Raw genomic sequence first — 56,387 nt, 5'->3', positions numbered from 1 at the left:
ACCTTGTCGCGGTTTTTCAGCGGTGCGAGCACGGCGGCCAGCTCGTCGGCGGGCAGGTCGGCCAGTTCCATGCGCGGTTGGTCGAGCACCAGCTCATGCTCATGGGTGCCATGGCTGGTCAAGTAAATGAACACCAGGTCTTCCGGCCCGGTCCGTTCGGCCAGGGTTTGCACCGAGCGGCGCAGGCTTTCACGGGTGGCCAGGGGGCGGTCGGCGATATGGTCGCGGTGGTTGACCAGGCGCACCTGCCCGCGCGCGCCGAAGCGGGTGGCGAGCAGGTTGCTGACGTAATCGGCCTCGCGCAGGAACACGCTTTGTTTGCCGTCGCCGGCCAGCACCAAGGTGTATAGCTCCACGGCCGGAGTGGACGCGGGCACTGTCGCCAGGGCGTCATCGAGCAAGCGGCCTTGAGCCAGTATGCCGGTCTCCAGAGGGTCGGGCAGCAGCTTGCCCTCGGCGTCGCGCACGCGCAGGCCGTTGACCCAGGTGCCGGACTGCACGGTGCCGTCGGTGAGTACCAGGGTGCCACGGCCTTGATAGTTGTCGCTGTCGAAGCCACCGATATAGAAACTGCCATCGGTGAGGTTCAGGCGCCCTTCGCCGGTAAAGCGCCAGTCACTGAACTGGCCGACATAGTGGCTGCCATCGACCCCGATCAATTCGCCTTTGCCGGTCAGCGCGCCTTCCTTGAACTGGCCGATCCACACATCACCGTCGGCGTTCTCGTAGCGACCTTTGCCATTGAGCTGGTTCTGTTTGAACTGGCCGACATAGATATCGCCTTCGGCGCTATTGAAAGTGCCATTGCCTTCCAGTTGGCCATCGACAAAGCGGCCGCTGAACTGGTTGCCGCTGTCGTCATTGCGCTGGCCTTCGCCATTGGGCTTGCCGTGGGCGAACTGGCCCTGGTACTGACTGCCGTCGGCCAGTTCCAGGCGGCCGAGGCCTGAGTACTGGTCGTCCTGGAATTCGCCGCGATAAGTCATTTGCCCCTCTTTGAGGGTGCCTTCGCCGTTGCGTCGGCCGTTCTTGAAACCGCCCACGTAGCTGCTGCCCGAGGTGGTCAGGCTGCCCTGGCCATCAAACAGGCCCTGCTTGAATTCGCCTTTATAGACTTCGCCATTGCTGCCATGCCATTCGCCCTGGCCGTGCCACTGGCCTTTGTCGAACTGGCCGGCGTACCAACTGCCATTGGGGTAGTCCACACGGCCTTGGCCTTGCAGCAAACCGTTGACCACATCGCCACGGTAGCGGCCGCCATCGGGCAAGCGCGCATCGGGCGGCAACAGCGATTCGCCGTCTCCGCAAGCGGTGAGCAACAGGACAAGGGCAAGGGGAGCGAGTGGGCGCATAGCGGGATCCGGATAATTGAGCGCCGAGTATGCCGTAGCCGGGGTGCCGAACCTAGTGGTCTATGCGCAGGATCTACCACCTGTAGGAGCGGGCTTGCCCGCGAAAAACTCACAGGCGCCGCATTTGTTCAGCAAGCACGCGTTATCGCTGACGACCTTCGCGAGCAAGCTCGCTCCTACAGTGGGGGGGTGGCGATCATACGAAGCAGAGTGACAGCGACTCGGCAATGTAGGCCGGCTTTTCCTGGCCTTCGATTTCCAGGGTGGCGGTGGCCTTGAACAGCCATTGGCCCGGTTTTTTCTCGGTGACGTCAGTGAGGGTGACGTTCAGCCGCACCTTGGAGTTCACTTTCACCGGCTGGATAAAGCGCACGCTGTCCAGGCCGTAGTTGACGGCCATCTTCAAGCCTTCGGGCATGATCAGGATGTCTTCCATCAGCTTGGGCATCAGCGACAGTGACAGGAACCCGTGGGCGATGGTGCTGCCGAACGGGGTCTGCGCGGCCTTGACCGGGTCGACGTGGATGAACTGATGATCGCCCGTGGCTTCCGCGAACAGGTTGATGCGCGCCTGGTCGATGGTGAGCCATTCGGAACGTCCCAGCTCCTTGCCGACGTAATCTTTGAGCTGCGCTACGGGTACATAGGGCATTGCGTCTCTCCTTGGTTCATCACTTATGTGCCCGTTGATAAGGGGCGTTTTTATGGGTTACAGAGAACCAATGTAGATCATCATGGGCAATCAGCCTGGTCAACCCAACATGCTTTTGGCGAATGCCGGAGCATAGGGCGGGCATGCTTATAATGCGCGCGAGTTTTGAGGGGGGGAGAGCGGGATGCTGTTACGTGGCCTGACCTGGCTGGTGCTGTTTCAACTGATCGGCACCGCGATCAATCATTTGCTGGTGCCGGTACTGCCGGGGCCGATCATCGGCTTGTTGCTGATGCTGGGCTTTCTGGTGTGGCGCGGTGAAGTCGGCGAGCCCCTGAGCCTGGCGGCCGGCAGCCTGTTGCGTTACCTGCCGCTGCTGCTGGTGCCGCCGGCCGTGGGAGTGATGGTGTATGCCAAAGACATCGTGGCGGATTTCTGGGCCATCGTCGGGGCGTTGGTGTTGTCGCTGGTGATCGCCATGGGCTTTGTCGGTGTGCTGATGCAGCAGATGGTCAAGCGCAAGGAGAAGGACCAATGATCCTCGACTGGCAGGGCGCCTGGACGGCGGTCATTCATCACCCGCTGTTCGGTATCGGTATCACCCTGGGTGCCTATCAACTGGTGCTGGCGGGGTTCGAGAAAACCCGCTGGATCTTCCTGCAGCCGGTGCTGGTGTCGATGCTGCTGGTGATCGGCGTGCTGCTCACCTGCGGGCTGAGCTACGCCGAATACCGCAAGAGCACCGAGATCATGGGCATCCTGCTGGGGCCTGCGACCGTGGCCCTGGCGGTGCCGCTTTATCTGAACCTGCGACGGATTCGCCAATTGTTCTGGCCGATATTTACTACGCTGGTGGTAGGCGGGGTATTGGCCACCGGCCTTTGTGTAGCGTTGGGATGGTGGTTCGGGGCCGAGCACAGGGTGCTGATGACCATGGCACCCAAGTCGGTCACCTCGCCGATTGCCATGCTGGTGGCCGAGCAGATCGGCGGCGTGGCGGCCTTGGCGGCGGTGTTTGTGTTGATCACTGGGGTGGTCGGCGCGATGATCGGTCCAGCGCTCTTGTCGCGCCTGGGTGTACGCAGCCCCGAAGCGCGCGGCATGGCCCTGGGCATGACCGCCCACGCTGTCGGCACTTCGGTAGCCCTGCAGGAAAGCGAAGAATGCGGCGCCTTCGCGGCGCTGGCCATGAGTTTGATGGGCGTGGCCACGGCGGTGTTCCTGCCGTTGGCGGTGTCGGTCATTGTTTAACCCAGGTTTTAAGGAAACCGTTATGAGTCTGGCGCTATTCCCCCTCAACACTGTGCTGTTCCCGGGCTGCACCCTCGACTTGCAGATATTTGAGGCGCGCTACCTGGACATGATCGGCCGTTGCATGAAAAAGGGCGAAGGCTTTGGTGTGGTGTGCATCCTGGATGGCTCGGAAGTGGGCACGGCCCCTGACGGTTATGCGCTTGTCGGTTGTGAAGCGCTGATTCGTGACTTCAAACAGCAGGACAACGGCCTGCTGGGCATTCGCGTCGAAGGTGGCCGTCGTTTCCGCGTGCGTGAGGCCGGCGTGCAGAAAGACCAGTTGCTGGTGGCTGATGTGCGATGGCTGCAAGAATTGCCGGACCAGCCGCTGGGCGAAGAGGACGCCGACTTGCTGGCGTTGCTTGAGGCCTTGGCCGAACACCCGATGGTGGCCTCGCTGGACATGGGCGGCCAGGCCGAAGGCCAGCAAGCCCTGAGCAATCAGTTGGCCTATCTGCTTCCATTTAGCGAGGCCGACAAGATCGACTTGCTGCAACTGGACGACCCAGGGCAACGCCTGGATGCGATCCAACTGTTGCTCGATGAATTGCAGGGCGAGCTGTTCACCTGAGATTCGGATTTGCCTGACAGAGCTTTCAGACTTTGCTCGGTCGCCTCCACTGCGCCGCCTGCACTATTTTCCGATCGCACAACAATGATCGGAGATAACCATGATTCGGCTGACCCCCTCGGAACAAGTCGCGTGGGACGCTTATTTTGTCAGCGTGACCACGCAATTACTCCAGCAGGAAGCCACGCGTGGCGCGGAGTACATCACCGAGCGCGCCGCCGAAATGGCCGATGAGATGCTGCTGGAGCGCCGCGAGCGTTGCGCTGAACGGCGCAGCGCCTCCGTGGACTGGATCGGCCCGGCCAAGGGTCAATAGGCGTACCTGAGCAGGGCGTGGGGCGTACCGGTAAAGGCGATGAAACCGAGCACGGCCACCACGGCGGGCAGCACCAGCCACCAGGCTTTTTGCGACATGGCTGGCAATGGGCTGCGGTGCTCGATTGCCGTCAGGCTGAACGCACACACGGTCATTGCCAGCAAGGTGCCGGCCAGGATGTCCGTGGGCCAATGGGCGCCCAGGTACACCCGCGACAAGGCAATGAACGCCGCGGGAATGCAGCCCAGCAGCATCCAGGTCAGGCGCAGCCGCGTAGGTTGGCCGCGACCGGCCAATACCGCGAGCGCCAGGAAGAAGGCAAAGGCCCCGGAGGCATGGCCGCTGGGCATGCTGAAGCTGGTCAGCGGGTCCGTTAGGATTTCCGGGCGGCCACGGGCGAAAAACAGCTTGGTGCCGGTGTTAATCACTGCCGCGCCAGCGAGGGTGGCGCCGACAAATACGGCGTGGCGCCACTGCCGTGCCAACAGCAACAGGCCAGTGAACACGGCGCTGGCGAAAAACATCTTCTTGAACTCACCCAGTTGGGTGACCCGCACCATCACCTCGTCCAGCCACGGGCTGCGATGTTCCTGCACCAGTGCGCTCAGGCCCTGGTCGAAGTCATTGAGATGGGGGTAGCCGATAAACAGCGCGATCAACAACACCAGGCTGGCGCATCCAATCCACAAGGTGGTGCGCCGATGCCCGCGCCAACTGCTGTTCAAACTCATCCCCAGCAACACCGCGAGACACGCCGCGATAATCGCCGCTTCCGGCCAGAAGCCTTCCGGCAACGGCAGGCGGAACGCGGCGCCGGCAGCCCAGCCCGGCAGCAGATAGGCCACGGTCCAACCCGCTGCGGCAATGATGCTCACAGCGGCAAAGCGCGGGAAGGGCATGTCGCACATGCCGGCGACCATGGGCAGCATGGGACGCAATGGGCCGATGAAACGCCCGACCAACAGGCTGGCGATTCCGTACTTGTGGAAGTAGGTTTCTGCGCCGTTCATCCATTCAGGATGCTGGCGCAGGCCGGGCAGGCGCCGGATGTTCTGATGGAAATGGCGGCCCAGGTAATAGGAAACGCCGTCGCCCAATAAGCCGCCGAGGAAGCCCAGCAGTAGGGTTTCACTCAAAGGCAGCGCACCGCTGCCAGCCAACGCGGCGATTGCAAACAGCAATACCGTGCCCGGCACGATCAACCCGGCAATCGCCAGGCACTCCACACACGCGACGATAAACACCGCGGCTGCCAGCCATTGTGGGTTGAGGGTCAACCAGCCGGTGATGCTATCGAGCCATTGGCCCATACAATCCACTCCATGCATACAAAACAGAATTTGAGGCGGTGAAATTCAACTGTGGGAGCTGGCTTGCCGGCGATGGCTGCGGCATGGCCAGCATTGAAGTTGCCTGGCCCACTGCTATCGCAGGCAAGCCAGCTCCCACATGGGATGTGTCGCGCGTTAAATCAAAAAATAATCTCGGCCTTCGACCTGGCCCCGACGCAGCGGGTTCCGCGTGCAATAAGGCGCATAGCCAGCATCGACGAAGCGGTACATCAAGTGTTCATCGCGCCCACTGGGGATGCCCAGGCGCGTGGTCTGGATAATCTGCGTGGGCACCTGGCCCACGTCTTCGACATACAGCAGTTCCTGATCGAAGCGCTTGGCATCCCACATCGGCACTTTCAGGCCCAGTGCCTTGCACAGCAGCGTCTGGCCTGCACACAGCTTCTGCGAGGGGCGTGGGCTGCCATCGGGGTTGGGGTTGTTCAACAGCATCTGCGCCAGGCTCGCCGCCCCGGAAATTTCGTCGACCCAGGGATAGGCCGATTTGATCAGCACGGCATTGCCCGGGCCGTGGGCGCTGAAGTTCAGCGAATCACCGCCACGGGCGTAGTACATGTAGATATGGCCACCATCCAGAAACAAAGCCTTACGCTTTTCTGTGTAGCCGAGTGAGGCGTGGCTGCCTTTTTCGGCCACGTAATAGGCTTCGGTTTCAATAATTCGCGCCGAAAGCCAGAGATCGCCCACACGATGACGAATGACTTTTCCGAGTAATTCACGCGCAAGCAGTTGGGCATCGCGGTCGAAGAAGCTATCGGGCAGCGGGCTGGCGGGGAGCAGCGGGGGAAAGTCGGGCATGGCGGTCAAGGGTTGATACGGCTAAATGTGACTGAATCATAACAACTCTCACCTTAATTACGGCTGAACCTGGGGTTTTTACAGTTCATTTCGACCATCCGCCCCTCACCGCTGTCAGTCGGGCGGCGTCACAGCTATAATCTGCCGCTTTCCTCTTTGCCAAGACTCCCTGACCATGACTGAGTCCGTTCTTGACTACATGACCCGCCTGGGTCGCGCTGCCCGGCAGGCCTCGCGGTTGATCGCCCGTGCGAGCACCGCGCAGAAGAACCGTGCGCTGCTGGCGGCTGCGGATGCTCTGGATGCTTCGCGCTCCGAGTTGACCGCCGCCAACGAGCTGGACCTGGCCAATGGGCGCGCTAACGGCCTTGAGCCAGCCCTGCTGGACCGCCTGGCGCTGACCCCGGCACGTATCGACGACATGATCGAAGGCCTGCGTCAGGTGGCCAAGCTGCCTGACCCCATCGGTGAAATTCGCGACATGCGCTACCTGCCGTCCGGCATCCAGGTGGGCAAGATGCGCGTGCCCCTGGGCGTGATCGGCATCATCTATGAGTCGCGTCCGAACGTGACCATCGACGCCGCGAGCCTGTGCCTCAAGTCTGGCAACGCCACTATCCTGCGTGGCGGTTCCGAAGCGATCAATTCCAACCGCGCCATCGCCGCCTGCATCCAGCAGGGCCTGGCCGTGGCCGAGTTGCCGGCTGAAGTGGTGCAAGTAGTGGAAACCACCGACCGTGCTGCCGTGGGCGCGCTGATCACCATGCCGGAATTCGTCGACGTGATCGTGCCGCGGGGTGGCAAGAGCCTGATCGAGCGCGTCAGCCGCGATGCCAAGGTGCCAGTTATCAAGCACCTGGACGGCGTCTGCCATGTGTTCATCGACATCGCCGCCGACCTCGACAAGGCGATTCGCATTGCCGACAACGCCAAGACCCACCGCTACGCGCCGTGCAACACCATGGAAACCCTGCTGGTGCACGCTGGCATTGCCGAGCGTGTGCTGCCGCCGCTGGCCGCCATCTACCGTGACAAATCGGTAGAGCTGCGCGGTTGCGAGCGCACCCGTGCGCTGCTGGGTGCGGACGTCATCGAGGCGACCGAGCAGGACTGGTACACCGAGTACACGGCCCCGATCCTGTCGATCCGCATCGTCGACGACCTGGACCAGGCCATCGAACACATCAATACCTATGGCTCCAAGCACACCGACGCCATCGTTTCCGAGCATTTCAGCGATGCCCGGCGTTTCCTCAACGAAGTGGATTCCGCTTCGGTGATGGTCAACGCCTCGACGCGTTTTGCCGACGGCTTCGAGTACGGCCTGGGGGCTGAGATCGGTATTTCCACCGACAAGCTCCACGCACGCGGCCCGGTGGGCCTCGAAGGGCTGACCAGTGAGAAGTACGTGGTGTTTGGCGACGGTCATGTGCGCACTTGATGACTAAACGCATCGGGCTGCTCGGCGGTACTTTCGACCCCGTGCACATCGGCCATTTGCGCAGTGCCCTCGAAGTTGCGGATGCCCTTGCGCTGGATGAGCTGCGCCTGCTGCCCAATTTCCGGCCGCCCCATCGCGACACGCCGCAGGTGGCCGCCGAGCAACGCCTGGAAATGGTGCGTGTTGCCGTGGAAGGTATATCGCCGCTGGTGGTGGACGATCGCGAACTCAAGCGCGATAAACCGTCCTACACTATCGACACCCTGGAGCTGATGCGCGCCGAATTGGCCGCGGATGACCCACTGTTTCTGCTTTTGGGCTGGGACGCATTTTGCGGCCTGCCCTCTTGGCACCGCTGGGAGGAACTCCTCCAGCATTGCCACATCCTGGTTTTGCAACGCCCGGATGCCGACAGCGAACCGCCGGATGCCTTGCGCAACCTGCTGGCCGCGCGGTCGGTAAGTGACCCCTTGGCCCTGACCGGGCCGAACGGGAATATTGCATTCGTCTGGCAGACCCCGCTTGCGGTGTCCGCCACCCAGATCCGTCAACTGCTGGCCAGCGGGAAGTCGGTACGTTTCCTGGTGCCTGACGCGGTCCTGGCCTACATCGATGCGCACGGGCTGTACCGTGCGTCGAACTGAAAAGGCGCGCTTGAACGCACGAACCGTGCAGCAAGCGCCCGAACATACGAGCAAAACGAGTTTTATATGACGAACAAAGACGTAAGCAAAGTTAAGCGCAAAGGCACCTTCAAAAGCGCGCCGCTGCCGGTTGAAGCCCATGTCGGCCCGGAATTGGCTGGCGAAGAGCTGGTGAAAGTCGCCGTGGCTGCCCTGGAAGACGTTAAAGCCCAGGACATCCAGGTGCTGGACGTGCGCGACAAGCAGAGCATCACCGACTTCATGATCATCGCCACCGGTACCTCCAACCGCCAGATCGGCGCGATGCTGGACAAGGTTCGCGAAGCCGTCAAAGCCCAGGGCGTCAAGCCACTGGGTGAAGAAGGCAAGGGCGACAGCGACTGGGTGCTACTGGACATGGACGATGTGATCGTTCACATGATGACCTCCAACGCTCGCCAGTTCTACGACCTGGAACGTCTGTGGAAAGGCGCCGAGCAGAGCCGTGCCGCCGATGGCAAGCACCACAGCCCCGAAGTGGGCCACGCGCACTTCGACAAGCTCAACAAAGACCAGGAATAAGGAACGGCTGTGCGCCTGCGTCTGATCGCTGTCGGTTCACGCATGCCCAAGTGGGTGGAAGAAGGCTGGCACGAATATGCCAAGCGTCTGCCCGCTGAGCTGTCGCTTGAGCTGGTGGAAATACCGCTCAATACCCGGGGCAAGAACGCCGACGTGGCGCGCTTTATCCGTCAGGAAGGCGAAGCCATGCTGGCCAAGGTCGGCCCCAATGAGCGCATCGTCACCCTTGAAGTGCACGGCAAGCCCTGGAGCACCGAGCAACTGGCGGTGGAACTGGATCGCTGGCGCCTGGATTCGCGCACGGTCAATTTCATGGTCGGCGGCCCGGAAGGGCTGGCGCCGGAAGTCTGTGCGCGGGCCGATCAGCGCTGGTCGCTGTCGGCGCTGACGTTGCCGCACCCGTTGGTAAGGATTCTGATCGGTGAACAGCTTTATCGCGCCTGGACAGTTCTGTCCGGGCACCCTTACCACAAATAGTCTGCGCCGCCCCCGATGACCCAGCCGATCCGCATCAAGGACCACGAGAAAGACGCACGTCTGGTACGCGCGCGGGTGGTGTTCGGTGCTGTCTTGGTGGTGGTGCTGATGTGCGTGCTGATTGCGCGGCTGTATTTCCTCCAGGTGATCCAGTACGACTATCACTCCACGCTGTCGGAAAACAACCGGGTGCATGTGCAGCCGATTCCCCCGACCCGTGGGCTGATTTTCGACCGCAATGGCGTAGTGGTTGCCGATAACCGGCCCAGCTTCAGCCTGAGCATGACCCGTGAACGCTCCGGCGACTGGAAGCAGGTCCTGGATGTCATCGTCGAGGTGCTGCAACTGACGCCGGAAGACCGGGCCGTCTTCGAGAAGCGCATGCGGCAGGGGCGCCGGCCGTTCGAGCCGGTGCCGATCCTGTTCGAGCTGACCGAAGAGCAGATCGCCCGTATTGCGGTGAACCAGTTCCGCCTGCCGGGTGTGGAAGTGGTGGCGCAGTTGGTGCGGCATTACCCGCAAGGGCCGCACTTTGCCCACTCCGTTGGCTACATGGGGCGGATCAACGAGAAAGAGCTGAAAACCCTCGACCCGATCAACTACAGCGGCACCCATCACATCGGCAAAACCGGTATCGAGCGCTTCTACGAGGCCGAGTTGCATGGCCAGGTAGGTAACGAGGAAGTCGAGACCAATGCGCGTGGTCGCGTATTGCGCGTGCTCAAGCGCACCGATCCGGTGCCTGGCAAGGACATTGTCCTGAGTCTGGACATCAAGTTGCAGGAAGCTGCCGAGATGGCCCTGGGCGGTCGGCGGGGTGCCGTAGTGGCGCTGGACCCGAAGACTGGCGAAGTGCTGGCGATGGTCAGCCAGCCCAGCTTCGACCCCAACCCGTTTGTGACTGGCATCAGCTTCAAGGCCTACGCAGAGCTGCGTGATTCCATCGACCGGCCACTGTTCAACCGTGTGTTGCGCGGCCTGTACCCACCGGGCTCGACCATCAAGCCGGCGGTGGCGATTGCCGGCCTGGATGCTGGCGTGGTCACGGCCTCAAGCCGGGTGTACGACCCTGGCTACTACATGCTGCCCAACTACGATCACAAGTACCGTAACTGGAACCGCTCCGGTGACGGCTATGTCGACCTGGACACCGCGATCATGCGCTCCAACGACACCTATTTTTACGACCTGGCCCATAAACTGGGAATTGATCGGCTGTCTGCCTACATGGGCAAGTTCGGCCTCGGTCAGAAAGTCTCCCTGGACATGTTCGAAGAATCCCCCGGCCTGATGCCGTCGCGGGAGTGGAAGCGTGCGACCCGCCGCCAGGCGTGGTTCCCCGGCGAAACCCTGATCCTGGGTATCGGCCAGGGCTATATGCAGGCCACTCCGCTGCAACTGGCCCAGGCCACGGCGCTGGTGGCGAACAAAGGCGTGTGGAACCGACCGCATCTGGCCAGGACCATCGAAGGCGAAAAGCCGGTGGACGACAATCCGATTCCTGACATTGTGCTGCGTGACCCGTCCGATTGGGCCAAGGTCAACCACGGCATGCAGCAGGTGATGCACGGCGCTCGCGGCACTGCGCGCAAAGCGGCAATTGGCGCTCAATACCGCATTGCCGGCAAAAGTGGTACCGCCCAAGTGGTCGCGATCAAACAAGGCGAAAAGTATGACCGCTCCAAGGTGCAGGAGCGCCACCGCGACCACGCCTTGTTTGTCGGCTTTGCCCCGGCGGAAGACCCGAAGATCGTAGTGGCAGTGATGGTCGAGAACGGCGAGTCCGGCTCCGGCGTCGCGGCCCCAGTGGTACGCCAGGTGATGGACGCCTGGCTGCTGGCCGACGATGGCCGGCTCAAGCCCGAGTATGGCGGCCCCCCTTCAAGCCCCGAGGTTACGGCCCGTGAAGAGTAATTTTGACCGCATCCTCTCCAGCGAAGATGTGATGCGTCGCCGTGCGACGTTGCTGCAACGCATGCACATTGATGGCCCCCTTCTGATCCTGCTGCTGACCCTGGCGGCCGGCAGCCTTTTTGTACTGTATTCGGCCAGCGGCAAGAACTGGGACCTGCTGATCAAGCAGGCGTCCTCGTTTGGCCTGGGCCTGCTGTCGATGGTGGTGATCGCCCAGTTGGAGCCGCGTTTCATGGCGCGCTGGGTGCCCTTGGGGTATGTCGCCGGCGTGTTGTTGCTGGTGGTGGTGGACGTCATGGGCCACAACGCCATGGGCGCCACACGCTGGATCAACATCCCCGGTGTGATTCGCTTCCAGCCGTCGGAATTCATGAAGATCCTGATGCCCGCCACCATTGCCTGGTACCTCTCCAAGCGCACCTTGCCGCCGCAGCTCAAGCACGTGGCGATCAGCCTGATCCTGATCGGTGTGCCCTTTGTGTTGATCGTGCGCCAGCCGGACCTTGGCACCTCGTTATTGATCCTCGCCGGTGGCGCGTTCGTATTGTTCATGGGCGGCCTGCGCTGGCGCTGGATCCTCAGCGTGCTGGCAGCCGCCGTGCCCGTGGCCGTGGCCATGTGGTTCTTCTTCATGCACGACTACCAGAAGCAACGGATCCTGACGTTCCTCGACCCGGAGAGCGACCCGCTGGGTACTGGCTGGAACATCATCCAATCCAAGGCGGCCATCGGTTCCGGCGGGGTATTTGGCAAGGGATGGTTGCTGGGCACCCAGTCTCACCTGGACTTCTTGCCCGAGAGCCACACCGACTTCATTATCGCGGTGATGGGCGAAGAATTCGGTCTGGTGGGCATTTGCGCGTTGTTGCTGATTTATCTGCTGTTGATTGGTCGCGGCCTGGTGATCACTGCCCAGGCGCAGACGCTGTTCGGCAAATTGCTCGCCGGCAGCCTGACCATGACTTTTTTTGTTTATGTTTTCGTCAACATCGGTATGGTCAGTGGCCTGCTGCCGGTGGTTGGGGTGCCGTTGCCATTCATTAGCTACGGCGGAACTTCGCTGGTGACATTGCTGTCAGCGTTTGGGGTTTTGATGTCGATTCATACGCATCGCAAGTGGATCGCACAGGTTTGAATAAGGTGAAGATGTCAATGCAAGTAATGCGCGGCTGGGCGACTTGGCATGCGACCTGGATGGGCCTGATCGGGCTGCTGGGGGCAACGCAAGAGGCGCAGGCCGGTGACTACGATGGCTCTCCCCAGGTTGCCGAATTTGTCGGTGAGCTGACCCGCGACTACGGTTTTGCCGGTGAGCAACTGATGGGCGTGTTCCGCGAAGCCCAGAAAAAGCAGGCGATCCTCGACGCCATCTCCCGGCCCGCCGAACGCGTCAAGCAGTGGAAGGACTATCGCCCGATGTTCCTCACTGATGCGCGCATCGCCCGCGGCGTGGATTTCTGGCGCCAGCACGAGGCGGTACTGGCCCGCGCCGAGCAGGAGTACGGCGTGCCGGCGCAGGTGATCGTCTCGATCATCGGCATCGAAACCTTCTACGGGCGCAACACCGGCAGCTACCGGGTGATCGACGCCTTGTCGACACTGGGCTTCGATTACCCGCCCCGCGCCGAGTTCTTCCGCAAGGAACTGCGCGAATTCCTGTTGCTGGCCCGCGAAGAGCAGGTCGACCCGCTGAGCCTCAAGGGCTCCTACGCCGGGGCGATGGGCTTGCCGCAGTTCATGCCGAGCAGCTTTCGCGCCTATGCGGTGGATTTCGACGGTGACGGGCACATCAATATCTGGAGCAACCCCGACGATGCCATCGGCAGCGTGGCCAGCTACTTCAAGCGCCACGGTTGGGTCGCCAGGGAGCCGGTGGTTATCCGCGCCGATGTCACGGGCGAGCGCGCCGACGAGGGCCTGACCCAAGGTATCGAACCGGTCAAGACCGTCGGGGAGTTGCGAGCGCTGGGCTGGTCGAGTCAGAATGCGCCACGCGACGACATGCCGGTGACGGCATTCCGCCTGGAAGGCGCAAATGGCCCTGAATACTGGATGGGCCTGAAGAATTTCTACGCAATCACGCGTTATAACCGCAGTGTGATGTACGCCATGGCCGTGCATCAGCTGTCAGATGAGCTGGTTCAAGCACGGGGCAACAAGTAATGCGGGTATCGCCGTTCAAAAAACCGCTCAAGCTGGTGGCGTTCGCCGCGTTGTCCTTGTTGGTAGCCAGTTGCTCCACCACCCCTAACCGTGCGCCGGCCAAGAAGGCGGGCGGTGCGGTGGTCCGTGCCCAGCCGGGCCTGGACATCAACCGCGCGCACAAAGACGGCGCGCCGTGGTGGGATGTGGATGTGTCGAAGATCCCGGACGCCACGCCGACCCTGCACACCGGCCCGTACAAGGCCAACCCCTATACCGTGCTGGGCAAGAATTACTTCCCGCTGCAGGAATCCAAGAGTTACGTGCAGTCGGGCACCGCTTCCTGGTACGGCACCAAGTTCCATGGCCAGAACACCGCCAACGGCGAAGTGTATGACCTGTATGGCATGAGCGCGGCCCACAAGACCCTGCCGCTGCCCAGCTATGTGCGCGTGACCAACCTGGACAACAATCGCACCGTGATCCTGCGGGTCAATGATCGTGGGCCGTTCTATTCGGACCGGATCATCGACTTGTCCTACGCGGCCGCCAAGAAACTCGGTTATGCCGAAACCGGCACCGCACGGGTCAAGGTCGAAGGCATCGATCCGGCGCAGTATTGGGCCCAGCGTGGCAAACCCGCGCCGTTGATGCTCAACGAACCGCCAACCCCGCAACCGCAAGTGACGGCCTCCACCGGCAAGATCGAGCAATGGACCCCGCCACCTGCCCAGCATGCGCCTGATACCGTGGTGGTACCTCACGTGGCAGCGGGCGCCTCCATGGCCGGTGGGCAATACCTGCAGGTCGGCGCTTTCGCCAACCCGGATGCGGCAGAACTGTTAAGGTCCAAGCTCAGCGGCATGGTCAGCGCGCCGGTCTTCATCAGTTCCATCGTGCGTAACCAGCAAACCTTGCACCGTGTACGCATGGGCCCTATCGGCTCGCCGAGCGAAGTGGCACAAGTGCAGAACAGCGTGCGTCTGGCCAATCTGGGGCAACCCAGCGTGGTCACCGCAGAATAAGCAGTAACGGATTGATGGCTCAGACGCGCATGCGCGCTTGAACCCTGGTTGTTGGCTCGTTGAACAATAAAAACCCAGGGGCAAGGGGTGAGCGGGCAACCGAACACGTGACAGTCTGGAAGCGGGCTGTCTGAATAGTTTTGCCCGCGAGGGCAAGTTTCCATAAGCAATTTCGAGAGACGGATGAACATCACCACCTTAGCCAAACGTACGTGCCTGCTTATCTCGCTGATCATCACCCCAGCCGCCTGGGCGGTTGAAATGGTGCCGGCCTCCCCGCAACTGGCCGCCAAGTCGTGGGTCCTCATGGACGCCGCCAGTGGCAACGTGCTGGTCGAAAACGGCGGTGATGTACGCCTGCCGCCTGCCAGCCTGACCAAGCTGATGACTGCCTACATCGCGACCCTGGAAATCCGTCGCGGCCAGATCGGCGAAAACGACCCGGTTACCGTCAGCGAAAACGCCTGGCGTACCGGTGGTTCGCGGATGTTCATCAAGGTGGGTTCGCAAGTCACCGTGAGCGACCTGCTGCACGGCATCATCATCCAGTCCGGTAACGACGCCAGCGTCGCCCTGGCCGAGCACATCGCCGGCAGCGAAGACGCCTTCGCCGACATGATGAACAAAACCGCCGGTGAGCTGGGCATGACCAACAGCCACTTCATGAACCCGACCGGCCTGCCGAACCCAGAGCACTATTCGTCGGCTCATGACATGGCGATCCTGGCGCGCGCCATCATCCGCGTTGACCCGGTGCACTATGCGATCTACTCCCAGAAGGAATTCTTCTGGAACAACATCAAGCAGCCTAACCGCAACCTGTTGCTGTGGCGCGACAAGACCGTCGATGGCCTGAAGACCGGCCACACCGACGAAGCCGGCTACTGCATGGTGTCGTCCGCCGTACGTGATGGCCAGCGCCTGATCGCCGTGGTATTCGGCACCAACAGCGAGCAGGCCCGTGCGGCCGAGACGCAAAAACTGCTGACTTACGGCTTCCGCTTCTTCGAAACCCAGACCTTCTACCAGAAGGGTGCTGAGCTGGCGACCGCGCCGGTGTGGAAGGGCGCGACGTCGCAAGTCAAGGCCGGCCTGGCCGACGACCTGACCCTGACCATGCCTAAAGGCCAGCTGAAAAAGCTCGCCGCCAGCATGACCCTGAACCCGCAATTGGTTGCGCCAATCGCCAAGGGTGATGTGATCGGCAAGGTCGAAGTCAAGCTGGACGACAAGGTGGTGCACAGCGCCGACCTGATCGCGCTGGATGCTGTCGAGGAAGGTGGTATCTTCCGCCGCGTATGGGATAGCATCCGTCTATTCTTCTACGGCTTGTTCAACTGATTGTGTGCACCTGCAAAGCCCCGCGTTGATCCAACGCGGGGCTTTGCCCGTCGCCACGGCTTAGCGCTTACGAGGCTGTTCTGCCATGACCGATAAAGACGTAGAAGTAAAGGCGCCAAAGATCGAATTTCCTGTGACGGATTATCCCGTCAAGGTGATCAGCGATACCGGTGTCGGCCGCAAGGACAAGATTCTCGAGATCGTCAGGAAGCACGCGACGATCAACGACAACCGCGTGGACGAGCGCCAAAGCTCCACCGGCAAGTACACCACGATCCAGTTGCACATCGTTGCGACCGATCAAGACCAGCTCTACAACATCAACAGCGAACTGCGAGCCACCGGCTTCGTGCATATGGTGCTGTGATGTCGCAAGTCCTGGGCTTTCGCGAGCTCGGCCGGATGGCATACGAGCCGGTCTGGCATGCCATGCAGCGCTTTACCAATGAGCGCGGCACTTCGGCCCCGGATGAAATCTGGCTGGTAGAACACCCGCCGGTATTCACCCAGGGCCAGGCCGGCAAGGCCGAACACTTGCTGCTGCCGGGTGATATTCCGGTGGTGCAGGTCGACCGAGGGGGGCAAGTGACTTACCATGGGCCCGGTCAACTGGTGGCTTACCTGCTGCTGGACGTGCGCAAGCTGGGGTTTGGCGTGCGCGACCTGGTCAGCCGCATGGAGACGTGCCTGATCGAGCTGTTGGCCAGTTACGGCGTGACCGCCGTGGCCAAGCCCGATGCACCGGGTGTATACGTGGATGGCGCGAAAATCGCCTCCCTGGGGCTGCGCATTCGCCACGGTTGTTCCTTTCATGGCCTGGCCTTGAATGTGGACATGGACCTGGCGCCGTTCCGACGGATCAACCCGTGCGGTTACGCCGGGCTTGCGATGACCCAGTTGAGTGACCATGCAACATCCATAGAATTTGCCGAGGTAAGTGCCCGGCTGCGCGCGCAGCTCGTCAAACACCTCGACTATGCAGAGCAGACGACCCTGACGGGCGGAATCGATTGATATGACTACTGATGTTGTGCAAACCATGATCCCGACGCTGGACATCACTGAGCGTCCAGCCCCGGCCCCGCGTGCCAAGGTGGAAGCCGGCGTCAAGCTGCGCGGCGCCGAGAAGGTTGCACGCATCCCGGTCAAGATCATCCCGACCACCGAACTGCCGAAGAAACCTGACTGGATTCGCGTGCGCATCCCGGTTTCGCCGGAAGTCGACCGTATCAAGTCGCTGCTGCGCAAACACAAGTTGCACAGCGTATGCGAAGAAGCCTCCTGCCCGAACCTGGGCGAGTGCTTCTCTGGCGGCACCGCCACGTTCATGATCATGGGTGACATCTGCACCCGTCGCTGCCCGTTCTGCGACGTCGGCCACGGCCGTCCGAAGCCGTTGGACGTCAATGAGCCAGAAAGCCTGGCCATCGCCATCGCCGACCTGAAGCTCAAGTATGTGGTGATCACCTCGGTAGACCGCGACGACCTGCGTGACGGTGGTGCCCAGCACTTTGCCGACTGCATCCGCGAGATCCGCAAGCTGTCGCCGAACGTGATGCTTGAAACCCTGGTGCCGGACTACCGTGGCCGTATGGACGTCGCCCTGGACATCACCGCTGCCGAGCCGCCGGATGTGTTCAACCATAACCTGGAAACCGTGCCGCGCCTGTACAAGGCGGCGCGCCCGGGTTCGGACTACCAGTGGTCGCTGACCCTGCTGCAGAAATTCAAGCAGATGATGCCGCACATCCCGACCAAGTCCGGCTTGATGCTGGGCCTGGGTGAAACCGACGAAGAAGTCATCGAAGTCATGAAGCGCATGCGCGAACACGACATCGACATGCTGACCCTGGGCCAGTACCTGCAACCGTCCCGCAGCCACTTGCCGGTGCAGCGCTTCGTGCACCCGGACACCTTCGCCTGGTTCGCCGAGGAAGGCTACAAGATGGGCTTCAAGAACGTAGCCTCGGGCCCGTTGGTGCGGTCTTCGTATCACGCCGATGAGCAGGCCAAGCTGGTCAAGGCGAGCCTGGTTTCGTAAGCCGCTCCAGAATCAATGTGAAATGCGGGCTTGTGTGGGAGCTGGCTTGCCTGCGATAGCATCACCTCGGTGTCACTGATACACCGAGGCGCTTGCATCGCAGGCGAGCCAGCTCCCACATTTCGTTCTGCGTCATATAGGGAGAACCATGGATGACCGCCGCCGTACCTGCACTGCGCCCCGAAGGCACCCTCGGCCTGATCGCCCCCGCCGGCCCCGCCGCGCTGGATGTTGAAAAAGCCCGGCAATGGATGCGTGCCCGTGGCTACGACCTGCACATTTTCCCTGGTGTACACGAGCGCGACGGCTACCTGGCCGGTAGCGATGAAGTGCGCCTGCGCGATTTGCATGCCGCCTTCGCCAACCCCGACATCGATGCCATCCTCTGCCTGCGTGGCGGCTATGGCACGCCCCGTTTGCTGGATGCCGTGGACTTCGACCTGCTACGCGCCAATCCCAAGCCGTTCGTGGGCTACAGCGATATCACCGCCTTGCACTTGGCCATCAACCGCTATGCCGGCTTCGTGACGTTCCACGGGCCCATGCTCAATGCCGACCTGCTCAGTGGCAAACAGCCGCCCACCGAATCCTCCTTGTTCAGCCTGCTGCGTGGCCAACGGGGCGCCGGCAGTGTGCTGCCGCACCCGATGGCCTACCCGCTGACCACAATCGAGCCAGGTGTGGCTTGTGGGCGTTTGCTGGGCGGTAACTTGTCGATGATCGCCGCAGTCATGGGCACGCCGTACGAAATAGACGCTGACGGCATCATCCTGTTTATCGAAGACGTCAACGAACCGCTCTATCGCATCGACCGCCTGCTGACCCACCTGCGCCTGGCTGGCAAGCTGGCTCAAGTCGCTGGCGTGTTGGTAGGGGATGTGGCCGGTGTGGATAGCGCGGCATTGGCGCGTCTGCTGAAGCAGACCTTTGAGCCGCTGTGCATTCCAGTGCTGGCAGGCTGGCGCAGTGGGCATTGCGACCCGAACCTGACATTGCCGATGGGCGCCGTGGTGCGCCTGGATGCGGGGGAGCAGCGGGTGGTGTTGGAGCAGGATGTGGTGTTCAAGGCCTGATCGTTCCCACGCTCTACGTGGGAATGCCTCCAGTGACGCTCTGCGTCACCCTCTTCAGCCGCGGACGCGGAGCGTCCAAGGCAGCGCTCCCACGCAGAGCGTGGGAGCGATCACTTCAGCGGTTCTGCAGCGATTCCAGCAATTTCACCGTCGGATACCCATCCGCCGGCCAGCCCAGCGCCTGCTGTGCAGCCCGAATCGCCTTGCGCGTGTTGGCGCCAATAATCCCGTCGGCATTACCCGCGTCATACCCTTTGGCGCTGAGTGCCGTCTGCAGGTCAATGCGTTGCGAACGGCTCAGTGGCAGCTCATCTTTTGGCCAACTGCCCCGAATCACACCGCCGCCGCCAAATCGCTCCGACAGCAAGCCAACCGCCAGTGCATAGGACGACGAATTGTTGTACTTGAGGATCGCGCGGAAGTTATCCAATACCAGGAATGCCGGGCCACGGTAGCCGGCCGGTAACAGCAGGGCGGCGGACAACTGGTCGACATTGGCCGGCAGGCTCACGCCAGGGGGAAGTTGGATGCCCAGTTGCAGCCATTGCGCCACGGTCTTGCGCACGCCGCCATCGGCCAGGCTGTAGTCGAAGCCAGACGGCAGCGGCTGCACTTCAACGCCCCATGGCTGGCCTTTCTGCCAGCCGGAGCTTTGCAGGTAATGCGCCGTGGAGGCGAGGGCGTCGGACGGGCTGTTCCAGATATCGCGGCGACCGTCACCGTCGAAGTCCACGGCATGGGTGTTGTAGGTGGTCGGGATGAACTGGGTCTGGCCCATCGCCCCGGCCCAGGAACCTTTCATCTGGTCGGCCTGAATATCGCCATGCTGGATGATCTGCAGCGCTGCCAGCAACTGCGCTTGCGCAAAGGCCGGACGACGTCCTTCATAGGCCAGGGTGGCCAGGGAGCGGATCACCGAGTTATTGCCCTGGAAAGCGCCGAAGTTGCTCTCCATGCCCCACACCGAGACCAGCGCCTGGCGGTCGACGCCATAGCGTTGCTCGATGCTTTGCAGAATATCGGCGTACTTGACCAGCAGTGCCTGGCCATTGCGCACGCGCACCGGCGACAGTGCACCGTCGAGGTATTCCCACACCGGGCGAGAAAATTCCGGTTGGCTGCGGTCGGCGCGAATCACCGCCATATCAGGGGTGACGCCGGCAAAAGCGTTATCGAACACGGCCGCAGTGATCCCGGCTTGCAGCGCTTGAGCACGGAAGCCAGCTTGCCATTCGGCAAAGGTCTGGGTCGGCTGGATATCGAGATTGTCCACCGCCAACGGGGCCACCACGGCAGGCGCGATAGCCGGGGCCGTCTGGAGCTTGGGCAGGGGTTGAGCGTCCGCAGCGGTAGGTTTTTCGGCGCAGGCGACGAGCAGAATGAGGCTGGAGGCAGCGATCAATTGGCGTAGGTGCCAATGACGAGAAAGACGAGAGGGCATGCACAGGTCCAGGGGGTTACAAATCAGGTACAGACCTTATCATGCCAGAGGGGCGCTTGCCTTCAGGCAGCCAGAAAGTAAGAAGCCTCCCAGCTATTAGACTGGAAGGCTTCGCGGCGGTAGCTGCCTTTGCCCTTGCCGGCGCGTTCCTGACGGCTGCGGAACAAGGGCTGGGCGATGATGGATTTGGCCTTGTTGGGGCCATGCTTGGATGGCTTTTTGCTCATGGTGGATTCTCTCGCTTGGGGTGGAATGCAGCGGTGCAAATCATCTGCCGAAGTGGGCCGGCTGTAAAGCCCGTCGATAGGTGGGAAATGTTGCAAATAGGCAGTGGGCAGAGTCAATGTGGGAGCTGGCAAGCCAGCTCCCACAGGGTTTTGTGCCGTTGTACAGAGGTGGTTATTCGGCAGGCAACGCCAGGCGCTGGCCGGCCATCAACAGCGACAGACGGCTCAGGCTCATCCACGGCGAGCCGGCCGCCTGGCCTTTGATCTGTGCATCGATGCGCTGCGCTTCCAGCAACAGTTGCGCCCAGCGTTGCGCCGAGTGCCGTTGCAGGGCTTTGCTCATCAGGGGTTTGCGCTTGTCCCACACCGGTGGCCGGGCCTGGCTGAAGCATTTGTCCAGCGGTGTGCCCTGGCTGTATTGCAGCGCAATGTTCGCCAACACGCGCAGCTCACGGGCCAGGGCCCAGAGAATCACCGGTGGTTCCACCCCTTCGCCGCGCAGGCCTTCAAGCATGCGCAGGGCGTGGGCGGGTTCGCCGTTGAGGATGGCGTCCACCAGGCCGAACACATCAAAGCGCGCGCTATCGGCCACTGCGCCTTGCACGGTTTCGACGGTGATCTGCCCGTCTTCAGCCATCAGCTTGAGCTTTTCGATCTCCTGGGCGGCGGCAAGCAGGTTGCCCTCGACCCGAGCGGCGATCAGCTCCACGGCATCCTGTGTCGCAGCGAGCCCTGATTGCGACAGGCGCTGACGAATCCACTGCGGCAACTGGTTGCTGTCCACCGGCCAGATCTGGATGAACTGAGTCTGTGGACCTTCAACCAGAGCCTTGCCCCATTTGGTTTTCTGCGCGCTGCCGTCGAGCTTGGGCAGGCTGACCAGCAACACGGTGTCTTCGGCGGGGCGCGAGCAGTATTCCATCAGGGCCGCCGCGCCTTTATCGCCCGGCTTGCCCGAGGGCAGGCGCAGTTCCAGCAGGCGTTTCTCGGCAAACAGCGACATGCTCGCGCCAGCTTGCAGCAGCGTGCCCCAGTCGAAACTGGCGTCGGCGCTGAACACCTGGCGTTCATCGAAGCCTTGTTGGCGTGCGGCGGTGCGAATAGCGTCGGCCGCTTCCTGGCACAGCAGCGGGTCATCACCGCTGACGATATAGACAGGCGCAAGGCCACCTTGCAGGTGCTTGGCGAGTTGGGCGGGGGCAAGTTTCATAGGCGGGGCGAACGGGGCGCCAGGGGCGCCCCGTCTGGCTTACTCGACAGGGACTTCAACAGGCGACTGTTTCGGTGTGTTGTCTTCATATTCCTGCGCGGCTTTCAGGGCGTCGGCGTCAGCCTTGGCCTTGTTGTCGGCCACTTGCTGCAGCTCAGCCAGTTTTTCCGGCGTGAGCATTTGCAGGCGAGTCATCATGCGCTGGATCAGCTCACGACGCATTTCCTTGCGCACCTGGATGGTCTCGGAGTCCGAACCCACCAGGTTGTTGCCATCGTGGCTCACCACTTTCTGCACCTGGATCTTGTCACCCATCAACGGCAACTGATCACGGCCTTGTATTTCGAACATCAGCGCTGTGTTCAACTCGACGTCGGACGCACGGCCAGCACTGGCGTAGCTGATATTGCGCTGGGTTTCTCGCTCATCCGTCAGGATCAGTTTGTAGGTTGCGCCGTTGTACACGTGCACACCGCTGTTTTCCAGGGTCTGGCGCAGCTGGGTGACGGTTTCGCCGTAGGCGTTGCGGGCGCTGACGTCGAGTTCCTTGAGCGACAGCTCATTGGTGCCGGTGCCGCGCAGCTGGAAGCCGCAAGCGCTCAACAGCACGGCAAGGCCCATAACCAGCAGATTGCGTTTGATCATTTTGTTGCTCCCCTTGAAACCAGGTGGGCCTTATCGGGCCCTAAAGGTTTAGTTCGGCGCGGGGCCAAGCCCCGCGCCCGATCCGATTTAGCTGGCGACGATATTGACCAGTTTTCCGGGCACCACGATCACCTTGCGGATGGTCAGGCCTTCGGTAAAGCGCAGCACGTTCTCATTGATACGTGCAGCTGCTTCAACCTCTTCACGGCTGGCGCTGGCCGGCATGTCGATCTGGCCACGCAGTTTACCGTTAACCTGGATGACCAGTTGCAGCGTGTCCTGTACCAGGGCGCTGTCATCCTGCACCGGCCAGGCGGCATCGATGACGGCCCCGCTGTGGCCTAGACGGCTCCACAGTTCATGGCTGATATGCGGCGTGATCGGCGCGAGCAACAGGGTAACTGTTTCCAGGCCTTCCTGGATCAGCGCACGGTCTTGTTCGGTCGCCTGCGAGGCTTTTTCCAGCACGTTCATCAGCGTCATCACCTGGGCGATGGCGGTGTTGAATTTGTGGTTCTGCCCGACGTCCTGGCTGGCCTGGCGGATAGCCAGGTGGATGCTGCGGCGAACGGCTTTCTGCTCGTCGTTCAACGCGCCGATATCCAGCTTGCCCGGCAGGCCCTGGCTGACATGAGCGTGGGCCAGGCGCCAGACACGCTTGAGGAAACGATGCGAGCCTTCGACGCCCGAGTCGGACCATTCGGCGCTCATGTCAGGCGGCGAGGCGAACATCATGAACAGGCGGCAGGTGTCGGCGCCGAACTGATCGATCATCGACTGTGGGTCGACGCCGTTGTTCTTGGACTTGGCCATCTTCTCGGTGCCACCGATTTCCACCGGCAGGCCGTCGGCTTTCAACTTGGCGCTGATGACCTTGGCCTTGCTGTCACGTTCAAGCTCGACATCCGCCGGGTTGAACCAGGTGTAGGCGCCATTGGCTTCGCGGCGATAGTAAGTGTCGGCGATCACCATGCCCTGGGTCAGCAGGTTCTTGAATGGCTCATCGGAGCTCACCAGGCCTTCGTCACGCATCAGCTTGTGGAAGAAGCGCGCGTACAGCAGGTGGAGGATGGCGTGTTCGATGCCACCGATGTACTGATCCACTGGCAACCAATGGTCGGCTGCGGATTTCTCCACCAGGCCGCCTTCATAGTGCGGCGAGGCATAACGAGCGTAATACCACGAGGATTCGACGAAGGTGTCCATGGTGTCGGTTTCACGCTTGGCCGGCGCGCCGCATTTAGGGCAGCTGCACTCGTAGAACTCGGGCATGCGCGCCAACGGCGAGCCAGCACCATCCGGCACCACGTCTTCTGGCAGCACGACCGGCAATTGGTCTTCCGGTACCGGCACGTCACCGCAGGTTTGGCAGTGGATGATCGGGATCGGGCAACCCCAGTAGCGCTGGCGGCTGATGCCCCAGTCACGCAGACGGAACTGGGTGCGCGAGGCACCGAGGTTTTTCTTGATCAGGGCCACTTCCATGGCGTCGAACGCGCCCTGGAAGTCCAGGCCGTCGAATTCGCCGGAGTTGATTAGCGTGCCGTGCTCACCGTAGGCGTCTTGCCACGGAGCGGGGTTGGTATCACCCGAGCTGGTGCGCACGACCGACTTGATCGGCAGGCTGTACTTGGTGGCGAATTCGAAATCGCGCTCGTCGTGGGCCGGCACGGCCATGACGGCGCCATCGCCGTAGTGCATCAATACGTAGTTGGCGACCCAAACCGGCAGTTTCTCGCCGGTCAACGGGTGCTCGACGAACAGGCCGGTTGGCAGGCCTTTTTTCTCCTGGGTGGCGACATCGGCTTCGGCCACGCTGCCGCCTTTGCATTCAGCGATGAACGCCTGCAGCTCAGGGTTGTTCTGTGCGGCCTGGGTGGCCAGCGGGTGTTCGGCGGCCACGGCGACGTAGGTCGCGCCCATCAGGGTGTCGGGGCGGGTGGTGAACACCTTGAGTGCGCCGGCTTCGCCGATGGAGTCGACGTTGTACGGGAACTGCACTTCCATGCCCTTGGATTTGCCGATCCAGTTGCGCTGCATGGTCTTGACCTGTTCAGGCCAGCCCGGCAGATCGTCAAGACTCGACAACAGTTCATCCGCGTAGGCGGTGATCTTGAAGTAGTACATCGGGATTTCGCGCTTTTCGATCAGCGCGCCGGAACGCCAGCCGCGACCGTCGATGACCTGTTCGTTGGCCAGTACGGTCTGGTCGATCGGGTCCCAGTTCACGGTGCCGCTTTTTTTGTAGATCACACCTTTTTCGAACAGGCGCGTGAACAGCCATTGTTCCCAACGGTAGTAATCCGGCTTGCAGGTGGTGACCTCGCGGGACCAGTCCACCGCCAGGCCCAGGCTGCGCAACTGGGTCTTCATGTAGGCGATGTTTTCGTAGGTCCACTTGGCGGGCGCCACGTTGTTTTTCATCGCGGCGTTTTCTGCCGGCATGCCGAAGGCGTCCCAACCCATGGGTTGCAGCACGTTCTTGCCGAGCATGCGCTGGTAGCGCGAAATCACGTCGCCGATGGTGTAGTTGCGCACGTGCCCCATGTGTAGCTTGCCGCTGGGGTAAGGGAACATCGATAGGCAGTAGTAAGTCTCCTTGCCTGGCTGTTCACTGACTTCAAAGGACTTTTGCTCGTCCCAGAAGGTTTGGGCGGCATTTTCTATTTCACGGGGCTGATATTGTTCGTGCATGGCTACTTTTGAACTGGATAGGGGTGGCCTAATCCTCTTCGGTGCACTGTCCGGGTTGTTCGACACCAAGAAGCGGCGCGTCCGTGCCCAAACCCTGCGGGAAGTGGAGTTACAGGAAGCGCCGTAGCATACATGACCCCACTCTATCGAGGGAAACCCTGATTGCGCGCCAAGGGCCGTCTGTCGCGGCACCGGGCAGGCGCAGCAACGGGGGCTACGCTGTTTAGTGGGGAGCAAGTATTTCTTCAATGAGGTGAGGGGATGGTTGAATCGCAGCGAACTTTAACGAAACCGCAGTTGTATGAAGGATTGATCGACCGTTTGGGTCGGGCATTGGACGCCGCAAGAACCGCAGGCCGATTGCGTGATGAACGGCCTCTGGAGCTGGAGTTGCGAGGCTTGAGCCTGGCGGAGCTTGAATTGATCAAGAACTATCTGGCGTTGAATCACGACCGCGCCTCCCATGGGCAGGCTTCCCCGCCCGCTCATTCGGCCAAGGTCATCTGGCTCAAAGACCTGGCGACCGGCCGCGGGCCAGAGAACTTCCGCTCCGTGCGGTGCAAGTGAGCCCCGTGTTATCCGTTAGCGTTATCAAAATGTTGTCGGTAAGGATTGTTGCAAAACCCCGATGCATCTAGGCTTCGGGCATCTTTGGAGATGCCCGATGCCTTTTCGTTATTTCATTAAACAACTGTTGTTGCCGCCCGGTATTTTTCTGCTGTTGTTGGCGTGTGCCTGGTGGTTTCGCCGCAGCCGTCCGCGCCTGGCGGGCTTGTGCTTTGCCCTCGGGCTGGGCGGAATGTGGTTGATCAGCCTGCCAGTGATGGTGCAATGGGGCGCCCGTGCCCTGGAGACAGAGCCGCCTTTGGCCCGGGAAGACTGGGCCACCCTGGCCCAGCGTGCCGATGCGATTGTGGTGCTGGGCTCGGGGCGCGAGCGTGGAGATATTGCGTGGGGCAGCGACCAGCCCACCGGTATTGGCCTGGAACGTGAGCGTTTTGCCGCGCGGCTGGCCAAGGCATCCGGTTTGCCAGTGCTGACCAGCGGCGGCTTGCACTACGGCACGCCGCCCAGTGAGGCCGAGCTGATGGCCGTGTCGATGCAGGATGACTTCGGTGTCACCGTGCGCTGGAAAGAAGAGCGCAGCCGTACTACCTGGGAAAACGCCCAGATGAGCGCCGAGATTTTGTTGCCGCAAGGCATCAAGCGTGTAGTGGTAGTGACCCAGGCCTGGCACATGCCGCGTTCGGTGTGGAGTTTTGAAAAGGCCGGCTTCACCGTGGTGCCGGGGCCGGTGGGCTTTTTGGGTGTGGACCATGGCCGACCGCTGGGTGGCTGGATGCCGGAGGTCAAGGCGGTGTGGCAAAGCGGGCAGTTGATCAATGAAGCGGTGGGGCAGGTGGGGTATCGGTTGTTCTACCGATAGGTGCAACACAGGAGATCAAATGTAGGAGCTGGCTTGCCTGCGATGGCGGTGGGTCAGTGAGCACTCAGGGCACTGATACACCGCCATCGCAGGCAAGCCAGCTCCCACAGGTCAGACCGTTTTGGCCATCCGAGCCGCCAACAGCGCCCAGCCAAAGAGCAGCACACACACAATGATCAACGGCCACGAACGCCATCGCAGGTACGGCGTGAGGTTATGCATCGGCACCACCTCCCCATAGAGAATGCCACGCTCGAACTGCGGGATCTGCGCGGTGATCTGCCCAAACGGGTTGATCAGCCCGGTCACGCCGTTGTTGGTGGCGCGGATCATCCAGCGGCCAGCCTCCAGCGCACGCATTTGCGCCATTTGCAGGTGCTGCAGCGGGCCGATGGAGCGGCCGAACCAGGTGTCGTTGCTGATAGTCAGCAGCAGGTCGCTCTGGGCCGACAGGCCGGCGGCGAATTCGGGGTACACCACTTCATAGCAAATGAACGGCGCAATCTGATAACCCTTGGCCTGCAGCATGGCCTGGTCAGAAGGGCCGCGGGCGAAGTCCGACATGGGCAGGTCGAAGAAGGCAATCAGCCCGCGCAGCATGTCCTGCAGCGGAACGTACTCGCCAAACGGCACCAGTTTTTGCTTGAGGTAGGTGCCGTCGCCTTCGCCGACCACGGTGATGCCGTTGAAGTAGCGCTTCTGGTGGTGCACTTCCTGGCGAATCGGTACCCCGGTGATCAGCGCACTGTCCCGGTCGGCGGCAAACTTGCCCATCATGCCCAGGTAGCCCTCCACGGATTCCTTGAGCACCGGCACGGCAGTTTCCGGCCAGACCAGCAGGTCGACGCGCTTGGAACTCAGGCTCATGTCGCGGTACAGCGCCAACTGTGCATTGAGCTGGTCCGGGTCCCACTTCATGCTTTGCTCGACGTTGCCCTGAATCGCAGCCACGCTCAGGGGCGCACCAGACGGCGATGTCCAGGCGTGATGCTTGAGTGCCAGGCCAATCGCCCAGGGCGCAACCAGCAATAACAGGCCCGCGCCGATGAAGGCATTGCGCTTGGTGGCCAGCAGGCGCGGCAGGTTGCACAGCAATGCGGCAGTGAGTGCGAGGGCGAAGGAAATCAGCCACATCCCACCCAATGGCGCGAGGCCGGTCAATGGCCCATCGAGTTGACTGTAACCGGAGTACAACCACGGGAAACCGGTAAGGAACCAGCCACGAAAGGCTTCCTGGCCGACCCACAACGCGGCGAACGTCAATGCATCCGCCAGTGGTGCTTCGTTACGGCGCAACCAGCGCGCCCATAGCCAGGCGGGCAGGGCAAAGAACCAGGCGATGGCGGCGGTGAACAGCAGCATCAGGAACCCCGCCAGCAGCACCGAAGCGCCGCCGAAGTGGTGGATGCTGTAGTAGATCCAACTGGTGCCGGCACCAAACAGGCCGAAGCCGAAACACCAGCCACGGCCCAGGGCCTGGCGGGGTGTCAGCTCCCGCAGGCCGATATAGAACAGGCCGACCGCTACCAGCGCCAACGGCCAGATATCGAACGGCGCCAGCGCCAGGGTTGTGATGGCGCCGGCCACCACGGCCAGCAAATTACCGGGCCAGCCGGGTGAGGTGAGACGGCGCATGTCAGTCCTTAGCGGGCGATGGGTGTCAGGCGGATCAGATGGATACGACGGCTATCAGCATTCAGGATGCGGAAGCGATAGGCGCCGATCTCGGTGGTTTCATTACGCTTGGGCAGGTGCCCGAACGCACTCATCACCAGGCCGCCGACGGTGTCGAACTCATCATCCGAAAACTCGCTGTCGAAGAACTCGTTGAAGTTCTCGATGGGCGTCAGCGCCTTGATCAGGAAGTCACCGCTGGGCAGCGGCTTGATGTAGCTGTCTTCTTCGACGTCGTGCTCGTCTTCGATGTCGCCGACGATCTGCTCCAGCACGTCCTCGATGGTGACCAGGCCGGCCACGCCGCCGTATTCGTCAATCACAATGGCCATGTGATTGTGGTTGGCGCGAAACTCGCGCAGCAGCACATTCAGGCGCTTGGACTCCGGCACGAAGGTGGCCGGGCGCAGCAGATCCTTGATGTTGAAGCTGTCGCCATTCTCCTTGAGGATCAACGGCAGCAGGTCCTTGGCCAGCAGGACACCCATGACGTCGTCATGGCTTTCACCGATCACCGGATAGCGCGAATGCGCCGAGTCGATCACGGCCGGGAGGAATTCCCGTGGGGTCTGGGTCGCCTTGATGCTGATCATCTGCGAGCGCGGGACCATGATGTCACGTACTTGCAGGTCAGCCACCTGGATGGCGCCCTCGACGATGGCCAGCGCTTCGCTGTCCAGCAACTTGTTCTGGTGTGCATCGCGCAGCAGCTCCAAGAGCTCCTGGCGGTTTTTCGGCTCGTGGGCAAAAGCCTGGGTCAGTTTACCCAGCCATGACTTCTGCCCGTTGCTCGATCGGTCTTCGCTCATAGCGATTACTCTAAATCCTTTGATATGACAGTTGAGTGTTGATCAGCTTTCGTCGTCTGCATATGGATCGCGGTGACCCAGTTCTGCAAGCAACGATCGTTCCAGTGCTTCCATTTCCTCGGCTTCGTCATCGTCTATATGGTCGTAACCCAAGAGATGCAAGCAGCCGTGGATGACTAGATGGGCCCAATGGGCCTCAAGTTCCTTGCCTTGTTCCGCCGCTTCTCGCTCGACCACCGCGACGCAGATCACCAGGTCGCCCAGCAGCGGGATATCCAGCAATTCGTCGGGCACGTCGGCGGGGAAGGACAGCACGTTGGTCGCGTAGTCTTTCTGGCGCCAGGTGTGGTTCAGCTCACGGCCTTCGGCCTCGTCCACCAGACGAATGGTCAGCTCCGAGTCAGCGGTGCGCTGGCGCAAAGCCAGTTCACACCATTGGCGGAACTGGGCTTCGCTGGGGGCGGGCGCGTCGGTGGCCAGTTGCAGGTCTAGCTCAAGCATCGTGGCGAGCGTCCTTGGCGGGCGCGTCGTCGCGGTGTTCGAAACGCTCATAGGCTTCGACAATGCGCTGCACCAGCGGGTGGCGCACCACGTCCTTGGGCATGAAGTGCGTGAAGCTGATACCCGGCACGTCCTTGAGCACCTCTATCACCTGGCCCAGGCCCGACTTGGTGCCCTTGGGCAGGTCGACCTGGGTGATGTCGCCCGTGATCACGGCAGTGGAGCCGAAACCGATACGGGTGAGGAACATCTTCATTTGCTCGACGGTGGTGTTCTGGCTTTCGTCGAGAATGATGAAGCTGTTGTTGAGCGTACGGCCACGCATGTAGGCCAGCGGGGCGATCTCGATCACCTGGCGCTCGATCAGCTTGGCCACGTATTCAAAACCGAGCATCTCGTACAGCGCGTCGTAGAGCGGGCGCAGGTACGGGTCGATCTTCTGGGCCAGGTCGCCGGGCAGGAAACCGAGCTTTTCGCCGGCCTCGACCGCTGGGCGCACCAGCAGGATGCGCCGCACTTGCTCGCGCTCCAGGGCGTCGACGGCGCAGGCCACTGCGAGGTAGGTCTTGCCGGTACCGGCCGGGCCGATGCCGAAGTTGATGTCGTTGCCCAGGATTTCCTTGACGTACTTCTGCTGATTCAAGCCGCGTGGGCGAATCATGCCTTTTTTGGTACGCAAGGCCACGCTGGCTTCGGCCACCGGGTTATTGGCCAGGTCTTCCACAGCCGACTCCTGCAGGTACAGGTGCACGGTCTCCGGCGACAGCTCGCTACCCTTGGTTTCGCGGTAGAGACGGCGCAGCAGGTTTTCTGCAGACGTGGTGTGTTGGGGTTCACCAATGAGCTCGAACTGATTGCCGCGGTTGCGGATCTCGATGCTCAGGCGTTGTTCGATCAGGCGCAGGTGCTCGTCGAACTGTCCGCACAGGTTGGCGAAACGGCGAGCCTCAAAAGGCTCGAGGATAAAACGATGGGGTTCTGCTATGGGTGCGTTCAAGGTTGCTTTTAGCCGCCCTTTGGCTGATGAGGTGAGAGAGAGAATAACGCCAGGCGCTGGTGTGCGAAAGCACTTAAATAGCCTGGCCCCACTCTCGATAACCCTGAAGAACCCCTGTGGGAGCTGGCTTGCCTGCGATAGCGGTGGGTCAGTTGGCACATTGGGCACTGATACATCGCTATCGCAGGCAAGCCAGCTCCCACATTTTGATCTTCATCCGGTCAGCGAGATCAGTTGATCAACGAGCCACGCAACGAGTGTGGCTGCGCCGCATCAATGTGCACATCGGCAAACTGGCCGATCAGCGTGGGATTGTCACAGCGGAAGTTGACGATTCGGTTGTTCTCGGTACGACCCTGCAATTCACCCGGGTCTTTCTTCGAATAATCGGTCACCAGAATGCGCTGGATCGAACCGACCATTTGTCGGCTGATTTCGAAGCCCTGCTGATTGAGGCGATGTTGCAGCGCGTTCAAACGCTCTTTTTTCAACGCCTCCGGGGTTTCATCCAGCAGGTCGGCAGCCGGAGTGCCTGGGCGCTGGCTGTAGACGAACGAGTAGGAGAAGTCGAAACCCACGTCTTCGATCAGCTTCATGGTCTGCTGGAAGTCTTTCTCGGTTTCGCCCGGGAAGCCGACGATAAAGTCCGAGCTGATGCAGATGCCCGGCACGGCAGCGCGCAGTTTGCGCAGTTTGGATTTGTATTCCAGCGCGGTGTGGTTGCGCTTCATCGCCGACAAAATGCGGTCCGAACCCGATTGCACCGGCAAGTGCAGGTGCTTGACCAGCTCTGGTACTTCGGCGTGGGCCTGGATCAGGCTGTCGGAAAACTCCAGCGGGTGCGAGGTGGTGTAGCGGATGCGCTCGATGCCATCGACGGCGGCGACCACGCGGATCAATTCCGCCAGGTCGGCCAGGCGGCCGTCATCGGTCTGGCCACGGTAGCCGTTGACGTTCTGGCCCAGCAGGGTCACTTCGCGCACGCCGTTTTCAGCCAGGTGGATGATTTCCGCCAGCACATCGTCAAACGGCCGGCTGACTTCTTCGCCACGGGTGTAAGGCACCACGCAGAAGGTGCAGTACTTGCTGCAGCCTTCCATCACCGACACATAGGCGCTCGGCCCATCGATGCGCGGTTCGGGCAGATGGTCGAATTTTTCGATTTCGGGGAACGACACGTCAACCTGCGGCAGCTTGGTGATACGTGCGGCGTCGATCATCTCTGGCAGACGGTGCAGGGTTTGCGGGCCGAACACCACATCGACATAGGGCGCGCGGTCGCGGATCGCAGCGCCTTCCTGGCTGGCCACGCACCCGCCGACGGCGATCACCATGTCCGGGTTGGCCAGTTTCAATTCGCGCCAGCGGCCCAGCTGCGAATACACACGGTCCTGGGCCCGCTCGCGGATCGAGCAGGTATTGAGCAAAATCACGTCGGCATCTTCGGCGCGGGCAGTGACTTCCAGGGCCTGGTGTTCGCCCAGCAAGTCGACCATGCGCGAGCTGTCGTACTCGTTCATCTGGCAACCGTGGGTTTCGATGTAAAGCTTCTTGGCCATGGGAATCGTCAACTGGTGGTAAAGAACCGCGCATTATAGGGGGCATGCCCATTGGTTCCTAGCGCTGTGCATCGGGTGCCATGCTATAGTTCGCGCCCTCTTTTATATCCCCATGTGTTGTTCGCCCACCATGACCAAACGTGAAGCTCCAATCTATAAGGTGATTTTCCTCAACCAGGGCCAGGTGTTCGAAATGTACGCCAAGCAGATCTATCAAAGTGATCTGTGGGGCTTCCTGGAGGTGGAAGAGTTCGTCTTTGGCGAGCGCACCCAGTTGGTGGTCGATCCGGGCGAAGAAAAGCTCAAGGCCCAGTTCGAAGGGGTAGTGCGCAGCTTTGTGCCCATGCATTCGATTGTGCGCATCGATGAAGTCGAGCGCTTGGGGACGCCGAAGATCAGTGAAGCTCGGGGCATGAGCAATGTGATGCCGTTTCCGATGCCGATGCCTGAGAAGTAGGGCTTTAGACCGAGGGGGGGTCTATCGCAGGCAAGCCAGCTCCCACACTCGACCGCGTTTCAATGCTGGAATGCAGTCACTGTGGGAGCTGGCTTGCCTGCGATAGCGATGTAAGGTCTACAAAAAATCACGGAAGGGGTGAGAACGGCGAACGCCCATCAGCACTCTGCAATTCCTGCAGGTAGTTGCGGAAAATCTGCCCCAGCACCTGGGTTGCCACTTCCAGTTCATCGCGCTGCATGTGCTCGGCGACTTCGTCGGCAGTGTCCAGTGCGTCTTCGGCGCCGTTGACCGCGGCCATTTTCAGCACGATGTACGCCTGGACGTTGTTGGCCGGCACGCCTTCGCCTTTGAAGAACATGTTGCCCAACTGGTATTGCGCCTGGGCGTGGCCCTGCAACGAGGCTTTCTCGAAGTAGCTCAACGCTTTGTTGAGGTCAACGGCCGGGTTCTTGCTGTCGTGGTAGTACTCGCCCAACTCGTATTGTGCTTGCGCATCCCCTTCCTCGGCCTGTTTCTGGCACGCGCTCAGGGCTTCGGCCTGGCTCTCTGGCTGGGTATTGAGGGTGCAACGACCCATCGCTGGGATTAACAACGAGTTGCCGCCAGCCTGGGCATGTGCCAGTAGCGGTTGAAGGAGCAACAGGCAGCCCAGAACCAGGGTGCGGCCGGTGCGTTTCATGGGAATCGACTTACCTCTGACGGGGCGCGCGGACCCTCGAGGGAGTCCAATAAGCGCGCATTATGAAATAAGCAGGCCTCTGCTTACAAAGTCTTTACTCGTTTTTCTGCTGCTTGGGCAAGTTATCTGCCGGATTGCAGGGCAATTCTCGAAAAAACCAGGAATTCTCTGTAAGCAAAGTAGCAAATCTGACGCTGCCAGGGGCAACGTCAGAGGTTGCCGTCACTTATTTCAGGGCCGCGAACGCGCGCTCGGCAGCATCCAGGGTCAATTTCAGTTCGGCTTCGCCATGGGCGATCGAAGTGAAGCCGGCTTCAAAGGCGCTCGGTGCCAGGTACACGCCGCCTTCGAGCATCAGGTGGAAGAAGCGCTTGAACAGCTCGGCATCGCTGCCCATCACGTCATCGAAGGTGACGATATCGTCGGCGCCGCTGAAGTACAGGCCGAACATGCCACCGGCCTGGGTGGTCACAAACGGGATGCCGGCGGCGTCGGCGCGTTGTTGCAGGCCGTCGAGCAGGCGTGTGGTGTAGTCGGTCAGCTCGGCGTGGAAGCCCGGGCGGCTGATCAGGCGCAGGGTGGTCAGGCCGGCGGCCATTGCCAGCGGGTTACCCGACAAGGTGCCTGCCTGGTAGACCGGGCCGAGCGGGGCGATGTGTTGCATGATCTCGCGCTTGCCGCCGAAGCAGCCTACCGGCATGCCGCCGCCGATGATCTTGCCGAAGGTGCTCAGGTCTGGCGTAACGCCGTAGTAAGCCTGGGCGCCACCGAGGGCGACCCGGAAACCGGTCATCACTTCGTCAAAAATCAGCACCACGCCATGCTTGTCGCACTGCTCGCGCAAGCCCTCAAGAAAACCCGGGGCCGGTGGAACGCAGTTCATGTTGCCGGCAACCGGCTCGACGATGATGCAGGCAACGTCCTGGCCGACTTCGCTGAGCATCTGCTCGACGGCTGCGATGTCGTTGAACGGCAAGGTCAGGGTGTGCTTGGCGAACGCCGCAGGTACGCCAGCGGAATTGGGTACGCCTTGGGTCAGCGCGCCGGAGCCGGCTTTTACCAGCAGGCTGTCGGAGTGCCCGTGGTAGCAACCTTCGAACTTGATGATGTTGTCGCGGCCGGTGAAACCACGGGCCAGGCGGATCGCGCTCATGGTGGCTTCGGTGCCGGAGCTGACCATGCGCACCATTTCCATCGACGGCACGATCGAGCAGACCAGGTCGGCCATCTCGGTTTCCATCGCGGTCGGGGCGCCGTAGGACAAGCCGTGCTGCAGTTGCTGGCGCACCGCGTCCAGCACGTCCGGATGGCTGTGGCCGAGGATCATCGGGCCCCAGGAGCCGACATAGTCGACATAGCGCTTGTCGTCTTCATCGGTGACGTAGGCGCCTTCGGCATGCTTGAAGAACAACGGCGTGCCGCCCACGCTCTTGAACGCACGCACGGGGGAGTTCACACCGCCGGGGATGTGTTTCTGGGCGTTGGCAAACAGGGTTTCGGAACGGGACATGATCGGGCTCTCTAAACTGAAGATTTAAGAAGATGGTTGAACGCACGGGCGCGGCGAGTGACTTCCTGGGTGCTGTCGGCACCGAACAGGCCATGGACCACGGCGAGCAGGTCGGCCCCGTGGGCCACCAGCGGCTCGGCGTTTTCCAGGGTGACGCCGCCGATCACGCAGATCGGCAGGTGCAGGCGCTTGCGGGCCTGGGCCAGCATGTCAACGGTGGCGGCGGGTGCGCCGGGTTTGGTCGTGGAGTTGAAGAAGCGGCCGAAGGCCACGTAGCTGGCGCCTTCTTTGGCGGCCTGTTCGGCCAGTTCGATCTGGCTGTGACAGGTGGCGCCGATGATCGCCTTGGCGCCTAGCAATGCCCGGGCCGAGGTCAGCGGGCCGTCGGTCTGGCCCAGGTGCACGCCGACGCCCAGGCGCGCGGCCAGTTCGGCATCGTCGTTGATGATCAATTGGGTCTTGTAGCGTGAGCACAGTTCATAGAGCTTTTCGGCTTCACGCAGGCGCCGTGCCTCGTCGCTGCTTTTGTCGCGGTACTGCAACAGGGTGACGCCACCGTCCAGCGCCGCCTCGACGTAGGCGAGGAATTTGCCGGCCAACAGCTGGCTGTCGGTAATGGCGTAAAGGCCGCGTAGTTTCATCGGGCAAACCCCTTGCTGACGAGCGATAAGTTACGAGCAGAAATCCAGCGGCAATCGGCGCGGCACGAACTGGCCCTGGCCGAGTTGTTCGGCATCACGCAGGGTACGCCACGTGTAGTTGAGAGCCGTTTGCACGGCGCTGGCCAAACCTTCGCCTTGGGCAATGCGCCCGGCCAGCGCACTGGCCAAGGTGCAACCCGAGCCGTGATAACTGCCGGGCAAGCGCTGGCAGGTAAAGGTCTGGCGCGTGCCGTCGCGGCTGTACAGGCGGTTGTGCACTTCGTGCTCGTCGCCATGGCCGCCGGTGATCAGCAGGTGCTTGATGTACGGCAACAGCTTCTCGGCGCAGTCGTCGGCGCTGCCGTCGGGCAGTTCCGCGAGGATGCGCGCTTCTGGCAGGTTGGGGGTGGCGATCAATGACAGGGGCAGCAGCCGCTCGCGCATCGCATAACCGACCTCGTCCTTGCCCAGGCTACCGCCGCCGCCGGCGCGCAGCACCGGGTCGCAGACCACCGGCAAATGCGGGTGCGCCTGCAGCAGTTCGACCACGGTGTCGACCATCGCAGTGGAGCCGAGCATGCCCAGCTTGACCGACGCGACTTCAGAGTCGCCGAGCACGGCATTGGCCTGGGCCAGTACCCACTCACGGTCAAGCACGCGGAAATCACTGACATTGACGGTGTTCTGCACGGTCAGCGCGGTGACGGCCGGGGCCGCGTGGCAACCCTGGGCGAGCAGGGCTTCGATATCTGCCTGCAGGCCGGCGCCACCACTGGGGTCGTGGCCGGAGAGACAGAGGACAACGGGGCGAGAACTGTAGATATTCATGGTGCGCGAGCTTACCACCAAACGCTTTTTGCGTGGCTGCCTGGCGATGGCAGAAGTTTGCTGTTGCAGCGTCGCTTTGTGTGGCCGAACGCTGCAACGCAGCGGTCTGAAAGCATTGCGCTAGAGCTGTTCTAAAAAAAGTTCCGGCAGTGGCTAATGGCTTTTACTGGCTATGCTAAAGTGCATCCCAATAACTTACTGTATCGCCGGTGTACGTCTTCTCAAAAGGAATGGGGGGCTTTTGACACAACCGGACCAGGCTACGCTGGGGCTCTATGCGCTATTTGCTGATGTTTATATTGTGCGGGCTACCGATGCTCGCCGGCGCTGTCGAGTTCAACCAGGACACGCGCAGCCTCCCGTTGGGCCGGGTCATGCAAGTGCTCGAAGACCCAACCGATGCCCTCACCATCGCCGATGTCAGTTCCCCCGCCTATGCCGCCCAATTCAAGACCCACGACAAAGACACGCTCAATGCCGGCTATTCACGCTCGGTGTTCTGGCTGAAGGTCAACCTGCACTACACCGCCAAAGATCCCCGCGCACCGCGCACTTGGTTTCTGGAGCTGGCCTACCCGCCGCTCAATCGCCTGGACCTCTACCAGAACGACGGCACCGGCCACTACCGCCTCACCGCCCGCACCGGCAGCGCATTGCCGTTTTCCAGCCGTGAGGTGAGCCAGAGCAACTACCTGTTCAAGCTCAGCTTCTTGCCCGACCAGCAACAAACCGTCTACCTGCGCTTGCAAAGCCAAGGCTCGATCCAGGCACCGCTGACGTTGTGGGCGGGCACCGCCTACATGGAAGAGCAACCGTTGCGTTTGTACGTGCTCGGCGCCATCTACGGTGTGTTGTTGGGCATGTTGATCTACAACCTGTTCATCTACCTGAGCGTACGCGACACCAGCTACCTCTATTACATCTTCTATATCGCTTCGTTCGGCTTGTATCAGCTGTCGGTCAATGGCGTTGCGGTGGAGTACTTCTGGCCGAACAACCCCTGGTGGGCGAATGCGGCGGTTCCCTTCCTGATCGGCTCGGCGGCCTTGTTCGGCAGCCTTTTCGCGCGCAGTTTCCTGCACACCGCGCAGCACAGCCGCTGGCTCAACCGCATCCTGCTGGCGCTGGCGGCCTGTGGCGGGTTGGTGATGGCACTGGCGCTGTTGACCAGTTACGCCGTAGCTCTGCGCCTGGCCACTGCGCTGGCGCTGGTGTTTACCGTGACCATCTTCGTGGCGGCCATCAAAGCCTGGTATTGCGGGCAGCGCATGGCGCGTTATTTCATCATCGCCTGGTCGGCCTTCCTGCTCGGCGGGGTGATCAATACCCTGATGGTGCTGGGTTATCTGCCTAACGTGTTCCTGACCATGTACGCCAGCCAGCTCGGCTCAGCCATTGAAGTGGCGCTGTTGTCCCTGGCCCTGGCCGACCGCATCAACGGCATGCGCGAACAGCAGGCGCAGATTCTCCTCGATGCCAGCCAGAAGCTGGAAGCGCTCAACCAGCAACTGGCCCGCAGCAATCGCCTCAAAGACGAATTTCTCGCCACCCTGACCCACGAATTGCGCACGCCGATGAACGGTGTGATCGGCTCTTTGGAACTGATGCAAACCGTGCCTTTGGACGATGACCTGACGCAGTACCAGCAAACCGCCGCCGGCTCGGCGCGGGACATGATGCGCATGGTCAACGGCATCCTCACCCTCACCGAGTTGCAGGCCGGTCGCCTGGTGGCCCAGCCGCAAGTGTTCAGCCTGCGTGGCGAGCTCGATACCTTGCGCCAGCAGTTCACCGGCAGCGCCCAGGCCAAGGGCCTGGCGTTCTCCATTGACGTCGCGGATGAGCTGCCAGACCGGCTCATCGGCGATGCCCAAAAGTTGCGTCAGTGCCTGGATTGCCTGCTCGACAATGCGTTCAAATTCACCCACGTCGGCGCGGTTCGTTTGCGTGTGGTGGGCGTGCCGCAAGGGGATGGGGCCTTGCACTTGAGCTTTATCGTCACCGACACCGGTATCGGCTTTGCCTTTCTCGATGAGGCCACGTTGTATCAGCGTTTCTTTCAGTTGGACGGCTCGATGACGCGTGAATACGGCGGCCTGGGCATTGGCCTGGCGATTTGCCGGCAGTTGATCGAACTGCTGGGCGGGCGCCTGACCCATCATTCGGAGCCCCGTAAAGGCAGCCGCTTCCAGTTGGAAATGGACGTCAGCGCGGTGCCGCAGCAGGTGACGCCGGCCGCGCAGGCTTTGCCTGCACAGCGTGCGCCTCAGGAATGCACGGTGCTGTTGGTGGACGACAACAGCGTGGGCCAGTTGGCGGTGCGTGGCATGTTGCTCAAGCTCGGTTACCGGGTCAAAACCGTAGACAGCGGCCCGGCGGCGCTCGCTGCATTGCAGGGGCACAGCTTCGACGCCGTGCTGCTGGATGTGCCAGAGGGTGGCTTTTCGTTGTGCTGTCAGATTCGCGCATTGCCTGGCTGCGGTGAATTGCCGGTGATCGCCCTGAGCTCTTCGCCCAATGGGCCGGAGCGTGAGCGCTGCCATGGCATTGGCATGACGGATCGGCTAGCCAAGCCGGTGCGTTTCGATGCTTTGCAGGCGGCACTTGAACGTAGCGTGCTGTGCGCGGATGAGGGTGAAAGCGCCGAGCATTCGGCACGTATGCCACTTTTTTAAGCGCGGTGGCGATGCTTAACTGAAAAAACCGGCCTCAATCGATCCGTGTTTTTTGTAGAAGCGAGCTTGCTCGCGAAGAACGTCAACGATAACGCGCCCCGCCTGGGTTAGCGCGTTGCTCTCAGGTTTTTCGCGAGCAAGCTCGCTCCTACAGGCAGCCTGAGATCGATGCGGCCTTTTTCCAGGAGGCCCGTCATGAACCTGCATCAGTTTGCCGAAACCCACGACGTCACCAACCAGCCACCGTCCCTGGACGGCACTAACCTGTATCGCATCGACTTGCCTTTGCAGGAATGGTCACGCCGCTTCGGCGCCGGTTGGGCCCAAGCGCGCATTGAAGCATACGGTGCGCTGGCCGGTGGGCCGTTGATGGCAGCCGGGTTCCTGGCCAACCAGAATAAACCGGTGTTCAGCAGCCATGACCGTTATGGTCATCGTATCGACCTGGTGGAGTTTCACCCGGCTTATCACGAGTTGATGCGCACCGCCGTCGAGAATGGCCTGCCGTCGTTGCCGTGGGCCCACCCGCAGCCTGGCGCCCATGTGGCGCGTGCGGCGATGACCTACCTGCATAGCCAGGCCGAAGCCGGCAGCGGCTGCCCGCTGACCATGACCTTCGCCTGCGTCCCGGCCCTGCGCCTGCAACCGGAGCTGGCGGACCTCTGGCTGCCTAAAGTACTCAATACCCACTACGACCCACGCAATGTCGGCATCGCCCACAAGGCCGGCGCCACTATCGGGATGGCCATGACCGAGAAGCAGGGCGGCACTGACGTACGCGCCAACACCACTCGCGCTTACCCCGTAGGCGCGGGTGGCCCCGGCCAAGCCTACGAACTGGTGGGGCATAAGTGGTTCTGCTCGGCACCGATGTGCGATGGCTTCCTGACCCTGGCCCAGACCGACAAGGGCCTGACCTGTTTCCTGCTGCCCCGGCACCGACCGGACGACACGCGCAACGAGTTCTACATCCAGCGCTTGAAGAACAAACTCGGCAACTGCTCCAACGCCTCCAGCGAAGTGGAGTTTCGCGGCGCCCTGGCCTGGATGGTCGGTGAAGAAGGCCGCGGCGTTCCAACCATTATCGAAATGGTTGCCATGACGCGCTTCGATTGCATGGTCGGCTCCAGCGCCTTGATGCGCCAGGCGCTGACCCAGGCCAGCCATCACTGCGCCCATCGCCAAGTGGGTGGCCGCGTGCTCAGCGAGCAGCCGCTGATGCAGAACGTGCTGGCCGACCTGGCCCTGGAAAGCGAAGCGGCCCTGGCCTTGAGCCTGCGCATGGGGCGCGCCCTGGATCAGCTTGATGATGAACATGAAGCCAAGTTCGCCCGGCTGGTCACGGCGGTGGGCAAGTATTGGATCTGCAAGCGAGCGCCGGCGATGATCAACGAAGCCGCCGAATGCATGGGCGGCGCCGGGTACGTGGAAGACAGCATCCTGCCGCGTCTTTATCGTGAGGCACCGGTGAATTCGACGTGGGAAGGTTCCGGCAATGTGCAGTGCCTGGACGTGCTGCGTGCACTGTCCAAAGAGCCGGGTGTGCTGGAGGTGCTGTTTGTGGAACTGGGGGATGGCCATGGCGACAAACAGCTGGCGCGGCATATCGAGCAGTTGAAGGCGGCGTTCATGGACACCCAGGATATCCAGTATCGGGCACGGCAACTGACCGAGGACATTGCCCTGGCGTTGCAGGCCAAGTTGCTGTTGGAGGCGGGTAATGCGGCGGTCAGCGATGGGTTTATTGCCAGCCGGCTGGGTGAATCGTCGGGGCGGGTATATGGCACCTTGCCGCGTGGGGTGGATGTGCAAGCTATTGTCGCCCGCTCAACCCCACAATCCCTCTGAATAAACACAGTCAAATGTGGGAGCTGGCTTGCCTGCGATAGCGGTGGTCCAGCCAGCAATTATGTGGCTGATAGACCGCTATCGCAGGCAAGCCAGCTCCCACCTATCAAAGCATTCCACTTCCGGTGTTTCGGTGAGGCCTGGATACAGGCAAGATAAAGGCCTGCAAGTCAGAACACAGGATGCTTACCGTGACCGAAGCTTTTGTTGTCGTTAAAACCGCCGAAGAAGCCGTGGACCGGCTGGCGGCGCTGCATGAGCGTGCGACTGGCGCGCTCAACCAAGCGCTCAAGCAATACCTCAAGGACCGCGTCGAACCCGACGCCGCTCAACGCGCACTGTTTCGCTACCCGGAACTGCGCCTGACCTACCACTGCCACGGCGAAGTCCCACAGACCACTCGGGCGTATGCCAAGGTGCAACTGCCGGGTACCTACAGCGTCACCGTGACCCACCCGGCCGCGTTCCGTAAGTACCTGCTGGAGCAACTGGTGCCGCTGATGCACGACTTCACCGTGACCGTGGAAGTGGGCGTCAGCCAGCAGAACATCCCGTACCCCTATGTGGTGGAGCAGGGTGATGAACTGGCCGGCTCCGGCGTCACCGCCGCGACCCTGGCTCGTGTATTCCCCAGTACCGACCTGTCCGCCGCCACCGACGGCATTGCCGATGGACTGTACGACTGGGAAAACACCGACCCGCTGCCCCTGGCCCTGTTTGATGCCGCCCGCGTGGACTTTTCCCTGCGTCGTCTGGTGCATTACACCGGCAGCGACTGGCGCCATGTGCAGCCGTGGATCTTGCTGACCAACTACCACCGCTACGTGGACCAGTTCATCCTGCATGGCCTGGAGCAACTGCGCAGCGACCCGCGGTTTATCCGTATGGTGCTGCCCGGCAACGTGGTGATCGACAAGAGCATGGACCACGGCGAAGCCTCGGCCATTGCCGCCGGCGTGGTCTGGCACCGCTACCAGATGCCGGCGTATCACCTGCAGGCCACTGACGGCCACGGCGTGACCTTGGTGAACATCGGCGTAGGCCCGTCCAACGCCAAGAACATCACCGACCACCTGGCCGTACTACGCCCGCATTGCTGGCTGATGATCGGCCACTGCGGCGGCCTGCGCCAATCCCAGACCATCGGCGACTACGTACTGGCCCACGCCTATATGCGCCGCGACGGGATTCTCGACCGCGTGGTACCGCCGAACATCCCTATTCCGGCCCTGGCCGAAGTGCAGCTGGCGCTTCAGCAGGCGGCTGCCAAGGTCACTGGCGAAAAAGGCGAAGAGCTGAAAAAACGCCTGCGCACCGGTACCGTGCTGACCTATGACGACCGGAACTGGGAACTGCGCTGGGCCCAGGAGCGGCCGTTGATCAACCTGTCCCGTGCCGTGGCCGTGGACATGGAAAGCGGCACCATCGCCGCCCAGGGTTACCGTTTGCGCGTGCCTTACGGCACCTTGTTGTGCGTATCGGACAAACCCTTGCACAGCGAGATCAAGCTGCCGGGTTCGGCCAACGCGTTCTATGAGCGTGCGGTCAGCCAGCACTTGAAGATCGGCATCGAGGCGGTCGACCTGTTGCGCACCGAACTCAACTCGTTGCACTCGCGCAAACTGCGCAGCTTCGACGAACCGCCGTTCCGCTAAGCGGTTGGGATGGTCATTTGGCGGTCAGGCCACTAGCATTGTCGGTCCTGACCGTTAGATGTTCCTTTGCCATGTCCCGTCCCAGCCGTCCTGATTCGCGCCGTCCTGGCGTGAAACCACCGCACTCTGCCGCTCGCCGCGTTGCCAAGGCGCCACCGGCCGAGCCCAAGTTGATCCTGTTCAATAAACCCTTCGATGTGCTGACCCAGTTCAGCGACGAAGGTGGGCGCGCGACCCTCAAGGATTTTATTGATATCCCCGGCATTTACCCGGCAGGGCGCCTGGACCGTGACAGCGAGGGCCTGCTGCTGTTGACCAACGATGGTCAGCTACAAGCGCGGATTGCCGACCCCAAGCACAAACTGGCGAAAACCTACTGGGTGCAGGTAGAAGGTGAACCCACCGAAGAACAGCTGCAACGCCTGCGCGAAGGCGTGGAACTCAACGACGGCATGACCTTGCCGGCCGAGGCACGGCAACTGGATGAGCCGGCATTATGGCCGCGCAACCCGCCGGTACGCTTTCGCAAAAGCGTGCCGACGTATTGGCTGGAGTTGGTGATACGTGAAGGGCGCAACCGTCAGGTACGGCGCATGACCGCAGCAGTGGGCTTGCCGACGCTGCGCCTGGTGCGCGTGCGTATTGGTGAGTGGTCGATCGACGGCTTGGATCAAGGCCAGTGGAAGGCAGTGCCGGCGCGCTTATAAGGCGCCGGATTCAATCAGGCCGATCACCACGCTCTTGATGATGAACGCCGCCACGCCCAGGCCCAGCACGAAAAACAGGATGAACGAACCAAAACGCCCGGCCTTGGACTTCTTCGCCAGGTCCCAGACGATGAAGCCCATGAAAATGATGAGGATAGTGACCAGGCCGGTCATCATCCATTCTTCAAACAGGGCGGGGTCGATGTTGTTCATGGGGCTCTTCCGACAAGACAAGCGAGCAGTATACGGCAGCGTCACAGACGCAACATTGACCTGAGTCCTGCACGGTCAAACTGTGGGGGGCCTGATGTCATTGTAGGAGCGAGCTTGCTCGCGAAAAACTCACAGACGCCGCGTTCATTCAGGAGGCACGGGTTATCGTTAACGTTTTTTGCGAGCAAGCTCGCTCCTACAGTTGAGCATCGTTGTTCTCAGGTGCGCAGGTGGGTCAGGGGCAGTTCGGTGCTGTTCAATACCTGGTTGAGCACAAAGCTGGACCGCACGCTGGTCACCCCTTCGATTCGGGTCAGATGCCCCAGAAGCAATTTCTGATAGTGATCCATGTCCGGCACTACCACCTTCAACTGGTAGTCCGCATCCATCCCGGTCACCAAACTGCACTCCAGCACTTGCGGCAGGGTGCGGATGGCGGCTTCGAAATTCTCGAAGCGTTCCGGCGTGTGACGGTCCATGCCGATCAGTACGTAGGCCGTAAGGCTCAGGCCGAGCATCTTGCGGTCGAGCAGGGCGACCTGGCGGGCGATGTAGCCGTCGTCTTCCAATTGCTTGACCCGGCGTGAGCAGGGCGAAGGCGACAGGCCGATGCGTTCGGCCAGCTCCTGGTTGGAGATCCTCGCGTCGCGCTGCAATTCCGCCAGAATACTCAGGTCGTATCGGTCAAGCTTGCTCATTGGGTTGGCCTTTGTCGTAACTATTGCGGTTAATTATCCATGAAGGGTTAAAAATTGCGCAAGCACTGTTTATTGACGCAATCTTCGCAATCCTCTGCCCGCCTGGCACGCCTATGATTACCAACAGAATCACCGCCTGGACAACAGTCCACAGCAGCGCGCCCAATCAGGCCCGTTGCGGCCGCCGCCCCAGCAGGGTTGAGCCGGCCTCCAGGCTGCACACTGTCCACAAGACGGCGTGAGGTGAGCCAACGTCAAAAGCGTTGAGCACGGACGAAATTCTCAAGGGGTGGCCGACGGGTCACCCCTTTTTCTTTGTGCGCGTTTTGCCTTCAGAAAATAGTTCTCGTGACTGATAACCTGTCTCAGAACCGGGCGAGGCTTTTCCAGTCTCATGATCAAGCCCCAATCCGCAGTGAGGAAAAGCATGAAGCGCATCTGGCGTATGGCAGGTGTTGGTTTGCTGGTGGTCAGCGTCGGCTCCCAGGCGATGGCCGACGAACGCGATAACTCACCGGGCCAGGGGCAACGGCCTGAGCACAATCAGCCACGCCCACAAAACCCGCAGGGTGATCGTGGCGGCGAGCACGAGGGTGGCCAATGGCAAGGTCGGCCTCAAGGTCATGAGCCGGGGCGACCAGCACCGCAACCGCAACCCTCCAATAACCTGCCGATCCAGGGCCGGCCCGATACCGTGCGCCAGACCCAGGAGCCGCGCCAGGGTTATTACCGTGATATTCCCAGACGCCCCGATGACAACCGGCATTGGGAGGCCGGCGGCCCCGGTTCGCGTCCGAGTAACGATCGCCCCGGTGATAACCGCTGGCCAGGCCGCCCCGACGGGCATGGCAATGGCTGGGGCCCAGGCCCGCAGCATCGCCCTGGATATGTCATCGACCGTTTCCCCGATCGCAATTACCGCGTGCCTTACCGTGGCCAGGACTACTTTTTCTCCGGCGGCTACTGGTATCGCCCCCAAGGCCCACGCTACGTAGTGGTGACGCCGCCCTATGGCATTCGCGTGCATTACCTGCCGGACTACGCACGTGAAGTGTGGGTAGGCGGCTCGCTGTTGTTCCTCGCCGCAGGCGCCTATTACGCCTATGAGCAAAGCACCCAGCAATACGTGGTGGTGCAGCCGCCGGCGCAGGTGCCGTCACCCCAGCCAGCGCCGCAAGGCAACGGCTATGACGTAGAGGCATATCCTGCCAATGGCCAGTCCCCGGCCCAGGTGCAGCAGGACGGCTACGACTGTTATCGCTGGGCGGTGCAACAAAGTGGCTTCGACCCGCGCACCGTTACCTACGCCCCGGACCCTGCGGTAGTACAAACCTACCGCCAGGCCCAGGGCAACTGCCTGGGCAGTCGTGGGTATCAGGTGCAGTACTAGGTTTTGTTGCCGGTGACCACTTCCCGCGGGTCGGCGTGCACCAGCACTTCGGCCTTCGGATATTCGCGGTGGATGGCATCGGCGGCCTGGTCGCTGATGCCGTGGGCCACCGACAGGGTCAATTCCCCTGGCAATTCCAGGTGCAACTGCACAAACCAGTGGTTGCCGGAAACCCGCGTGCGCAAGTCGTGGGCGCCCAGCACGCCGGGTACGCCGCGGGCCAGTTCGAGCATGTGCTGGCTGACATCCGGCGGTAGCTCTTCGTCCATCAACACCGCAAAGCTTTCCCGGGCGATCTGGATCGCGCTCCACAGTATGTAGGCGGCGATCCCCAGGCCGAACCAGGCGTCGACCTGATGAAAGCCCACCCCAGCCAACACCAGCGCAATCAGGATGCTGCCATTGAGCAGCAAGTCCGAGCGGTAATGCAGCGAGTCGGCGCGCACCGCATTGGAGCCGGTCTCGCGCACCACGCGGTGTTGCAGCACCAGCAGAGCCACGGTCAGCGCCAGGGACAAGATAATCACGCCGATACTCAACCACGGTGCGCCAACCGGCTCTGGGTGCTTGAGCCGTTCATACGCCTGGAGCGCAATCAGCACCGCACTGCCGGCGATAAACAAGGCCTGCGCCATCCCCGCCAGCGACTCCGCCTTGCCATGCCCATAACGGTGATCGTCATCGGCCGGGCGCAGGGCGTAATGCACTGCCAGCAAATTCAACAGCGAAGTGACGCCGTCGAGCAGTGAGTCGGTCAGCCCGGCGAGCATGCTCACCGAGCCGCTGAGCCACCAGGCGATGGCCTTGGTCACAATCAACACACAGGCCACGCCCACCGAGGCGCGGGTGGCCAGGCGCAAGAGCCTTGCGTGTTCGGGGCTGCTGGTCATGAGCTGTCCTTACGCGGCAGGCTGCAGGCCCAGGGCCGCCAGTTGCTGCACGCTGCCCTTGAACTGGATCAGGCGCGGGTCATCCAGCGGCAAGGTGCGGCCGGTTTCCTTCTGGATGATGCTTTGCAGCTTGGCGTTATCGACCTTGCCGTCGGCGCCGATGGCTTCGTGCAGTTTCTGGGGGTCAACCTGAGCTGTTTTGCCCGGCTCGAAGTAAATGGCGCCCGTGGCGAAGTCGACACCGAAGGCGATCAGGCCGGGGATCACATAGAACAACAGGCCGAGGGCATCGAGTACCGCGATGGTCGGGTCGATCTTGCCGTCGATCTGGCCACGGCGGTCGGGGTAGAAAATCGACCCGCAGGCGGTAAGTTGGCTCAGCAGGGTAACGGCGAGGACACCGCCGATGACACGGGAAGCGATACGCATGAAAAAGTCTCCTGAACATATTTAAGGGTGACTATAAGCCAGATCGGCCAGGCGCCGATGAATCCATGTGGGAGCTGGCTTGCCTGCGATAGCGTCGGCTCGGGGAATACAGTGGCAACTGTCATACCGCTATCGCAGGCAAGCCAGCTCCCACCTTTGACTGCATTCCCAGTCCCAAGAGTGGCTGTTTTTGAGACCCGCATCGGCATCCGGCAGTTCGCCGTTATACTCGCCGCTCTGCTTTGGAGCCAGTATGAATTCGTTGCCGATCGATGATGTTTTACCCGCCTTGCGTGACGCCTTGGCTCATCGCCATGAAGCCGTGCTGGAAGCGCCCCCCGGAGCCGGTAAAACCACCCGCGTGCCCTTGGCTTTGTTGCATGAGCCCTGGCTTGCCGGGCAAACCATCCTGATGCTCGAACCCCGGCGCCTGGCTGCCCGTGCTGCTGCCGAGCGGCTGGCCAGTGAACTGGGTGAAAAGGTCGGTGAGACCGTGGGCTACCGCATTCGCCTGGACAGCAAAGTCGGCCCCAACACGCGCATCGAGGTTGTCACCGAAGGTATCCTCACCCGCCGCCTGCAGGACGATCCGGCGCTGGACGGCGTGGGCTTGTTGATCTTCGACGAATTCCACGAGCGCAGCCTCGACGCCGACCTGGCGCTGGCCTTGAGCCTCAACGGACGCGAGCTGTTTCGCGACGAGCAGCCGCTGAAAATCCTGCTGATGTCCGCCACCCTTGAAGGCGAACGCCTGGCCGGCTTGCTGGATGACGCGCCGATCCTGCGCAGTGAAGGGCGCATGTTCCCGGTGCAGATGCGCTGGGGGCGACCCTATCAGGCCGGCGAGTTTATCGAGCCGCGCGTGGTGCAAACCGTCCTCGAAGCCCTGCATGACGAGGCCGGCAGCGTGCTAGTGTTTTTGCCGGGGCAGGCGGAGATTCGCCGGGTCAACCAGCAACTGGCCGAGGCCCTGGGTGATCGCCCTGACGTGCTGTTATGCCCTCTACATGGCGAGCTGGACCTCAATGCACAGCGCGCCGCCATCGACCCGGCGCCGGCCGGCAAGCGCAAAGTGGTGTTGGCTACCAACATCGCCGAGACCAGCCTGACCATCAACGGCGTACGCGTGGTGATCGACGCCGGGTTGGCTCGGGTGCCGCGTTTCGACCCCGGCAGCGGCATGACCCGCCTCGACACCCAGCGCATCTCCCGCGCCAGCGCCACCCAGCGCGCCGGTCGGGCAGGTCGGTTGGAGCCGGGGGTGTGTTACCGGTTGTGGTCCGAAGACCAGCATGACGGTCTGGCCGCTTATGGCAGCGCGGAAATCCTCGCCGCCGATCTGGCGGGGCTGGCCTTGCAACTGGCCCGTTGGGGCGTGACGCCCAGCCAGTTGGTGTGGCTGGATGCGCCACCCACAGCCGCGTATGCCCAGGCCCAGGACCTGTTGCAACGCCTCGGTGCATTGAACGACGAAAACCTCACCGCCCATGGCCAGAAGATGGCCGAGTTGCCCGCCCACCCGCGTATTGCCCACCTGTTATTGCGTGGCCAAGACCTGGGGCTCGCCGCCACCGCCTGTGACGTGGCGGCGCTGTTGGGCGAGCGCGATATCCTGCGCGGCGGCGGTGCCGATTTGCACAGCCGCCTGGCGCTGATGTCCGGCGAGGAGCGTGCGCGAGGTACCCAGGGTGGCGTGCAGCGCGCCAAGCAACTGGCCCGGCAATACCGTGGCTACCTGCGCGGCAAGGCGACCCAGCCGGTGGACAACCCCGACCACCCGCGCTGGCTCGGCGCCTTGCTGGCACTGGCCTACCCGGACCGCGTCGCCCAGCAACGTCGCCCCGGTGGCGCTGAATACCGCCTGGCCAATGGCCGCGCAGCGCTGTTTGCCGAAGCCGACAGCCTGATGAAACAACCCTGGCTGGTGATCGCCGACCTGGGCAGCCGCCAGGGCCAGCGCGAAGAACGCATCTACCTGGCGGCGGATTTTGATCCGGCACTGTTCGACACGGTGCTGACCGAGCAAGTGCGCAACGTCGACCAACTCGACTGGGACGAGCGCGAAGGCGTCTTGCGTGCCGAGCGCCAACGCAAAGTCGGTGAACTGGTGCTCAGCCGCGAACCCCTGACCGGCCTCGACGAATCCGCCCGCAGCCAGGCGCTGGTCAACCTGGTGCGCCGCAAAGGCCTGGAACTGCTGCCCTGGACCCCGGAACTACGTCAGTGGCAAGCCCGTGTGATGCTGCTGCGCCAACTGGATGCCGGCAACACCAGCGAGTGGCCCGACCTCAGCGACAAGGCCCTGCTCGCCAGCCTCGAACACTGGCTGATGCCTTACCTGGGCAAGGTCTCGCGCCTCAGCCATTTCGCCAATCTGGATATCTCTAGCTACCTGCACAACCTGCTGCCCTGGCCTTTGCCCCAACGCCTGGAAGAGCTGGCGCCGCAGCATGTGAAAGTGCCGTCGGGGTCATCGGTACGCCTGGACTACAGCGAGCAGCCGCCGATCCTGGCGGTGCGCTTGCAGGAACTGTTCGGGCTGGCAGACACCCCGCGCATTGCCGGCGGACGCCTGGCCGTGAAGTTGCACTTGCTGTCCCCGGCGCGTCGGCCGGTGCAGGTCACGCAGGACCTGGCGAACTTCTGGCGCAGTACCTATGCCGAGGTGAAGAAGGATCTCAAGGGGCGATACCCCAAGCATTATTGGCCGGATGACCCGTTGGTGGCCGAAGCGACGGCCAGGATCAAGCCCAGAAAGCCCTGAGTGTTCAAGTCATTCCCAGTCTTTACGCAGGCTGGGCTCATTACCTGAAGGCTTGGAATCAAGGATTCGGCCGCCAACGATACCCAAGGCTGATGATTTCGTTTTTTCCCAGGATGGATATGTACCCAATGCTCAAGTTCAATGCTCACCTCGGTTTCCAATTCAACGAGTTGCCTTTTCTGCAACGCATCGAAGCCGCCGCCGCTGCCGGTTTCAGGGCAGTGGAGTTCCCGTCACCCTATGAATTCGACGCCAGCCTGCTCGCTGACCATCTGGCCCAATACAACCTGCCGTTGATTCAGTTCGCAGCGCCAGCGGGCGTGACCAAAGGCATCGCTGCCTTGCAGGGCAATGAACAGGAATTTCGCGAGGGGCTGCGCGAGGCGGCCCGCTATGCGAAGGCGCTGAACTGCTCGGATGTGCACATCATGTCGGGCGTGACCACGCCTCAGGATGAGAGCGCGCTTGCCTACACCAATAACCTGGAATACGCGGTCAAGTACCTTGAAGATCAGGGTTTGCGAACGTTGATTGAAGTCATCAGCCCGCAGGCGATGCCTGGCTATTACCTGTCTGACTTCAGCAAGGCCCAGCAGGTGCTGGAAACCTTTACGAGTGTCGGGCTGATTCTGGACCTTTACCATGCCCAGTTGTTGACCGGCGACCCAGCCGGGGTGCTGGCGCAGTTTTACGACAGGACCGTCCATGTACAAATCGCCGACAACCCGGGGCGTCATGAGCCGGGCACCGGGACCATGGACTTTGCTGGCTTGTTCGCGGCGCTGGAGCAGCGTGGCTACCGAGGATGGATCGGCTGTGAATACCGCCCATCCGGCACCACGGTTGCCAGCCTTGAGTGGCTTAAGCCCCTCCTGAAACCCTAGGGGTTATTGCGCGGCAGGCAACAGGAATCGGGCGATCACCGGCAGGTGATTGGAAATACGCAACGTATCTTCCTGGCGCACCTTGGCTTCCACGCGTTTGACGCGCGAGCTGTAGAACAGGTAATCCAGCGTGCGATCCGGGCCATCAAGGCCTGGGTCGTTGGGGAAGTGCGTCAGCCATTTCTCGCGGTCGATGCCACTGGATTGGCTGTTGCTGGGGATCATCGGGTACTTGTCCCACAGCAGATGCAACTCACTGTCCGGCGAATACTGGCCACGCTTTTCTGCGTCCAGGCGCAGGAACTGGCCCAGTGGCAGCAGGTTGAAATCCCCGCCAATCAACCAGGGTGTGCCGCGACCTTCGAGTTTATCCAGCAGTCTTACCGTACTCGTCACTTGCTCCCGCAGGGCACTGCGCCCTGGCGCACCGGCGTCCAGGCGGGTGTTGAGCACCGCCAGTTGGCCTCCGTCGCTCAAGGGCAGATACGTCAGCAGCAGGGCCGGCTTGGGTTGGAACTGCCGGCTGACGAAGTTGGCATCGGCGGTTGGCAGTTGCAGGCGTTCGGCATGTTCGATCTGGTAGCGGCTGAGCGTAGCGAGCTTGCGCCCGACGCTGCCGAAGATATGCAGGCTGGGCACAAAGTCGGCTTTCCAGTCGAAGGCCTGGGCGCTGCACGGGTAGAGGTCGACCAGACGCTCCTGTAACAGCGCAAGCTGGTCCTGATAATGGGAAGGCTTGGCGCCTTCGTCGACTTCCTGCAACAGCAGGATGTCGGGCTGTTCGTCGCGAATCACCCGCGCCACTTCGTCGAGGCTAAAGGCCATGTCTTCGACGGTGGGGCGATCGTCCGGGCCGCTGCCGTCCGGGGTGTCGTACCAGAACACGTAGTTCTTGCCGGCCAGGTATTGCACATTCCAGGTCATGACCTTGAGCGCCTGCCCCGGCAGCAGTGTCGGGGCGCGGGGTGCCACGCAGCTGACGGGCAGGGTCTCTTTGTCGGCAGGGCGCCAGGTCAGGCTGTAGATCAGCGCGGCCAGCAGGCCGGCGATGATCAACAGGCTCAACAGGGTTATGCGCAATAAACGGGTCATCGGCTCGGCTTATATGCGTGTCAGAAGAGCCACGGAGCATATCACCGCACGTCGGCGTCGCCACCGATCAGCATGAATAAACGGAACAGCACCACGCTGGTGAACAGTTGCAGGAAGCTGTGGGCGCTGTCCATCAGCAACCCCAGCAACGGCGCGGGCTCAGGGTACGCCGCCACGCTGGCGCCCTTGAGCAGCCACAACGGCGTCATCACACACAGCAGGCACACCAGGATGCGCCAGAAATGCCCGCGGGTCAGGCGAAAGCTTTCCTTCATCGCCTCCAGGGCGGGCATGCCGCGCAGCACCAGCAGGTATTCGGCAAACGCCAGCACCACCATCAGCCACAAGCCCGGCAGGAAATACAGCGACAGCCCCAACAGAATCAGCAAGGTGCTCATGGCTGTCAGCAGGGCAAAACGCGGCCACAGGCTCAAGGCCATGGCCCACACGTCCTTGGTGCGCGGCGACTCGCCCCGGGTGCGGGCGTCGAGAAACAGGATCAGGGCGCCGGTGTACAGCGGGTACACCAACAAACCTACGACCACGCTGTAGCCGGGAAACGCATCCGGGCCCAGCGTGTGGTCCAGCACCTGTTGCAGCAAGGCTTCGAGGATCACCAATGGCAGGCACAGCTGGACGATGGCGCCCAGGTTGCGCTGGGTAAAGCGGAAGGAGTCGCGCAAAACGTCTAACGGATTCATCAGGGTCATCACAGGCCTGGAAGCAGAGGGCCACACTTTAACCGATCAGGGTCCAAGGGGCGCAAACGTAAACCTTGAGTAAAGACCATTGAAACAACTCGTAACATCCCCATAACTGGAAAGCCCCCAGCCTGATCACAGGCGGGACCGGAATTTTTTATCGGCAATCTAACGAGGTCGCCATGAACAGCGAAGAGCAAACCCTGATCGATGGACTGTTTTCACGGTTGCAGCAAGCCGAAACGGACTCAGCCCCCCGCGACGCCCAGGCCGAAGCGCGGATCAAGGAGCATATGGCTCGCCAACCTGCCGTCGGCTACTACATGACCCAGTCGATTCTGGTACAGGAACATGCGCTGCAGAGTCTTGACGCGCAGAACAAGCAACAGGCCCAGCAGATTCAGCAATTGCAGGACGAGCTGCAACGGGCCAAAGCCACGCAACCTGCGCCGGCCAGCGGTGGTGGGTTCCTGTCGAGCATCTTTGGCGGCGGTTCCCGTGAGCCACAACCTGCGCCGAGCAACTCAGGTGGCGGCTGGCGTGAACCGGCGCGGCCATCGTTCAACCAGCCAGCGCCCCAGCAGAACTATCAGCCGGCGCAAGCACCGGCAGCCGCGCCAGCCGGCAGTGGCTTCCTCGGTGGTGCCATGAAGACCGCCGCCGGCGTGGCCGGTGGGGTGTTGCTGGCCGAAGGGATCAGCAGCCTGTTCCATCACAACCAGCAACCGCAGGTGGTGGAGGAGATCATCGAACAACCGGCACCGGCCAGTGATTCAGGTAACTGGGGCAACGATGACCAGACGTTTGCCGGCAATGACAGCTGGGGCAGCAATAACGCCGATAGCTTCGCCGACAGCGATTATTCCGACGATTCCTCTTCCTTTGGCGACGACGATTCCTTCGTCTGACACATCAGGCCCGGGGCGCTGCGGCGCTCCGGTCTGATTTTTTCCCGGAAACGCTCCCTTGGCTGGCATACTGGCGCCCTTTCCGGGCGCTGGCGCCTGGCTGTCCATGAGGAAGTGCGGTGAAAAAAATTGCAGTGTTCGCCGATGTGCAAAACCTCTACTACACCGTGCGCCAGGCCTATGGTTGCCACTTCAACTACGCCGCCCTGTGGGCTGACATCAGCGCGCGCGGGCAGATTGTCGAGGCGTACGCCTATGCCATCGACCGCGGCGACAGCAAGCAGCAGCAGTTCCAGCAGATCCTGCGCAACCTGGGCTTCACGGTAAAACTCAAGCCGTATATCCAGCGCAGCGACGGCTCCGCCAAGGGCGACTGGGACGTGGGCATCACGCTGGACATCATGGACGCCGCCGACCATGTCGACGAAGTCGTATTGGCCTCTGGTGACGGTGATTTCGACATGTTGCTCGAACGCATCATCCACAAGCATGGCGTGCGGGCCGTGGCCTACGGCGTGCCGGGGCTGACGGCCAACTCATTGATACGCGCCGCCAGCCACTACGTGCCGATCGAAGGCGCGTTGTTGCTCAAATAGATCGTAGAACGGAGTTGGAACAGGTTTGGAACGTATAGCGGTCATCGACTTTGAAACCACTGGCATCACCCCCAGCAGCCACTGCCGGGCCACGGAGATTGGCGTGGTCATCCTCGAGCGTGGGCAGATCGTGGACCGCTACCAGAGCCTGATGAACGCCGGCGTGCGCGTACCGGCGTTTATCGAACAGCTCACCGGCATCAGCAACGCCATGCTGCGCAGCGCGCCACCGGCTGAACGGGTGATGAACGAAGTCAATGAGTTCGTCGGCACCACGCCCTTGATGGCGCACAACGCCGCGTTCGACCAGAAGTTCTGGGACTTTGAGCTGGGCCTGATCCGCCGCACCCGCCTGCAAAAGTTCGCCTGCTCCCTGCTGCTGGCCCGCCGCCTGATGCCGGCGGCGCCCAACCACAAGCTCGGCACCCTCAACGCCTACGCCAAACTGCCCCACACCGGCCAGGCTCACCGGGCGCTGGCGGATGCGGAAATGGCCGCCAACCTCACAGCGCACCTGGCCCAGGAACTGCGCCAGACTCATGGCTTGCGGGAGCTGTCCCATGACTTGCTGTGCACCTTGCAGAAAGTGCCGGCCGCGAAGATCAATGAGCACCTGAAGAAACATCGCGGGTTTTAAGGCCTGGCGCTGATCGTCCCCACGCTCCGCGTGGGCATGCATCTGGAGACGCTCCGCGTCACGACTTTAAGAGTGGACGCAGAGCGCCCAGGGCGGCATTCCCACGCAGAGCGTGGGAACGATCAGCAAACAGCGCGGGTTCTGATCCGGCTACTGCCTCAAGAACACTGGAGTTCCCATGTGGGAGCTGGCTTGCCTGCGATAGCGGCGTATCAGCCAGCCATTTATTGCTTGACCCTCCGCTATCGCGGGCAAGCCCGGCTCCCACAGGGGTTATGCGTCGTTTGATCGTCCCCACGCTCCGCGTGGGCATGCATCTGGAGACGCTCCGCGTCACGACTTTAAGAGTGGACGCAGAGCGTCCAGGGCGGCATTCCCACGCAGAGCGTGGGAACGATCAGCAAACAGCGCGGGTTCTGATCCGGCTACTGCCTCAAGAACACTGGATTTCCCATGTGGGAGCTGGCTTGCCTGCGATAGCGGCGTATCAGCCAGCCATTTATTGCCTGACCCTCCGCTATCGCGGGCAAGCTCGGCTCCCACTTGGGTTATGCGTCGTTTATCGAGGCTGTGGGCACTCCAACGCCTGGCCCACCACCCCCTTCGCCATCTCCACCCAACGCATCTCATCACACCGTCCGACGCGTGGGCCTGGGCGTCGGACTTGCACGTCCGGTCACCAAGCATTCGATGACAGGGCGAGACTGGCTACCGAATCCGACGCAAACAAGGCACCTGAGCGCTGAATGGTCGGTAGGTCAAATCCGTCTATGAGCTAGGACCTTTCTGGTTTTCTTCTTTACTCATCCATCACGTTTTACTGCGACCTACCATTCTGTGTGTCATTCACGCACAGGGACAAAGAACATGCAGGAAAGCGACCTTCATACAGCGATCATGCGAAGCAAGTTGGAACTTGAATCAAATGGCATTGATCTGGGTTCCAGTTCAAGCATGGCGTTTCATGTGGGCAACACGATGACAAGCTGCCCGGCAGTCATGGTGTTGCCGAGTTTGCCAGGTTGGAGTCATGGCCCTCATTACCAGTTACTCAAGCCGATTCACGCTGACCCCGTTGCGCCCGATACGACGTTTGATGAACTCTGGAAATGTACACAGCAACACTACGGCCTCACGGCAGCCACAGTGATCACTGACGCGGCGGGCATACCCATAAGCAAAATTGCGGTGGGTGCTTGGGTTCACGTCGGCTCCAGCAAAACCACGAACCTGGCTAGCCTGATCGGAATGCGCTTTTTCCCTCGTACGTTGATCAGGCAACCCACCATGGACAGAATGGCAAAGGCAACGTTTGGCACGGTGCGGGTATTTGGCATCATCGGGCGAGGCATGCCCTTCGTCGCTGCCGGGCTTGCAGTCTTTGACCTGGTCAGTATTGGTAAGTGTGCCTATGAGGCGAGAAATGGAAGGTAGCCTGGCCAGAGCCGACATCAGCGAAAAAGTGATCCAGCTGTTCGTGGATATCATCGGTTTTATCGACCGAAGCGAAGTGACGGAGCACACCGATTTCATCCATGACTTCGACATCATTGATGACGACGTGACCTGCTTTGTCATGCAGATCAAGTGGCAGTTCAAGCTGCAAGCGACGCAGGAGGATTGGGATCACATCACGACCATCGAGCAGATAGTCGATTTGATCGTCCAGCGTTCGACTCTTCGGTGAGGCCACTGACGCCATCGCAGGCAAGCCAGCTCCCACAGTTGACCGCGTCGCTCGGGCAGTACGCGATCCCTGTGGGAACGATCGCTCAGCCAGCATTTTTCCCATTGGCTTCCAATTGCCCCAACGGCACCCGCCGTTCTATCGCGCTGGACAAAATAATCGAGGTCTTGCTGAACCCAAACTTCGCTACGCGGTTAATCAGGCTCTCCAACTCGGGCATCGAGCCCACCGCCGCTTGCATGATCACGCATGGGTCGCCCGTGACCCGGTGGCATTCGGTCAGTTCGGGTATCTCTGCCAGGGCGTCGTACACCTTCTG

Annotated in this window: 57 protein-coding genes (2 of these 57 running past the window's edge); 32 read left to right on the top strand and 25 right to left on the bottom strand. The window is 61.6% G+C overall.

What is annotated here, in order from left to right; genetic code table 11:
- Window positions 1-1,352, bottom strand: the 5' portion of a protein-coding gene (locus OC445_RS03345) for a C13 family peptidase (RefSeq protein WP_262019939.1). It extends 367 nt beyond the left edge of the window; the window shows 1,352 of its 1,719 coding nt (coding positions 1-1,352); the start codon lies at window positions 1,350-1,352; its stop codon lies beyond the left edge, outside the window.
- A 196-nt stretch (window positions 1,353-1,548) separates the two neighbouring features.
- Window positions 1,549-2,004, bottom strand: coding sequence for a MaoC family dehydratase (locus OC445_RS03340; protein ID WP_003194496.1), 456 nt, complete (start codon window positions 2,002-2,004; stop codon window positions 1,549-1,551).
- 184 nt (window positions 2,005-2,188) lie between these two features.
- Here OC445_RS03340 and OC445_RS03335 point away from each other — a divergent pair, with 184 nt between their 5' ends.
- From OC445_RS03335 to OC445_RS03320, 4 genes are all read left to right on the top strand, one after another.
- The gene (locus OC445_RS03335; RefSeq protein WP_003194494.1) at window positions 2,189-2,542 is read left to right on the top strand and encodes a CidA/LrgA family protein; all 354 of its coding nucleotides are present in this window, start codon (window positions 2,189-2,191) and stop codon (window positions 2,540-2,542) included.
- Window positions 2,539-3,255, top strand: a complete 717-nt coding sequence (locus tag OC445_RS03330) for an LrgB family protein (RefSeq protein ID WP_034126899.1) — start codon at window positions 2,539-2,541, stop codon at window positions 3,253-3,255. The genes OC445_RS03335 and OC445_RS03330 overlap by 4 nt, the downstream gene beginning before the upstream one ends.
- Window positions 3,256-3,277: 22 nt before the next feature.
- Window positions 3,278-3,868, top strand: coding sequence for an LON peptidase substrate-binding domain-containing protein (locus OC445_RS03325; RefSeq protein WP_198790878.1), 591 nt, complete (start codon window positions 3,278-3,280; stop codon window positions 3,866-3,868).
- Window positions 3,869-3,968: 100 nt separating this feature from the next.
- Window positions 3,969-4,184 (top strand): hypothetical protein, encoded by a 216-nt coding sequence (locus OC445_RS03320; RefSeq protein WP_054896190.1) that lies wholly within the window; start codon window positions 3,969-3,971, stop codon window positions 4,182-4,184.
- Here the strand turns inward: OC445_RS03320 and OC445_RS03315 are convergent.
- Both OC445_RS03315 and OC445_RS03310 read right to left on the bottom strand, forming a co-directional pair.
- Window positions 4,178-5,494: a bifunctional DedA family/phosphatase PAP2 family protein gene (locus OC445_RS03315; RefSeq protein ID WP_054918122.1), complete on the bottom strand. Its 1,317-nt coding sequence runs from the start codon at window positions 5,492-5,494 to the stop codon at window positions 4,178-4,180. The genes OC445_RS03320 and OC445_RS03315 overlap by 7 nt on opposite strands.
- Window positions 5,495-5,650: 156 nt before the next feature.
- On the bottom strand, window positions 5,651-6,334 hold the full coding sequence (locus tag OC445_RS03310) for a DNA-3-methyladenine glycosylase (protein ID WP_054918120.1): 684 nt from the start codon (window positions 6,332-6,334) through the stop codon (window positions 5,651-5,653).
- Window positions 6,335-6,509: 175 nt separating this feature from the next.
- Between OC445_RS03310 and OC445_RS03305 the strand changes: the two genes are divergently transcribed.
- The 13 genes from OC445_RS03305 to OC445_RS03245 all read left to right on the top strand — a co-directional run bounded on the left by OC445_RS03305 (window position 6,510) and on the right by OC445_RS03245 (window position 18,993).
- Window positions 6,510-7,775, top strand: coding sequence for a glutamate-5-semialdehyde dehydrogenase (locus OC445_RS03305; protein WP_034126904.1), 1,266 nt, complete (start codon window positions 6,510-6,512; stop codon window positions 7,773-7,775).
- Window positions 7,775-8,419 (top strand): nicotinate-nucleotide adenylyltransferase, encoded by a 645-nt coding sequence (nadD, locus tag OC445_RS03300; protein ID WP_003194480.1) that lies wholly within the window; start codon window positions 7,775-7,777, stop codon window positions 8,417-8,419. The genes OC445_RS03305 and nadD overlap by 1 nt, the downstream gene beginning before the upstream one ends.
- Before the next feature lie 66 nt (window positions 8,420-8,485).
- Window positions 8,486-8,980, top strand: coding sequence for a ribosome silencing factor (gene rsfS / locus OC445_RS03295; protein WP_003176298.1), 495 nt, complete (start codon window positions 8,486-8,488; stop codon window positions 8,978-8,980).
- Window positions 8,981-8,989: 9 nt separating this feature from the next.
- Window positions 8,990-9,457: a 23S rRNA (pseudouridine(1915)-N(3))-methyltransferase RlmH gene (gene rlmH, locus OC445_RS03290; protein WP_003176297.1), complete on the top strand. Its 468-nt coding sequence runs from the start codon at window positions 8,990-8,992 to the stop codon at window positions 9,455-9,457.
- A 15-nt stretch (window positions 9,458-9,472) separates the two neighbouring features.
- Window positions 9,473-11,371, top strand: coding sequence for a penicillin-binding protein 2 (gene mrdA, locus OC445_RS03285; RefSeq protein WP_034126905.1), 1,899 nt, complete (start codon window positions 9,473-9,475; stop codon window positions 11,369-11,371).
- A gap of 31 nt (window positions 11,372-11,402) precedes the next feature.
- Window positions 11,403-12,506: a rod shape-determining protein RodA gene (gene rodA / locus OC445_RS03280; protein WP_044268991.1), complete on the top strand. Its 1,104-nt coding sequence runs from the start codon at window positions 11,403-11,405 to the stop codon at window positions 12,504-12,506.
- 17 nt (window positions 12,507-12,523) lie between these two features.
- Window positions 12,524-13,534 (top strand): lytic murein transglycosylase B, encoded by a 1,011-nt coding sequence (gene mltB / locus OC445_RS03275; protein ID WP_262019938.1) that lies wholly within the window; start codon window positions 12,524-12,526, stop codon window positions 13,532-13,534.
- The gene (locus OC445_RS03270; RefSeq protein ID WP_262019937.1) at window positions 13,534-14,538 is read left to right on the top strand and encodes a septal ring lytic transglycosylase RlpA family protein; all 1,005 of its coding nucleotides are present in this window, start codon (window positions 13,534-13,536) and stop codon (window positions 14,536-14,538) included. The genes mltB and OC445_RS03270 overlap by 1 nt, the downstream gene beginning before the upstream one ends.
- A 183-nt stretch (window positions 14,539-14,721) precedes the next feature.
- Window positions 14,722-15,879, top strand: coding sequence for a D-alanyl-D-alanine carboxypeptidase family protein (locus tag OC445_RS03265; RefSeq protein WP_003194468.1), 1,158 nt, complete (start codon window positions 14,722-14,724; stop codon window positions 15,877-15,879).
- An 85-nt stretch (window positions 15,880-15,964) separates the two neighbouring features.
- Window positions 15,965-16,246, top strand: a complete 282-nt coding sequence (locus OC445_RS03260; RefSeq protein WP_005791752.1) for a DUF493 domain-containing protein — start codon at window positions 15,965-15,967, stop codon at window positions 16,244-16,246.
- Window positions 16,246-16,893, top strand: a complete 648-nt coding sequence (lipB, locus tag OC445_RS03255; RefSeq protein WP_034126907.1) for a lipoyl(octanoyl) transferase LipB — start codon at window positions 16,246-16,248, stop codon at window positions 16,891-16,893. Before OC445_RS03260 ends, lipB begins: the two co-directional genes overlap by 1 nt.
- 25 nt (window positions 16,894-16,918) lie before the next feature.
- A complete protein-coding gene (gene lipA, locus OC445_RS03250) occupies window positions 16,919-17,920 on the top strand; it encodes a lipoyl synthase (protein WP_161793230.1) in 1,002 nt (333 codons plus the stop codon).
- A gap of 152 nt (window positions 17,921-18,072) precedes the next feature.
- The gene (locus OC445_RS03245) at window positions 18,073-18,993 is read left to right on the top strand and encodes an LD-carboxypeptidase (RefSeq protein WP_262019936.1); all 921 of its coding nucleotides are present in this window, start codon (window positions 18,073-18,075) and stop codon (window positions 18,991-18,993) included.
- Window positions 18,994-19,108: 115 nt separating this feature from the next.
- On the opposite strand, the gene OC445_RS03240 is transcribed toward OC445_RS03245, so the two are convergent.
- The 5 genes from OC445_RS03240 to leuS form a co-directional block, all read right to left on the bottom strand.
- A complete protein-coding gene (locus OC445_RS03240) occupies window positions 19,109-20,434 on the bottom strand; it encodes a lytic murein transglycosylase (protein WP_003194458.1) in 1,326 nt (441 codons plus the stop codon).
- A gap of 62 nt (window positions 20,435-20,496) precedes the next feature.
- Window positions 20,497-20,661 carry an alternative ribosome rescue factor ArfA gene (gene arfA, locus OC445_RS03235; RefSeq protein WP_003176285.1) on the bottom strand — a complete coding sequence of 55 codons (165 nt, stop codon included), beginning with the start codon at window positions 20,659-20,661 and terminating at the stop codon, window positions 20,497-20,499.
- 172 nt (window positions 20,662-20,833) lie between these two features.
- Window positions 20,834-21,871, bottom strand: a complete 1,038-nt coding sequence (gene holA / locus OC445_RS03230) for a DNA polymerase III subunit delta (RefSeq protein WP_003194456.1) — start codon at window positions 21,869-21,871, stop codon at window positions 20,834-20,836.
- Between the two features lie 39 nt (window positions 21,872-21,910).
- Entirely contained in the window at window positions 21,911-22,516 is a 606-nt protein-coding gene (lptE, locus tag OC445_RS03225; RefSeq protein ID WP_014720078.1) for an LPS assembly lipoprotein LptE, read from the bottom strand.
- An 87-nt stretch (window positions 22,517-22,603) separates the two neighbouring features.
- Window positions 22,604-25,210: a leucine--tRNA ligase gene (leuS, locus tag OC445_RS03220; RefSeq protein WP_003194453.1), complete on the bottom strand. Its 2,607-nt coding sequence runs from the start codon at window positions 25,208-25,210 to the stop codon at window positions 22,604-22,606.
- 261 nt (window positions 25,211-25,471) lie between these two features.
- On the opposite strand from leuS, the gene OC445_RS03215 reads away from it, so the two are divergent.
- Both OC445_RS03215 and OC445_RS03210 read left to right on the top strand, forming a co-directional pair.
- Window positions 25,472-25,777 (top strand): hypothetical protein, encoded by a 306-nt coding sequence (locus tag OC445_RS03215; RefSeq protein ID WP_034126911.1) that lies wholly within the window; start codon window positions 25,472-25,474, stop codon window positions 25,775-25,777.
- A gap of 97 nt (window positions 25,778-25,874) precedes the next feature.
- The gene (locus OC445_RS03210) at window positions 25,875-26,636 is read left to right on the top strand and encodes a YdcF family protein (protein ID WP_034126912.1); all 762 of its coding nucleotides are present in this window, start codon (window positions 25,875-25,877) and stop codon (window positions 26,634-26,636) included.
- A 111-nt stretch (window positions 26,637-26,747) separates the two neighbouring features.
- Here OC445_RS03210 and lnt read toward each other — a convergent pair whose 3' ends face one another.
- The 5 genes from lnt to miaB form a co-directional block, all read right to left on the bottom strand.
- Window positions 26,748-28,271 (bottom strand): apolipoprotein N-acyltransferase, encoded by a 1,524-nt coding sequence (gene lnt / locus OC445_RS03205; RefSeq protein WP_198790881.1) that lies wholly within the window; start codon window positions 28,269-28,271, stop codon window positions 26,748-26,750.
- A gap of 8 nt (window positions 28,272-28,279) precedes the next feature.
- Window positions 28,280-29,119 carry an HlyC/CorC family transporter gene (locus OC445_RS03200; protein WP_003194444.1) on the bottom strand — a complete coding sequence of 280 codons (840 nt, stop codon included), beginning with the start codon at window positions 29,117-29,119 and terminating at the stop codon, window positions 28,280-28,282.
- Between the two features lie 42 nt (window positions 29,120-29,161).
- Entirely contained in the window at window positions 29,162-29,620 is a 459-nt protein-coding gene (ybeY, locus tag OC445_RS03195; RefSeq protein ID WP_198790882.1) for an rRNA maturation RNase YbeY, read from the bottom strand.
- Window positions 29,613-30,617 carry a PhoH family protein gene (locus OC445_RS03190; protein ID WP_019818064.1) on the bottom strand — a complete coding sequence of 335 codons (1,005 nt, stop codon included), beginning with the start codon at window positions 30,615-30,617 and terminating at the stop codon, window positions 29,613-29,615. Before OC445_RS03190 ends, ybeY begins: the two co-directional genes overlap by 8 nt.
- A 230-nt stretch (window positions 30,618-30,847) precedes the next feature.
- Entirely contained in the window at window positions 30,848-32,176 is a 1,329-nt protein-coding gene (miaB, locus tag OC445_RS03185) for a tRNA (N6-isopentenyl adenosine(37)-C2)-methylthiotransferase MiaB (RefSeq protein WP_054896185.1), read from the bottom strand.
- A 130-nt stretch (window positions 32,177-32,306) separates the two neighbouring features.
- On the opposite strand from miaB, the gene OC445_RS03180 reads away from it, so the two are divergent.
- Window positions 32,307-32,633 (top strand): DUF1820 family protein, encoded by a 327-nt coding sequence (locus tag OC445_RS03180; protein WP_003215457.1) that lies wholly within the window; start codon window positions 32,307-32,309, stop codon window positions 32,631-32,633.
- Window positions 32,634-32,760: 127 nt separating this feature from the next.
- On the opposite strand, the gene OC445_RS03175 is transcribed toward OC445_RS03180, so the two are convergent.
- From OC445_RS03175 to OC445_RS03160, 4 genes are all read right to left on the bottom strand, one after another.
- Entirely contained in the window at window positions 32,761-33,315 is a 555-nt protein-coding gene (locus OC445_RS03175; RefSeq protein ID WP_034126914.1) for a tetratricopeptide repeat protein, read from the bottom strand.
- A 226-nt stretch (window positions 33,316-33,541) separates the two neighbouring features.
- Window positions 33,542-34,825, bottom strand: coding sequence for a glutamate-1-semialdehyde 2,1-aminomutase (hemL, locus tag OC445_RS03170; protein WP_032895176.1), 1,284 nt, complete (start codon window positions 34,823-34,825; stop codon window positions 33,542-33,544).
- An 11-nt stretch (window positions 34,826-34,836) separates the two neighbouring features.
- Window positions 34,837-35,466, bottom strand: coding sequence for a thiamine phosphate synthase (thiE, locus tag OC445_RS03165; protein WP_034126916.1), 630 nt, complete (start codon window positions 35,464-35,466; stop codon window positions 34,837-34,839).
- 30 nt (window positions 35,467-35,496) lie between these two features.
- Window positions 35,497-36,294: a hydroxymethylpyrimidine/phosphomethylpyrimidine kinase gene (locus OC445_RS03160; protein ID WP_054896183.1), complete on the bottom strand. Its 798-nt coding sequence runs from the start codon at window positions 36,292-36,294 to the stop codon at window positions 35,497-35,499.
- Window positions 36,295-36,569: 275 nt separating this feature from the next.
- Here OC445_RS03160 and OC445_RS03155 point away from each other — a divergent pair, with 275 nt between their 5' ends.
- The 4 genes from OC445_RS03155 to OC445_RS03140 all read left to right on the top strand — a co-directional run bounded on the left by OC445_RS03155 (window position 36,570) and on the right by OC445_RS03140 (window position 43,179).
- Complete coding sequence (locus tag OC445_RS03155) at window positions 36,570-38,969, top strand: hybrid sensor histidine kinase/response regulator (protein WP_198790883.1); 2,400 nt, start codon at window positions 36,570-36,572, stop codon at window positions 38,967-38,969.
- Between the two features lie 195 nt (window positions 38,970-39,164).
- Complete coding sequence (locus OC445_RS03150; protein WP_262019935.1) at window positions 39,165-40,817, top strand: acyl-CoA dehydrogenase family protein; 1,653 nt, start codon at window positions 39,165-39,167, stop codon at window positions 40,815-40,817.
- Between the two features lie 182 nt (window positions 40,818-40,999).
- Window positions 41,000-42,472, top strand: coding sequence for an AMP nucleosidase (amn, locus tag OC445_RS03145; protein ID WP_153475217.1), 1,473 nt, complete (start codon window positions 41,000-41,002; stop codon window positions 42,470-42,472).
- 71 nt (window positions 42,473-42,543) lie between these two features.
- On the top strand, window positions 42,544-43,179 hold the full coding sequence (locus OC445_RS03140; RefSeq protein ID WP_034126920.1) for a pseudouridine synthase: 636 nt from the start codon (window positions 42,544-42,546) through the stop codon (window positions 43,177-43,179).
- On the opposite strand, the gene OC445_RS03135 is transcribed toward OC445_RS03140, so the two are convergent.
- A complete protein-coding gene (locus OC445_RS03135) occupies window positions 43,174-43,383 on the bottom strand; it encodes a DUF2788 domain-containing protein (protein ID WP_025999909.1) in 210 nt (69 codons plus the stop codon). The two genes, OC445_RS03140 and OC445_RS03135, sit on opposite strands and share 6 nt — an antisense overlap.
- 227 nt (window positions 43,384-43,610) lie before the next feature.
- A complete protein-coding gene (locus OC445_RS03130; protein ID WP_003194418.1) occupies window positions 43,611-44,090 on the bottom strand; it encodes an Lrp/AsnC family transcriptional regulator in 480 nt (159 codons plus the stop codon).
- A 427-nt stretch (window positions 44,091-44,517) separates the two neighbouring features.
- Between OC445_RS03130 and OC445_RS03125 the strand changes: the two genes are divergently transcribed.
- Entirely contained in the window at window positions 44,518-45,480 is a 963-nt protein-coding gene (locus tag OC445_RS03125) for a DUF6515 family protein (RefSeq protein WP_198790885.1), read from the top strand.
- Here the strand turns inward: OC445_RS03125 and OC445_RS03120 are convergent.
- Window positions 45,477-46,370 carry a cation diffusion facilitator family transporter gene (locus OC445_RS03120; protein WP_089042504.1) on the bottom strand — a complete coding sequence of 298 codons (894 nt, stop codon included), beginning with the start codon at window positions 46,368-46,370 and terminating at the stop codon, window positions 45,477-45,479. The two genes, OC445_RS03125 and OC445_RS03120, sit on opposite strands and share 4 nt — an antisense overlap.
- Before the next feature lie 9 nt (window positions 46,371-46,379).
- Window positions 46,380-46,799, bottom strand: a complete 420-nt coding sequence (locus OC445_RS03115; RefSeq protein WP_089042503.1) for a polyribonucleotide nucleotidyltransferase — start codon at window positions 46,797-46,799, stop codon at window positions 46,380-46,382.
- 253 nt (window positions 46,800-47,052) lie between these two features.
- Between OC445_RS03115 and hrpB the strand changes: the two genes are divergently transcribed.
- Window positions 47,053-49,563, top strand: a complete 2,511-nt coding sequence (gene hrpB / locus OC445_RS03110; RefSeq protein ID WP_198790886.1) for an ATP-dependent helicase HrpB — start codon at window positions 47,053-47,055, stop codon at window positions 49,561-49,563.
- 128 nt (window positions 49,564-49,691) lie between these two features.
- On the top strand, window positions 49,692-50,447 hold the full coding sequence (locus tag OC445_RS03105; RefSeq protein ID WP_198790887.1) for a hydroxypyruvate isomerase family protein: 756 nt from the start codon (window positions 49,692-49,694) through the stop codon (window positions 50,445-50,447).
- A gap of 3 nt (window positions 50,448-50,450) precedes the next feature.
- Here OC445_RS03105 and OC445_RS03100 read toward each other — a convergent pair whose 3' ends face one another.
- Complete coding sequence (locus tag OC445_RS03100; RefSeq protein ID WP_054896177.1) at window positions 50,451-51,539, bottom strand: endonuclease/exonuclease/phosphatase family protein; 1,089 nt, start codon at window positions 51,537-51,539, stop codon at window positions 50,451-50,453.
- A gap of 41 nt (window positions 51,540-51,580) precedes the next feature.
- Entirely contained in the window at window positions 51,581-52,240 is a 660-nt protein-coding gene (locus tag OC445_RS03095; protein WP_032873246.1) for a YciC family protein, read from the bottom strand.
- A gap of 182 nt (window positions 52,241-52,422) precedes the next feature.
- On the opposite strand from OC445_RS03095, the gene OC445_RS03090 reads away from it, so the two are divergent.
- The 5 genes from OC445_RS03090 to OC445_RS03070 all read left to right on the top strand — a co-directional run bounded on the left by OC445_RS03090 (window position 52,423) and on the right by OC445_RS03070 (window position 56,068).
- Entirely contained in the window at window positions 52,423-53,148 is a 726-nt protein-coding gene (locus OC445_RS03090) for a DUF2076 domain-containing protein (protein ID WP_054896176.1), read from the top strand.
- A 119-nt stretch (window positions 53,149-53,267) separates the two neighbouring features.
- Complete coding sequence (locus OC445_RS03085; RefSeq protein WP_003194396.1) at window positions 53,268-53,744, top strand: NYN domain-containing protein; 477 nt, start codon at window positions 53,268-53,270, stop codon at window positions 53,742-53,744.
- Window positions 53,745-53,769: 25 nt separating this feature from the next.
- Entirely contained in the window at window positions 53,770-54,381 is a 612-nt protein-coding gene (locus OC445_RS03080) for a PolC-type DNA polymerase III (protein ID WP_054896175.1), read from the top strand.
- Between the two features lie 867 nt (window positions 54,382-55,248).
- Entirely contained in the window at window positions 55,249-55,815 is a 567-nt protein-coding gene (locus OC445_RS03075) for a hypothetical protein (protein WP_054918081.1), read from the top strand.
- On the top strand, window positions 55,805-56,068 hold the full coding sequence (locus OC445_RS03070; protein WP_054918078.1) for a hypothetical protein: 264 nt from the start codon (window positions 55,805-55,807) through the stop codon (window positions 56,066-56,068). Before OC445_RS03075 ends, OC445_RS03070 begins: the two co-directional genes overlap by 11 nt.
- Window positions 56,069-56,153: 85 nt before the next feature.
- Here OC445_RS03070 and OC445_RS03065 read toward each other — a convergent pair whose 3' ends face one another.
- Window positions 56,154-56,387 carry the 3' portion of an Lrp/AsnC family transcriptional regulator gene (locus OC445_RS03065; protein WP_054918076.1) on the bottom strand. 228 nt of this gene lie beyond the right edge of the window, so only the last 234 of its 462 coding nucleotides appear in the window; its start codon lies off the right edge, out of view — the gene reads right to left on this strand; it ends in the stop codon at window positions 56,154-56,156.

The sequence above is a fragment of the Pseudomonas sp. Pse35 genome (assembly GCF_024519715.1).
Taxonomy (GTDB): Bacteria; Pseudomonadota; Gammaproteobacteria; order Pseudomonadales; family Pseudomonadaceae; genus Aquipseudomonas; species Aquipseudomonas paracarnis.
This window is presented reverse-complemented; position numbering and strand designations above follow the sequence as displayed.

Coding starts and splice junctions, on each gene's coding strand:
- OC445_RS03215 (WP_034126911.1), top strand. CDS start 25,472: ATGGTTGAATCGCAGCGAACTTTAACGAAACCGCAGTTGTATGAAGGA.
- OC445_RS03305 (WP_034126904.1), top strand. CDS start 6,510: ATGACTGAGTCCGTTCTTGACTACATGACCCGCCTGGGTCGCGCTGCC.
- OC445_RS03075 (WP_054918081.1), top strand. CDS start 55,249: ATGCAGGAAAGCGACCTTCATACAGCGATCATGCGAAGCAAGTTGGAA.
- OC445_RS03105 (WP_198790887.1), top strand. CDS start 49,692: ATGCTCAAGTTCAATGCTCACCTCGGTTTCCAATTCAACGAGTTGCCT.
- OC445_RS03320 (WP_054896190.1), top strand. CDS start 3,969: ATGATTCGGCTGACCCCCTCGGAACAAGTCGCGTGGGACGCTTATTTT.
- OC445_RS03120 (WP_089042504.1), bottom strand. CDS start 46,370: ATGACCAGCAGCCCCGAACACGCAAGGCTCTTGCGCCTGGCCACCCGC.
- OC445_RS03100 (WP_054896177.1), bottom strand. CDS start 51,539: ATGACCCGTTTATTGCGCATAACCCTGTTGAGCCTGTTGATCATCGCC.
- rsfS (WP_003176298.1), top strand. CDS start 8,486: ATGACGAACAAAGACGTAAGCAAAGTTAAGCGCAAAGGCACCTTCAAA.
- thiE (WP_034126916.1), bottom strand. CDS start 35,466: ATGAAACTACGCGGCCTTTACGCCATTACCGACAGCCAGCTGTTGGCC.
- leuS (WP_003194453.1), bottom strand. CDS start 25,210: ATGCACGAACAATATCAGCCCCGTGAAATAGAAAATGCCGCCCAAACC.
- OC445_RS03340 (WP_003194496.1), bottom strand. CDS start 2,004: ATGCCCTATGTACCCGTAGCGCAGCTCAAAGATTACGTCGGCAAGGAG.
- hemL (WP_032895176.1), bottom strand. CDS start 34,825: ATGTCCCGTTCCGAAACCCTGTTTGCCAACGCCCAGAAACACATCCCC.
- OC445_RS03180 (WP_003215457.1), top strand. CDS start 32,307: ATGACCAAACGTGAAGCTCCAATCTATAAGGTGATTTTCCTCAACCAG.
- OC445_RS03210 (WP_034126912.1), top strand. CDS start 25,875: ATGCCTTTTCGTTATTTCATTAAACAACTGTTGTTGCCGCCCGGTATT.
- miaB (WP_054896185.1), bottom strand. CDS start 32,176: ATGGCCAAGAAGCTTTACATCGAAACCCACGGTTGCCAGATGAACGAG.
- OC445_RS03140 (WP_034126920.1), top strand. CDS start 42,544: ATGTCCCGTCCCAGCCGTCCTGATTCGCGCCGTCCTGGCGTGAAACCA.
- mrdA (WP_034126905.1), top strand. CDS start 9,473: ATGACCCAGCCGATCCGCATCAAGGACCACGAGAAAGACGCACGTCTG.
- OC445_RS03315 (WP_054918122.1), bottom strand. CDS start 5,494: ATGGGCCAATGGCTCGATAGCATCACCGGCTGGTTGACCCTCAACCCA.
- nadD (WP_003194480.1), top strand. CDS start 7,775: ATGACTAAACGCATCGGGCTGCTCGGCGGTACTTTCGACCCCGTGCAC.
- OC445_RS03090 (WP_054896176.1), top strand. CDS start 52,423: ATGAACAGCGAAGAGCAAACCCTGATCGATGGACTGTTTTCACGGTTG.
- holA (WP_003194456.1), bottom strand. CDS start 21,871: ATGAAACTTGCCCCCGCCCAACTCGCCAAGCACCTGCAAGGTGGCCTT.
- OC445_RS03125 (WP_198790885.1), top strand. CDS start 44,518: ATGAAGCGCATCTGGCGTATGGCAGGTGTTGGTTTGCTGGTGGTCAGC.
- OC445_RS03245 (WP_262019936.1), top strand. CDS start 18,073: ATGACCGCCGCCGTACCTGCACTGCGCCCCGAAGGCACCCTCGGCCTG.
- OC445_RS03150 (WP_262019935.1), top strand. CDS start 39,165: ATGAACCTGCATCAGTTTGCCGAAACCCACGACGTCACCAACCAGCCA.
- OC445_RS03330 (WP_034126899.1), top strand. CDS start 2,539: ATGATCCTCGACTGGCAGGGCGCCTGGACGGCGGTCATTCATCACCCG.
- lnt (WP_198790881.1), bottom strand. CDS start 28,271: ATGCGCCGTCTCACCTCACCCGGCTGGCCCGGTAATTTGCTGGCCGTG.
- arfA (WP_003176285.1), bottom strand. CDS start 20,661: ATGAGCAAAAAGCCATCCAAGCATGGCCCCAACAAGGCCAAATCCATC.
- ybeY (WP_198790882.1), bottom strand. CDS start 29,620: ATGCTTGAGCTAGACCTGCAACTGGCCACCGACGCGCCCGCCCCCAGC.
- OC445_RS03260 (WP_005791752.1), top strand. CDS start 15,965: ATGACCGATAAAGACGTAGAAGTAAAGGCGCCAAAGATCGAATTTCCT.
- OC445_RS03335 (WP_003194494.1), top strand. CDS start 2,189: ATGCTGTTACGTGGCCTGACCTGGCTGGTGCTGTTTCAACTGATCGGC.
- OC445_RS03115 (WP_089042503.1), bottom strand. CDS start 46,799: ATGCGTATCGCTTCCCGTGTCATCGGCGGTGTCCTCGCCGTTACCCTG.
- OC445_RS03175 (WP_034126914.1), bottom strand. CDS start 33,315: ATGAAACGCACCGGCCGCACCCTGGTTCTGGGCTGCCTGTTGCTCCTT.
- mltB (WP_262019938.1), top strand. CDS start 12,524: ATGCAAGTAATGCGCGGCTGGGCGACTTGGCATGCGACCTGGATGGGC.
- amn (WP_153475217.1), top strand. CDS start 41,000: ATGCTTACCGTGACCGAAGCTTTTGTTGTCGTTAAAACCGCCGAAGAA.
- OC445_RS03265 (WP_003194468.1), top strand. CDS start 14,722: ATGAACATCACCACCTTAGCCAAACGTACGTGCCTGCTTATCTCGCTG.
- lipA (WP_161793230.1), top strand. CDS start 16,919: ATGATCCCGACGCTGGACATCACTGAGCGTCCAGCCCCGGCCCCGCGT.
- lipB (WP_034126907.1), top strand. CDS start 16,246: ATGTCGCAAGTCCTGGGCTTTCGCGAGCTCGGCCGGATGGCATACGAG.
- OC445_RS03200 (WP_003194444.1), bottom strand. CDS start 29,119: ATGAGCGAAGACCGATCGAGCAACGGGCAGAAGTCATGGCTGGGTAAA.
- rodA (WP_044268991.1), top strand. CDS start 11,403: ATGCGTCGCCGTGCGACGTTGCTGCAACGCATGCACATTGATGGCCCC.
- OC445_RS03310 (WP_054918120.1), bottom strand. CDS start 6,334: ATGCCCGACTTTCCCCCGCTGCTCCCCGCCAGCCCGCTGCCCGATAGC.
- OC445_RS03325 (WP_198790878.1), top strand. CDS start 3,278: ATGAGTCTGGCGCTATTCCCCCTCAACACTGTGCTGTTCCCGGGCTGC.
- OC445_RS03240 (WP_003194458.1), bottom strand. CDS start 20,434: ATGCCCTCTCGTCTTTCTCGTCATTGGCACCTACGCCAATTGATCGCT.
- OC445_RS03270 (WP_262019937.1), top strand. CDS start 13,534: ATGCGGGTATCGCCGTTCAAAAAACCGCTCAAGCTGGTGGCGTTCGCC.
- lptE (WP_014720078.1), bottom strand. CDS start 22,516: ATGATCAAACGCAATCTGCTGGTTATGGGCCTTGCCGTGCTGTTGAGC.
- OC445_RS03160 (WP_054896183.1), bottom strand. CDS start 36,294: ATGAATATCTACAGTTCTCGCCCCGTTGTCCTCTGTCTCTCCGGCCAC.
- OC445_RS03095 (WP_032873246.1), bottom strand. CDS start 52,240: ATGAATCCGTTAGACGTTTTGCGCGACTCCTTCCGCTTTACCCAGCGC.
- hrpB (WP_198790886.1), top strand. CDS start 47,053: ATGAATTCGTTGCCGATCGATGATGTTTTACCCGCCTTGCGTGACGCC.
- OC445_RS03070 (WP_054918078.1), top strand. CDS start 55,805: ATGGAAGGTAGCCTGGCCAGAGCCGACATCAGCGAAAAAGTGATCCAG.
- OC445_RS03155 (WP_198790883.1), top strand. CDS start 36,570: ATGCGCTATTTGCTGATGTTTATATTGTGCGGGCTACCGATGCTCGCC.
- OC445_RS03130 (WP_003194418.1), bottom strand. CDS start 44,090: ATGAGCAAGCTTGACCGATACGACCTGAGTATTCTGGCGGAATTGCAG.